The organism is Mycobacterium sp. (assembly GCF_049608025.1).
Classification (GTDB): Bacteria; Actinomycetota; Actinomycetes; order Mycobacteriales; family Mycobacteriaceae; genus Mycobacterium.
In genome coordinates this window covers 35968-93487 of the sequence record NZ_JBMYXC010000005.1, presented here as the reverse complement: position 1 = coordinate 93487, position 57520 = coordinate 35968, and the positions used below count along the sequence as shown (strand labels likewise).

Here is a 57520-nt window from a genome sequence, read left to right as displayed (position 1 = left end):
TTGGCCGGTCGTTGCTGGTATGGCGCTGTTGTCGCTGGTCATTGTGCCGCTGTTGGTCTGAGGGCCGCAGATGAATGCGGCCTTACGTCAGCCCTTCGGGGTCTCGAGTAGAACGCCATGTTGTCGGGGAGAATCGATGGCGGTGTCGCGGCCGGTGGTCATAGATGCGTTGCGGACCTGGTTGTTTCGCCTTCCGCTTCGACCGCGGCGGTTTATGAAATGACGAAATCCTCTGCGCGACAAAGTATCTGTGACTATAGAGGCCGCTGGCGCACCAAAGTTGATTTCGCCGAACCGCCACGCATAGCGGCGGGCTCGGTCTTGCTACGCTGGTTTGATGCCGCGGAAATTGAGCGACGAACAAATTTCGGAGTATCTCGATAGCCGCCCAAGCTGGGCCATGCTGAGCACCATCGACAACGACGGATTTCCGCATACCGTACCCCTTGGGTACTTTCGCCTTGGCCGCGACATCATCATGGGCGTACGGGATGGGACACGCAAAGTTGCCAACGTGGAAAAGAACCCGAACGTGAGCATCTTGCTCGAAGACGGCTCCACGATGGCGGATATCCGGGGAGTGATGTTCCAGGGTCACGCACACATCGTCCGCGAAGAAATCGAAGCACTTCAGCTCGCAAGAGAAGGCGCCCGGGCCCGGGGGGTGCCGGAGTCCCAATGGCCCACCACACCGAGACCCGGCGCCGCTTACATTCGCATGACGCCCCTCAAAACCGTGTCGTGGGATTACGCAAGTTCACCACCGGGCCAGGCTTAGCTTTGATAGTCACTCCTCAACCTGACGCGGCCGAGCCCCGGCTAGGACAGCTCCCCTAACGCGTCAGCGAGTGCGTCGTAGGCATCGCCGCGCTGGTCGACTGACATCGCCCGGTCAGGGATGATCACTTCATCCACGCCCTCCTCGCGCCAGCGTGCCGCGGCTTCGACGATGCGAGCTGGCGGGCCGTAAATCACCGGCAGCGGCGACTTCTCCGCAATCGCCGCCGCTTGGCGTTCGCCCGCTGATGAGTCGGTCACGATGATCAATGCTTGAGTGGACCGCACAATCGTCGAGGGGTCGCGGCCCACCTCTGCACACGCGACATCCAACTTATCGGCAGTCTCCCGAAAACTGCCCGGGGCCGACCAGCAATTCCACTCATCGGCGTATCGGGCGACCAGACGCAACATTCGCGGGCCGGTCCCGCCGATCAGCAATGGCAATGGCGACTGCACCGGCTTCGGATCGCACGGTGCGTCGTCGAGCCGGTAGTACTTGCCGTCGAAGGTTGTCCGCGGCTGGTTGAGCAGGCCACGGATAACAGTCAGCCCCTCGGCGAACCGGTCCACCCGCTCACCAGGCCGGCCCAGCTCCAGTCCGTAGTGTTCGTGCTCATTGACCTGCCAGCCCGCGCCCAATCCGAGGGTGAGCCTGCCGTCGCTGATGTGGTCGACGGTCGCTGCCCAGTTGGCCAGCACCGCCGGATGCCGGTAAGTCATCGACAGCACCAGCGGAGCCAACCGAACCCGCGAGGTGGAACCCGCCAACGCTGCGAGCGCCCCGGTGGCCTCCAGCATTCCAGTCTCGTCTTCTCGAAGGTAACCGCTGGGCATGAAGTGATCGAACACGTACACGCAATGCCAGAAACCGGTGTCCGCCTGTCTGGCGAGGGCGACAAGATCCTGCCAGGGCTGCGCAGCGCCAGGCCACACCGAGAATCGCATCGCCCCAGCTTACTCAAGGGCCCGCGTTACTCGAGGGCCCGCGCCAATCCCTTCGCCGATTGCCAAGGCGTTGGCAGTCGGGGTGTCGAAGTCTTCATCGCTCAATTGCGAGGGCGCGCAATTTGTTTGAACTTGCCCCACCGGCCCTGGCGGCTAATTGTTAGGCCGGTGCCCCTTGCCGGAACCCGTGAGTTCTTTGGGGTATAGGCGAGCTAGAGGTACGTAATCGACCTTTGGGCGGCTGGTCATGAGTGAGCTGCCTCGGTGGAATGAAAATCAATGGAGGTTCGATATAGGGTGTACGTGCAGTTCAGCCGCTTGTGATGTGCAGATCGACCCACTGCACATAGGGTGATCCCGACGGCACCGGAACAGAGGGGTGAGCATGAGGCGCCTGTTCAAGTGGCTGATCCCATTGGTTGTCATCGGAATTGGGCTGATGTGGCCCGTGGTCTTCCAGGGTGGAACCGAGTCAGCGGGCTCCTCGGTTGTTTACGACCCGGTGGTGATCACCGACTACGACGTCGACATCTCGATCGACGGCGCGGGAGAGATGAGTTCCGTGGAGACGATCACCACGGAGTTTCCCGGCGGCCGCCACGGCCTATTCCGCTACTGGGACGTCACCAACAAGAACGACCCCAACGTGCGTCAGCCGCCAGAGATCACCTCGGTGCTGCTGGACGGCAAGCCTGCGCGATACCAGATGCTGTGGGAAGACGGCGAGCGGTTCAGGGTGGCCAAGATCGGGGATCCCGATCGCACGCTCAGACCCGGAACCCATGTCTTCGAGATTCGCTACACCATCCCCGGCGTCCTCGACCCCGGCGAGGTCGGTGCGGACAACCTGTTCGCCGAGTCCACCGGCGCAGCGTTCTCCGATGCTGGATCCACGAGTGCGCCGTCAGTTTTTTTCTGGAACGTGATCGCGCCGTCCTGGAACAACCGCATCGACCGGGCCGACATCACCATCACCCTTCCCGCCGAAGTCGGGGCCGCGCAGTGCTCAGTGGGCTACGGGGTGGGTCGCGCGTGCGACGACCTGACCGTCAGCGGCACCACAGTGGCCCTGTCGGCCACCGACTTGCTTCCCCGCACACCGGTGACGGTGCGGGCCGGGGTGGACCTCCCCACTCCGCCGCGGAGCACCGTGCCGTGGTCGTTCGCCTGGGATGCGATTCTCGGGCAGTCGGTGACCGGCGTGATCTGGGCAGCCGGGCTGAGCGCACTCTTGGGTCTCGGCGGATTGCTGTGGTATCGCACGACGCTCGAGCGCTCGCCGGGTTTCCCGTTGCAGTACGGGCCGCCGCCCGGGTTGGGGCCGGTTCAGACCGAATACATCCGCACCGAGGCCGTTCCCAACAACGGGCTCACCGCGACGCTGTTCTATCTGGCGGAACGCAAGCTCGTCGCCCTCGAACAGGTCGATGAAAAGCAGTGGAATGTCCGCGGGGTCGGCAATCCGGCCCAGTGGGCTGACGTCGATTCGGTCAGCGCAGCGGTGGCCTCGGCGCTGAAGGTGGACCGTGCCGGTGCCCTGTTCGAGGCCAAGAAGACGGTCAAGTCGGGCGAGAAGCTCAGCACCGCCAAGACCGACATGGTCAAGGCCGTCGAGAAATGGGCCCTGGCCGACGGCTTGATGGTCAAGCGCAACAAGGAACTCTGGGTCCGCGCCGCCAACGCGCTGGCGTTTGTTCTGATGATCTGCGCGTTCTTCCGGTGGGGATTTCCCGCCACCATGTGGGGCGCGCCGTTCGCTGCTTTCTTCGTCTTCTCGGCGGGGTCATGGAACGCCGGAGTCGGCACTCGTCGTACCGCTGCAGGCCGTGAGCTGTGGTCGCGCGCAGGCGGATTCCATCGCATGCTGGCCACCGACTCGGCGGAGGCCCGTTTCGACTTCGGGGCCAGAAAAGACCTGTACTCGGCCTACGTGCCGTTCGCGGTCGCGGGGGGCGCAGCCGCGCTGTGGGCCAAGAAGTATCAGGCGTCCACCGGCACCCCCGCGCCGCAGCCGGATTGGTACGGTCCCTCGGCTGCGGCAGGCTGGGGTTTCTTCGGAAGTTCAGGCGTTCCGAACTTCGACAGTTTCGAATCGGCCCTGTCATCGTCGATCGGCGCCTACACCGCGTCGCAGTCGTCCTCCTCGTCGAGTGGGGGCGGCTTCAGCGGTGGCGGCGGCGGTGGTGGTGGCGGTGGAGGAGGTGGGTCATGGTGAGATTCCTGTTGATCGTCGTGCTGATCCTGGCGGTACTGGTGCTGCTCGGATTTGTGCTCGGCTACAACAAGATTCGTGGCGCGGACGTCCGGGTCGCCGAAGCGCTCTCCGGCATCGACGTCGAGCTCACCCGGCGCGCTTCGCTGATACCCAGCCTGGTGCATACGGTGCAGACGTTCGCCGTGCACGAGAAGGGCATCCTGGATCAGGTGACCAATGCCCGCGCAGCGCTGACGGCCGCGACAACGGGCAAGTCCATCGCTCAGCGCAGCGCCGCGGAGAAGGATCTCGACAGCGCGCTGGCGCCGCTGCTTGCCCTCGGCCAGACCTACCCGCAGCTCAATTCGTCGAACAACTTCCTGAACCTGCAGGAAAACCTGACTGACACCGAGAACAAGCTGGCGTTCGCCCGTCAGTACTACAACGATGCGGTCGCGACACTGAATCGGTCGCTCACCACCATCCCGTGGATGTTCGTCGCCCCGCTGGCCGGTGTTGCCGAGCGGGAGTACTACCAGACGCCGAAATAGGCCGGACCGCGCGGAGCGCCGGTGAACGGCTCCCTACACTGGCTCGGTGCGCGTTGTCTTCGCCGGCACACCCGAGCCGGCACTGCCGTCGTTGCGTCGGCTCCTGGAATCGACCCGGCACGACGTCGTCGCGGTGCTGACCCGTCCGGATGCCGCAGCGGGGCGTCGCGGCCGCCCTGCCCCCTCGCCGGTGGCACAACTTGCCCTGGACGAGTGCGTTCCCATGGGTATTCCGCTGCTGCGGCCGCCCCGTCCCAATTCCGCTGAATTCGTTGCCGAGTTGGCGGAGCTGGCCCCGGACTGCTGCGCTGTCGTTGCCTACGGTGCGCTGCTGGGCGACGGGCTGCTCGGGGTACCCGGCAACGGCTGGGTCAACCTGCACTTCTCTCTTCTACCGGCGTGGCGGGGCGCAGCCCCGGTGCAGGCAGCCGTCGCGGCCGGGGATGCGGTGACCGGTGCGACCACGTTCCAGATCGAGCGCAGTCTGGATACCGGACCGGTCTACGGCGTGGTCACCGAGACCATCCGCGCTACCGACACCGCGGGGGATCTGCTGGGCCGGCTGTCGGTATCGGGTGCCGCACTGCTGGAATCCACCCTCGACGGGATCGCCGACGGCATCCTCACGGCCGTGCCGCAACCGACAGACGGGGTAACCCTCGCACCCAAGATCACCGTCGATGACGCCAGGATCCGGTGGGATCTGCCCGCGCATGCGATCGAGCGCAGAATCCGCGCTGTGACACCCCACCCGGGCGCCTGGACCATGATCGGGGATCTGCGATTCAAGGTGGGTCCGGTCAAGCTCATCGACGATGCCGCTGCCGGCGAGCCGGAAGGCCTGGAGCCGGGCGAGATTCGAGCTACCCGTGAGGGTGTTCGGGTGGGCACCGGATCGGGGTCGGTTCTGCTGGACCGCATCCAGCCACCGGGAAAGAAGCTGATGATCGCCGCGGACTGGGCCCGCGGTGCTCGGTTGGCCGACAGCGAACGTGCGCGATGAGCCGACCCGGCAAGCGACGTCCCTCCGGTCGCAAGGAACTCGACCCGGCCCGGCGAGCGGCGTTCGATGTGTTGCGGGCGGTCTCCGAGCGCGACGCCTACGCGAACCTGGCGCTGCCCGCGATCCTGCGAGAACGCGGGATCGAAGGGCGTGACGCGGCTTTCGCGACCGAACTCACCTACGGAACCTGCCGGACGCGTGGTCTGCTCGATGCGGTCATCGTGCGGGCTGCGGGCCGCCCGACCGACAAGATCGATCCGGTGCTGCTGGACCTGCTTCGGCTGGGCAGCTACCAGTTGCTGCGAACCCGGGTCGGTCACCATGCGGCGGTGTCGACCACCGTTGAGCAGGCTGGTGTCGAATTCGACACGGCGCGAGCAGGATTCGTCAATGGTGTGCTGCGTACGATCGCGGCGCGCGACGAACGCGACTGGGTCGAAGAGCTCGCGCCGCCGGCGTCGACCGATTCGGTGGGCAATCTGGCGTTCACACACGCCCATCCGCGCTGGATCGCGCAGGCCTTCGCGGATGCGTTGGGCGCCGACGCGGGGGAGCTGTCGGCATTGTTGGCCAGCGACGATGACCGGCCCGAAGTCCACCTCGCGGCCAGGCCGACCGTGTTCACCGCGGCGGAGTTGGCCCGGGAGGTACACGGCACCGTCGGCCGGTATTCGCCCTATGCGGTGCATCTGGCCGGCGGCGATCCCGGGTCGCTCGCGGCGGTCCGCGACGGTACGGCCCTGGTCCAGGACGAGGGCAGCCAACTGGTGGCCCGGGCGTTGACGCTGGCGCCGTTGGACGGGGTCGATGGGGGGCGGTGGCTGGACCTGTGCGCCGGGCCGGGCGGCAAGACGGCGCTGCTGGCCGCGATAGGGCAAGCGGCCGGTGTCGATGACTTCGGCGTCACCGCGGTAGAGCCGCTACCGCGCCGTGCCGACCTTGTCGTGGAGAACACCAGGAACCTGCCGGTTGAGGTGTTGTGTGTGGACGGCCGCCAGTCCGGGCTGGAGCCCGGATTCGACCGGGTGCTCGTCGATGCGCCCTGCACCGGTCTGGGAGCGCTGCGCCGTCGGCCCGAGGCTCGGTGGCGCCGCCAGCCAAGTGATGTGCCACAGCTGGGAAAGTTACAGCGAGAACTGCTGGCATCGGCAATCCAGCTGACCAGGCCGGGCGGGGTGGTGCTGTATGCGACGTGCTCGCCGCACCTGGTCGAAACTGTCGGTGTGGTCGCCGATGCACTACGGCGGCATCAGGTTCAGGCGCTGGACGCACGGCCGTTGTTCGCGCCGGCCGACAATCTTGGGCCCGGCCCCTACGTTCAGCTGTGGCCGCACCGGCACGGTACCGACGCGATGTTCGCCGCGGCGCTGCAAGTAGGCTGACGGTCATGCGTGCCGCGCCGAAAACAGGTTCAGAACCGCTGATAGCGCCCTCTATTCTGGCCGCTGACTTCGCTCGGTTAGCCGATGAGACAGCCGCGGTGCACGGCGCCGACTGGCTGCACGTCGATGTGATGGACAACCATTTCGTTCCCAACCTCACCCTTGGTCTGCCGGTCGTCGAATCGCTGCTGAAGGTCACCGACATTCCCATGGACTGCCACCTGATGATCGATGATCCACAGCGTTGGGCGCCGCCCTACGCGGAGGCGGGCGCTTACAACGTGACGATCCATGCGGAGGCAACAGCGGACCCGGTGGGCGTGGCCCGCGACATCCGTGCCGCCGGCGCCAAGGCGGGCCTGGCGATCAAGCCTGGCACGCCGGTGGAACCGTACCTGGAGATCCTGCGAGACTTCGACACCGCGCTGATCATGTCCGTGGAACCGGGTTTCGGCGGTCAGAAGTTCATCGCCGGGGTCCTGCCCAAAGTCGCAATCCTGCGCCGACTCATCGACTCGGGTGACCTGACCGTCATCGTCGAGATCGACGGTGGCATCAACGACGACACCATCGAACAGGCGGCCGAGGCCGGTGTCGACTGCTTCGTGGCCGGCTCGGCGGTATACAGCGCCGACGACCCTGCCGCCGCCGTGGCGGCACTGCGCCGGCAGGCCGCGGACACGTCCAAACATTTGGCGTTATGAATCTCGACGCCGCGATGCGGGCGGCTATGGCGCAGGCCGATCAGGTCAAAGGTCGCACCTACCCGAATCCACCTGTGGGCGCTGTCATCCTGGATAGTGACGGCGAGGTCGCAGGTGTCGGAGCGACCTCACCGGCCGGTGGCCCGCATGCCGAGGTGTTAGCGCTGCGCCGGGCCGGCAGTCGGGCGGTCGGCGGTACCGCGGTCATGACCCTGGAGCCTTGCAACCACTTCGGCCGTACCCCGCCATGCACCGATGCACTTGTGGCAGCACAGGTGTCGTCGGTGGTTTTCGCCGTGCCGGATCCCGACCCAATCGCGGCCGGCGGTGCGGCCCGGCTGACTGAGTCCGGGGTCGACGTCACCGCCGGGGTGTTGTCCGAACCGGTTGGCGGAGGCCCACTGCGGGAATGGCTGCACAAACAGCGCACTGGATTGCCGCATATGACGTGGAAATACGCCACCAGCGTCGATGGACGCAGCGCCGCCGCTGATGGTACGAGCCAGTGGATCACCAGCGAGGCGGCACGAGCCGACGTGCACCGTCGACGCGCCGCCGCCGACGCGATCGTGGTCGGAACCGGCACGATCTTCGTCGACGACCCCACGCTGACCGCCCGACTGCCTGACGGCAGCCTGGCAGAAAAGCAGCCCCTGCGCGTGGTGGTAGGGGAGCGCGAGATTTCGCTGGACGCAAAGGTTTTAAACGACGACGCCCCGACGATGGTGATCCGCACCCGTGATCCTCACGAGGTCATCAAAGCGCTGTCGGACCGCACAGATGTGCTGCTGGAGGGTGGCCCGACACTTGCCGGTGCGTTCCTGCGTGCCGGCGCGATCGATCGGATTCTCGCCTACGTCGCGCCGATTCTCCTGGGCGGCCCCATGGCCGCCGTCGATGACGTCGGCGTGCTCAGCATCGCCCATGCTCAGCGATGGCGGTTCGATGGAACGGATTCCCTGGGGCCGGACATGCTGCTCAGCCTCAAACCCGCCTAGTAACCACAAAGCGATTGGCCTGTTATCCAATCGTTTCCAACTGTTCCCCAAGACGATATTTTTCGATCTAGGTGTTCGGTCTCACACCCTGTTTCGAGGGCGGCGAGGGCGATTTCGGGGCCCCAGTCTCGGTACACTTGTGCCAGAAGCCGGTCATACATTTCGGGGTCCCGGCGTTCAGATAGCGCATTCACCGTTGAGTCGCGCATCGTTTCGAGCACGAGAAGTTGAGCATCCAGACATGGACAGCATCAACGCATGGACAGCATCAACGCATGAACAGCATCAACGCATGAACAAAGGACAAGGGCATGACTGCACTTCAGGACGGGCTGAACATCAGCTCGGTCCCCGCACGCAGCTTCACGGCCGTGATCCGTGAGGTGTGGCGGGGTCTGATCACTGAGAAATCCAGACCGGTCACCGAGAAATCCAGACCGGTCGACGAACCTCAGCTCATGGCGCGGGGGCTCGAGCGCTGCTGAGGCTCGGGGCCGGGGTTCGCCTCCTCGGCGTGATCGTCGCGCGCAGCGATGAGCAGCCCAAGCATGGCGCCCACCACACACACCACCGCGGTGATGGTGAAAATCTCGGCATACTGCAGCACGTAGGCCTCGCGGATTCTGCCGGCCTCGGCTGACAACCGTTCGGCGAGTGTGTTGCCGGTCGTGGTGACCGGAAGGCTGGCCAGGTGCTGGTTGAAACGGTAAAGCCCCCATGCGCTCAGCGCCGCGATGCCGATCAGCATGCCGATCATGCGGGCGACCACCACCGCTGCCGAGGCGATGCCGTGCTGAGCAGCCGGTACCACCCGCAGCGTGGCCGACGTCAACGGGCCGATCACCAGCCCGAGGCCGAGGCCGGCGATGGCCAGATCGGTGTCCAGCGTGGGCAGGGTGAACAGGCCGAGGTCGTGGCGTGCCGCCAGGAGGTCCACGGGCCAGTGCGAGATCAGGAAATAGCCTCCGGCGGCGATGAGCAGGCCGGCGAACGTGATGATCCGGTCGCCGATGCGAGTGGCCAGCCAGCCGCCGAGCAACGCCCCGATGGGCAGCGCCACCAGGAATCGCAGCAGCAGGAAGGCGGCTTGGTTCTGGTCCTGGCCGAGGACGCCCTGACCGAAGAGCTCGACGTTGACCAGAGTGACCATCAGCGCGGCCCCGGCGGCCAGCGATGCACCAAGTGCGGCGAGGAAGGGCCTGAAATGCACACCTGCGGGTTCCAGGAGGCGAGTGCGGGCGAATTTCTCCCAGACGAAGAACGCGACGGCGGCGACCGCCGCGGCGATCAATACCGGCAGTCCCCAACTGGGCAGCACGTCCTTGCCGTCCGGCTTGGGGTTGTAGAGCCCGATCACCGCCAGGCCCAGTGCTACGGCCAGCAGCAGGCCGCCGACCACGTCCACCTTCTCTGGCTCGTCGGTCTTCTGCCTCCCCGGCAGGCTGAAGTGGATCATCACCATCGCGATCGCCGCCAGCGGCACATTGACCCAGAACACCGACTGCCAATGCTGGAACAGCCAGACCAGGGAGATTCCGTAGATCGGGCCGAGCACGCTGCCCAATTCCTGGGCGGCACCCACACCGCCGAGCACCGCCGCGCGATTGCGGGCCGCCCACAGATCGGCGGCCAACGCCAGCGTGACAGGCAGCAGCGCGCCGCTGGCGGTGCCCTGAATGATGCGGCCGAGGACCAACACGGTCAGATCGGTGGACAGCGCCGTGATCACCGATCCGACCGCGAACCCGGTCAGGCTCACCTGGATCAGCATCTTGCGGCCGAACCGGTCCGAAGCCCGGCCCAGCAGCGGCATCGCCGCGATATAGCCGAGTAGATAGCCGGTGATGATCGGAGTGACCCGCTGGATCTGATTCACGCCGATGCCGACGTCGGCCATGATGTCGGTCATGATCGTGACGACGACATAGGTGTCGAGCGCGCCCAGCACTACGGCGAGACTGCCCGCGCTGATCGCGATTCGGCGGTTGGTGGACGTCAATACGGGCGTCGACCTGGTGGCCGGAGGCAGACCGTGCATCACACCGCCGGTTTGTCGACGGTGACCGGCTCGCCCCACTTCGACAGCGTCATGGTGACGCTGTTGCCGGGGCTGGGCTCCAGCCGGGCCTGCATGAGCTCGTGGTCACCGTCCTCGGCGATCCAGACAGTGCCGGGCACCGGGCCCGTCGCCGCGATCTGTGGGGCGATCTTGTTGACCGCACCGGCGGAGACATTGCCGGTGATGCGCACGGTTTCGACGCCTTCGACGGTCTCGCGGCCCGCGGCGGTGGCGTCGGAGAAGTTCAGCAGCAGGTTGGCCAGCCCGACGTCAGGGTTCAGGATTGCCGCGACGTCGTAGATGTCGGAAGCGGGCCCGAAATTCGACAGGCTGCCCCCTGCGGTGATCGCGGCGTAGAGGTCGCTGTCGGACACCACGAACTCGACGTCTTGCAGCCGTTGGCCCAGAAAGATGATGTCGGCGGTGCCCTTGGCGGCCACCGCCGGGGTCTGGGTCAGATCGCCGACGAGGGTTTCGACCGGCAGATCGGGAATCTGGCCCTGCACGGTGAGCTTGAGGTGCGCGCTGGTCTGGGCCTTGGTGGTCTCGCTCGAGGCTGTCAGCAGGGTGGCCGGGTCGGGGAGGTCTTTGGCGGAATCCTTCGACGAATCCGAGCATCCTGCAACGAGGGCTACAACGGCGACGAGAGCGGCGAAGATCGCCAGAAGGCGGTTCTGCATGCCTGCATCGTAATGGGTGCGTTCACCTTGGCCGGTTCCGTCTTCACCTTCACCTAGGCGTGTGCTCTCACCATCTAGGCTGGTGCTCCGACCATCTAGGCTGGTGCTCCGACCATCTAGGCTGGTGCTCCGACCATCTAGGCTGGTGCCGTGTTCACAGGGATCGTCGAAGAGTTAGGCGAAGTCGTCGGCAGGGAGCACCTCGGTGATTCTGCCCGCCTGGTCATCCGGGGGCCGATTGTGACATCGGACACCGGGCACGGCGACTCCATCGCAGTCAACGGCGTGTGCCTGACAGTTGTCGACGTTTCGGCCGACGGCTCGTTCTCCGCCGACGTCATGGACGAGACGCTGAACCGGTCGAGCTTGGGCGGCATCGATGTCGGGAGCCGGGTGAACCTGGAGCGCGCCGCGGCTCTGCAGAGTCGGTTGGGCGGGCACATCGTGCAGGGTCACGTCGATGGAACCGGCGAGGTTCTGTCCCGCAGACCTTCGGAGCATTGGACCGTGGTGCGGGTCGCCCTCCCGTCCGCGCTATCCCGCTATGTCGTACAGAAGGGGTCGATCACCGTCGACGGTGTGTCGCTGACCGTGTCCGGGCTGGGGCCCGACTGGTTCGAGGTCTCGTTGATCCCGACTACGTTGGATCTGACGACGCTGGGTCGCGCCGAGGTAGGTGCACCGGTGAATCTCGAGGTAGACGTCATAGCCAAGTATGTCGAGCGACTGCTCTCCCCGAATCGTCCCGCATAGCTGGAGCAGCGCTGGAACTGGCATGCGCGGGCCGCTTCCCAGTTTCACGGCCGGCTCTTGGCGCTTTCTCAGGTTACGCTCAGGCAGCTTGCGAATAGTCATTGTCAGCGCCCGAGAGAGCGCCCGCCGGAGCTATGGAGACTCCGCTGCGGACGTGTTGAGTGGAGGCGGTCGGGATCACCCCCCCGATAACCTGACCGCCTCCAACAACACCATTCGAACCGATAAAAGCCATTCGAATCGGCAAAGATTCGGCCCCGGAGCGCCGCACAATACTGCGGATGACCGGGGCCGTTCGGTGTTGGCAGACCGCCAGGCAATAACAGGTCTTCGCTCGTGGTTCATACTGAAGGACAGTCCTCGAGGGATTGACTTGTTTGCTTTGTAGGTTCTGGCGCCGAGACCGGCAGGGTGGTGAAGATGACGAAGCTTGATTCGGTCGAGCGGGCGGTGGCTGACATCGCTGCAGGCAAGGCCGTGGTCGTCATCGACGACGAGGACCGCGAGAACGAAGGCGACCTGATCTTCGCAGCCGAGAAGGCCACCCCCGAACTCGTTGCTTTCATGGTCCGCTACACCTCGGGGTACCTGTGCGTGCCGCTTGACGGTGAAGTCTGCGACCGGCTCGGCCTGCTGCCGATGTACGCGGTCAACCAGGACAAGCACGGTACCGCTTACACTGTCACTGTCGACGCGAAAAGTGGTGTTGGAACGGGTATTTCGGCGTCTGACCGCGCCACGACGATGCGGCTACTGGCCGATCCGGCCAGTAGCGCGGGCGAGTTCACCAAGCCGGGTCACGTAGTGCCGCTGCGCGCCAAGGACGGCGGCGTGCTGCGCCGTCCCGGTCACACCGAGGCCGCGGTCGACTTGGCCCGCCTCGCCGGGCTGCAGCCCGCCGGCGCGATCTGCGAGATCGTCAGCCAAAAAGACGAAGGGGCTATGGCGCAGACCGATGAACTGCGGATCTTCGCCGACGAGCACGGCCTTGCCCTGATCTCGATCGCCGACCTCATCGAGTGGCGACGCAAGCATGAAAAGCACATCGAGCGAGTCGCCGAAGCGCGCATCCCGACCCGCCACGGTGAGTTCCGGGCTGTTGGGTACACCAGCATCTACGAAGAGGTCGAACACGTCGCCCTGGTCCGCGGCGACATCGCCGGTCCGCACGGTGACGGCCATGACGTACTGGTGCGGGTGCACTCCGAGTGCCTCACCGGTGACGTGTTCGGATCCCGTCGTTGCGATTGTGGCCCGCAGTTGGACGCTGCGCTGGCTCTGGTGGCTCACGAAGGTCGCGGGGTGGTGCTGTACATGCGCGGCCACGAAGGACGGGGTATCGGGCTGATGCACAAATTGCAGGCCTACCAACTCCAGGATGCCGGTGATGACACCGTCGACGCCAATCTCAAACTGGGGCTTCCGGCCGACGCCCGCGACTACGGGATAGGGGCGCAAATACTGGGCGACCTCGGTGTGCGGTCGATGCGACTGTTGACCAACAACCCGGCCAAGCGGGTCGGCCTGGACGGGTACGGTCTGCACATCATCGAACGGGTCCCGCTGCCGGTGCGTGCCAACGCGGAGAATATTCGGTACCTGATGACCAAGCGGGACCGCATGGGTCACGATCTCGTCGGCCTGGAGGACTTCGACGAGGCCCTGCCCGGAGAGTTTGGCGGCGCGGTATGAGCCCCGCTGCGGGTGTCCCCGAGTTGCCCACGATCGACGCCTCGGACATCACCTTGGGCATCGTGGCCAGCACCTGGCACGAGACCATCTGCGACGCACTGCTCGAGGGAGCGAGAATCACCGCGGCTGCTGCGGGAATCGCGGATCCGACGATCGTTCGGGTGCTGGGCGCCATCGAGATCCCGGTGGTGGCCCAGGCGTTGGCGGCCAACCACCACGCGGTGGTGGCGCTTGGGGTGGTGATCCGCGGCGCGACACCGCATTTCGACTACGTCTGTGATGCGGTCACGCAGGGTCTGACACGGGTGTCGCTGGATACGTCCACGCCCGTCGCCAACGGGGTGCTCACCGTCAACACCGAACAACAGGCGCTGGATCGGGCGGGGCTGCCGGAATCGGTCGAGGACAAGGGTGCTCAGGCTGCAGCCGCGGCACTGACCACCGCGCTCACATTGCGCGGGCTGAACTCATGAGAAGACGCAACAGCGACAGCTGGGACATCGAGGTCAAGCCGCACCTGACACCGATTTTTGCCTACGGCACGGCGGCGATAATCCTGGCCGTGCACATCGTGGTCGGTCTGCTGCTCAAGGCATCCTCGACCGGAGTGATCTTCCGCACCGCCGACCAGGTGGCGATTGTGGCCGTGGGAGCGATCATCGCCGGGTTCGTGTGCCTGTTCGCGCGACCTCGGCTGCGGGTCGGGCCGGCCGGGGTCGCAGTGCGAAATCTATTCGGCTACCGGCTGTTTCCCTGGAGCGAAGTTCGTGGTGTGGCATTTCACCCCGGAGCGCGTTGGGCGCGGCTGGACCTGCCCGACGACGAGTACGTGGCGGTGATGGCCATCCAGGCCGTGGACAAGGGGCGTGCAGTAGAGGCGATGGACGGGGTTCGCGCCGTGCTGGCGCGTTACCAGCCCCACATCGAGTGACCGGCTTCGTGGGCGCACCGTGCTGTCCGATGGGTTTGCCTACTTCCCCCTTCCCCGTTTGAGTTCCTGTGTCGAATCCCCGGGGCTAGGTTTGGGCTAGGTTCGCTTTTCCGCGCCGCTGCCCGTCATTTCGCTTTGAGGGCTTGGATGATGGCGAACCTGTCGCTGGTGAAGTAGGCATACACAGAGAGGCCGATGGCGGCAACCATGATGTACGTCATCTGTGGCCCGGGCGGCTCGGCGTAGCCGGGTAAGTCGACGTACAGGAAGTAGCCGAGATCGGCCAGTCCGCCGACGACGATGCTTGTCACGACGGCGAGCTTGCAGACTCGCCACACGAAGACCGATGCGATCGTGACGATGAGGCCGAACCAGGCCAGGTTGAAGCCGTTCTGTTGCAGAGAGGCGATGATGGCGAACGTTGAGTCGGTGCCGAAGAACTCGACATCGACCACTGCCGGAACGGAACTGAGAGCACCTTCGGGATGCTCACCGGCCAGCAGTTGAATGACAGTTATGCCGACGATCACGTGGAATACACCCCAGACGAACCACAGCACTGCCGCCACCCGTAGGGCGATGAGGGCCAGCGTTCGGCGCCAGGGCTGGGCATTGTTGGTGGGGATGCTCGTTGGGTCGGCCACGGTCGGTAGCGTTTCACAGGGCTTTGAATCAACGATGCATGGCCTCAATCCGTGGATCGATCCTGTCGACGTGCTGCGGTGCTGATTTTGCGGCAACGCGTGGCGGCGCCGCGCTGAGCTGAGCTCTGTGGCAGCCACCCTCGGCGGCGTTTCGCCGGCCCTCGGCGTGCCCGGGCAGGCGGCCTCCGTGGCTGTCGATTCGCTCCCTCGGGACGCCGCAGTAGCCTGGGGTTCGTGCCCGATCCAGCGACGTACCGACCCGCTCCGGGGTCGATACCCGTCCAACCGGGTGTCTACCGATTCCGCGACGCGCATGGCAGGGTCATCTACGTCGGCAAGGCCAAGAGCCTGCGCAGCCGGCTCAATTCCTACTTCGCCGATCTTGCCGGCCTCGCGCCGCGGACCCGCCAGATGGTGACAACCGCCGCCGGGGTCGAGTGGACGGTTGTCAACACCGAGGTCGAGGCGCTTCAACTGGAGTACAACTGGATCAAGGAATTCGACCCGCGGTTCAATATCCGATATCGCGACGACAAGTCCTACCCAGTGCTGGCGGTCACGCTCAACGAGGAATACCCGCGGCTGATGGTTTATCGCGGTCCACGCCGCAAGGGGGTCCGCTATTTCGGCCCGTACTCGCACGCCTGGGCGATCCGCGAGACACTGGACCTACTGACGCGAGTTTTTCCGGCGAGAACCTGCTCAGGGGGAGTGTTCAAGCGGCACAAGCAGATTAACCGACCATGTCTGCTCGGCTACATCGACAAATGCTCAGCGCCGTGCATCGGTCGAGTCAGCGCGCAGGAGCACCGTCAAATCGTGCTCGACTTTTGTGACTTTCTCGCAGGCAAGACCGACCGCCTGATCCGTGACATGGAACAGCAGATGAATGCCGCCGCCGCCGAGTTGAATTTCGAGCGGGCCGCCAGGCTGCGCGACAACATCTCCGCGCTGCGGCGGGCGCTCGAGAAGCAGGCGGTGGTGTTGGGTGACGGCACCGACGCCGACGTTGTGGCCTTCGCCGAAGATGAGTTGGAAGCCGCAGTGCAGGTGTTCCATGTCCGGGGCGGGCGCGTCCGCGGGCAACGTGGATGGGTCATCGAAAAATCAGGTGAGCCGAGCCAGTCCACCACGGAATACCTGGTCGAACAGTTCCTGACGCAGTATTACGGCGATCAGGCCGAGCTCGGCGCTGCGGTCGACGAGGCCACGAACCCAGTGCCGCGGGAGGTTCTGGTACCGGTTTTGGGGGGCAACGCCGAGCAGCTGGAGGCGTGGCTGAGTCAGCTGCGGGGTTCGCGGGTTTCGCTTCGGGTCCCGCAACGCGGGGACAAGCGGGCGCTCGCCGAGACAGTCCAGCGCAATGCGCAGGACGCGCTCACCCAGCACAAACTGAAACGGGCCGGCGACTTCACTGCGAGAAGCTCTGCGCTGCAGAGTATTCAAGATGCCCTGGGCCTCGAAGACGCGCCGTTGCGCATCGAGTGCGTCGACGTGAGCCACGTGCAGGGGACCGACGTAGTGGCCTCTCTGGTGGTGTTCGAGGACGGACTGCCGCGGAAGGCCGATTATCGGCACTATGCGATCAGAGAGGCGGCCGGCGATGGCCGTTCCGACGACGTCGCCTCCATCGCGGAAGTGACCCGTCGGCGGTTCCAGTACCACCTGCGCGATGCCCAGCACTCCGGCGCGGAAGCCCGCCCCGAAGATGGTTCTGCCGCCGGCGCTCGTCCGGCCAGGTTCGCCTACCCGCCCAACCTGTTCGTCGTCGACGGCGGAGCTCCTCAGGTCAATGCCGCTGCCGCGGTTCTCGAGGATCTTGGCATCGCCGACGTCGCGGTGATCGGGCTGGCCAAACGTTTGGAAGAGGTGTGGGTGCCGGCTTACGAGCAGACGGTGCAGGAGCCGGTGATCCTGTCGCGAAACAGTGACGGGATGTATTTGCTGCAACGGGTGCGCGACGAGGCCCACCGGTTCGCGATCACCTACCATCGCAGCAAGCGCTCCAAGCGAATGACCGCGTCAGCGCTCGATTCGGTGCGCGGGTTGGGCGAGCATCGCCGCAAGGCTCTGGTCAGCCACTTCGGGTCAGTGGCGAGGCTGAAACAAGCCAGCCTCGAGGAGATCACCGCGGTGCCGGGAATTGGCGTAGCGACGGCGCGGGCCGTCCTCGAGGCGCTGGGTTGTCCGGCCGAAGACCCGCGGGGCGCGGAAGCCGAGCCGGTCTCCATGGTTGCCGGAGCTGCCGAAGTCGATGCGGAGGAAGACTCTAAGGTTGATTCGGGAGCGTCGGCTCCGGATATCGGCAATGATCAGAGCAGAGTATCGGGATGACAGAGCAGGGAATGTACGAGGAACTGCGTGAAGGGGCCGCCAGTGCCGGCGCCGGGGGGCCACTGGAATCCCATGGCATCGACGTGGTGCTCGTCACTGGCCTGTCCGGCGCCGGCCGGGGCACCGCGGCCAAGGTACTGGAAGATCTCGGCTGGTACGTCGCCGACAACCTGCCGCCGGAACTGATCGCTCAGATGGTCGATCTGGGGCTTGCCGCGGGTTCACGTATCACCCAGCTTGCGGTGGTGATGGACGTGCGCTCCCGGGGCTTCACCGGCGACCTGGACTGGGTGCGCAGCGAATTGGCGACCCGAAACATCACGCCGCAGGTGCTGTTCATGGATTCTGCCGACGACATCCTGGTGCGCCGGTACGAACAGAATCGCCGAAGTCATCCGTTGCAGGGCAACCAGACCCTTGCCGAGGGCATCGCCGCGGAACGGGCGATGCTGGCACCGGTGCGGGCCGCCGCTGATCTGGTGATTGACACCTCGGACCTATCGGTTCCCGCACTGCGGGAGAGCATCGAGCGGGCATTCGGTGGCGAGACTGTGGCGCACACCAACGTCACCGTGGAGTCTTTCGGGTACAAGTACGGGTTGCCGATGGACGCCGACACCGTGATGGACGTCCGGTTCCTGCCCAACCCCCATTGGGTTGACAGTCTGCGCCCGCACAGCGGGCAGCATCCCGAGGTCCGCGACTACGTGCTCGGCCAGCCCGGCGCCGTGGAGTTCCTCGATTCCTACCATCGGCTACTGGGTGTCGTGATTGAGGGATACCGTCGCGAGGGTAAGCGATACATGACCGTCGCCATCGGGTGCACGGGCGGCAAGCATCGCAGCGTGGCGATGGCCGAGGCGCTCTCGGATCGTCTGCAGGCCGGGGACTCCTTGACAGTCCGGGTGCTGCACCGGGATCTGGGTCGCGAATGAGCGCACGCATCGTCGCGCTCGGTGGCGGCCATGGGCTCTACGCCACTCTATCGGCGGCGCGCCGGATCACCCCGTATGTCACCGCGGTAGTCACGGTCGCCGACGATGGCGGTTCGTCTGGCCGGCTGCGCAGCGAATTGGATGTGGTACCACCCGGGGATCTCCGAATGGCGTTGGCAGCGTTGGCTTCCGACAGCCCGCAAGGCAGGTTGTGGGCGACGATCATCCAGCATCGGTTCGGCGGCAGCGGCGCGCTGGCGGGCCACCCGATAGGCAACCTGATGCTGGCGGGGCTCATGGAGGTGCTCGCAGACCCGGTCGCGGCGCTCGACGAACTGGGCCGCGTTCTGGGGGTCAATGGCCGGGTGCTCCCGATGAGCCCGGTTGGGCTCGGCATCGAGGCCGACGTCGTGGGTCTGGAGTCCGACCCCCGGGTCAGCCGTGCGATCCGCGGTCAGGTGGCGATCGCCACCACCGTGGGCAAGGTCCGCAGAGTGCGGCTACTGCCGGGCGATCCGCCCGCGACCCGGCAGGCGGTCGATGCGGTCATGAACGCCGACCTGGTGGTGCTCGGACCGGGTTCGTGGTTCACCAGCGTCATCCCGCACGTCCTGGTGCCGCAGCTGGCGGCGGCATTACAGGCGACCACGGCTCGACGTGCCCTGGTGCTCAACTTGGTGGCCGAGCCGGGGGAGACGGCGGGTTTCTCCGTCGAGCGACATATCCACGTGCTCGCCCAACACGCGCCGCAATTCACCGTGGATGACATCATCGTCGATTCGAGCCGGGTGCCGAGCGACCGCGAGCGGGAGCAACTGCGCCGGACCGCCGGCATCCTGGACGCCCACGTTGAATATGCTGAAGTTTCCCGACCTGGTACACCTTTACATGACCCGGCGAAGTTGGCCGCGGCGCTGGAAGGGGTTCGCAGGCGGCCGATGGCGGCGACCGGCCCGACCCAGACGACACCGCCGACTGCGCCCGCACCGACAGCGAACGGACCGAGAGGTGACGACCCGTGGCGATGACAGCCGAGGTCAAGGATGAGCTCAGCCGGTTAGTGGTGAATTCGGTGAGCGCACGCCGAGCCGAGGTGGCTTCCCTGCTGCGTTTCGCCGGCGGGCTGCACATCGTGTCCGGGCGGGTGGTGGTTGAAGCTGAGGTAGACCTGGGCGTCATCGCGCGTCGGCTACGCAAGGACATCTACGATCTGTACGGCTACAACGCGGTGGTCCACGTGCTGTCTGCCAGTGGTATCCGCAAGAGCACGCGGTACGTGTTGCGGGTCGCCAACGACGGTGAGGCGCTGGCGCGGCAGACAGGCCTGCTCGACCTGCGGGGCCGACCGGTGCGTGGCCTGCCCGCCCAGGTGGTCGGTGGCAGTGTTGCGGACGCCGAGGCCGCCTGGCGCGGAGCATTTTTGGCGCACGGGTCGCTCACCGAACCGGGACGTTCGTCGGCGCTGGAGGTCAGCTGCCCCGGCCCCGAGGCGGCGTTGGCACTCGTCGGCGCGGCCCGGCGCCTCGGCGTCAGCGCGAAGGCCCGCGAGGTACGCGGCAGCGACCGGGTGGTGGTCCGCGATGGCGAGGCGATCGGCGCGCTGCTGACGCGTATGGGCGCTCAGGACACCCGGCTGACCTGGGAGGAGCGGCGGATGCGCCGCGAGGTGCGGGCGACCGCCAATCGGCTGGCCAACTTCGATGACGCCAACCTGCGCCGATCCGCGCGTGCCGCGGTAGCCGCCGCAGCGCGGGTGGAACGTGCGCTGGCGATTCTCGGTGATTCGGTGCCTGACCACCTGGCCGCCGCGGGCAGCCTGCGCGTCGCCCACCGGCAGGCATCGCTGGAGGAACTCGGTCGGCTGGCCGATCCGCCGATGACTAAAGATGCTGTGGCAGGACGCATTCGACGCCTGCTATCGATGGCAGACCGCAAAGCCAAACAGTCCGGTGTGCCCGACACCGAGTCGGCCGTGACTCCGGATCTTCTGGAAGACGCCTGATCGTGGAGGCCGGCCTCACAGTGGGGGCGGCCTACCCGGACCCGCCCTTCAATGCGATGCCGGGCGACACCGGCCTCGACATTGAGCTGATGACCGAACTTGCCGGTGCGCTCGGCGAGTCCGTCGAGTTCGTGGCGTACCGGGGTATCGAGGGATCCGGCTGCGGGGATTTGGACGGAATCTTCGATCGACTCGGCGCCGGCGGCTATGACTGCGTCGCCACGGGCGCGACCGTGACACCGGGCCGCCGGCGCAAGGCGGAGTTCCTTGCGCCGTACCTGATCTCTGGGCAGGCGCTGGCCGTCGACACCGGTCGGCGGCCGCACCTGCACGGCGTCGACGATTTGGCGGGTCTGACCCTCGGTGTGCAGCGCGGCCACACCGGTGAGCCGATCGCCGAGCGTCTTGTCGCCGAAGGCAAGGCCGCCAAGTTGCGCCGTTACGACCGCGGCGCCTTGGGCGCGGCGATCACCGACCTGAGCACCGGCGACTGTGATGCCGTGATGGCGCTGGCTCCGGTGCTGACCGAGGCGGTGAAGAAAGTACAGCGCGTCAGCCCGGGTGTTCAGGTGGTGCAGCGCGGCCTTTCGGTGGAGCACATCGCGATCGCGGTGGCGCCGGGTGACCAGACCCTCGCCCGCCGACTCCGGGATGCTCAAGCCGAGCTGGAAGAGAACGGCACGTTGCAGCGAATCCGGCGCAAATGGCTGGGCAACCCCTACGTCGACCAGAGTTTGGGAGCGCTCTGAGGTCGGCTCGGGACAGGCCGCGCGCCGGGGTACCGCCAAGCACTAGGCTGGTTGACGAGCAGTTCGCTGATCGCATCAACAAGATCGAACTCAGCAGTTGAACAGATACAGCAGTTGAACAGATATTGGGCAGTTGAGCAGATACAAGAAGGAGAGACACGTGACGATCCGGGTAGGCGTGAACGGCTTCGGCCGCATCGGACGCAATTTCTTTCGCGCGCTGGATGCGCAGCGAGCCGGGGGAAAGAACACCGACATCGAGATCGTGGCCGTCAATGACCTCACCGACAATGCCGCGCTGGCTCATCTGCTGAAGTTCGACTCGATCCTGGGCCGGCTGCCCTATGACGTCAGCCTCGAGGGCGACGACACCATCGTCGTCGGCGATATCAAGATCAAGGCGCTCGAGCACAAAGGGCCGCTGCCTGAGCTTCCGTGGGGAGACTTGGGGGTAGATGTCGTCGTCGAGTCCACCGGTATTTTCACTGACGCGCGGGCGCGCGGACACCTCGAGGCCGGCGCCAAGAAGGTCATCATCTCCGCGCCGGCCAAGGACGAGGACATCACGGTCGTGTTCGGCGTCAACGAGGACAAGTACGACGGCAGCCAGAACATCATCTCCAACGCGTCCTGCACCACCAACTGCCTGGGGCCGATGGCCAAGGTGCTCAACGACGAGTTCGGCATCGTCAGGGGATTGATGACCACCATCCACGCCTACACCCAGGACCAGAATCTGCAGGACGGTCCGCACAAGGATCTGCGCCGGGCGCGCGCCGCCGCACTCAACATCGTGCCCACCTCCACCGGCGCGGCCAAGGCCATCGGGCTGGTGATGCCCGAGCTCAAAGGCAAACTGGATGGTTACGCACTGCGGGTGCCGATCCCTACCGGTTCGGCAACCGACCTGACCGTAGAACTGGCCAAGCCCGGAACCGCCGAACAGATCAACGCCACGATGAAGGCCGCGGCCGAAGGCCCGCTCAAGGGCATCCTCAAGTATTACGATGCGCCGATCGTGTCCAGTGACATCGTCACCGACCCGCACAGCTCGATCTTCGACTCGGGACTGACGAAGGTCATCGACAACCAGGCCAAGGTCGTCTCCTGGTACGACAACGAGTGGGGCTACTCCAACCGCCTGGTCGACCTGGTCGGCCTGGTCGGCAAGTCGTTGTAAATCCGATGGCTTCGTCGTCCATCAAATCTCTCGATGACCTTCTGTCCGAGGGGGTTGCGGGGCGGGGCGTGCTGGTGCGCTCCGATCTCAACGTCCCCCTCGATGGCGATGGCAACATCACCGACCCGGGCCGGATCATCGCCTCGGCGCCGACGCTGAAGGCGCTGAGTGACGCCGGTGCCAAAGTTGTCGTGGCCGCACACCTGGGCCGACCCAAGGGCAAGCCGGACCCGAAATTATCCCTTGCCCCGGTGGCCGCGGCGCTGGGGAAGGAGCTGGGCCGTCACGTCCAACTGGCCGGTGGCCCCGATGGCTCGCCGGTGGGCAGTGACGCATTGGCCCGCGCCGAGGGCCTGACCGACGGCGACATCTTGCTGCTGGAGAACATCAGATTCGATGCCAGGGAGACCAGCAAGGATGACGCCGAGCGCGCCTCCCTGGCCGGCGAGCTCAGTGAACTCGTGGCCGCCCCGGACGGCGCAGCCGGCGCCTTTGTGTCGGACGGGTTCGGTGTGGTGCATCGAAAGCAGGCCTCGGTGTACGACGTCGCCGGATTGCTGCCGCACTACGCGGGCACGCTGGTGGCAACCGAGGTCAAGGTGCTGGAGCAGCTGACCGCCGCGGGTGAACGGCCCTACGCTGTGGTGCTGGGCGGATCGAAGGTCTCAGACAAGCTGGCTGTGATCGAGAAGCTGGCCACCAAGGCCGACAGCCTGGTGATCGGCGGCGGGATGTGCTTTACATTCCTTGCTGCACAGGGTTTTTCGGTGGGGAGCTCTCTTCTCGAAGAGGGCATGATCGAGACCTGCCGCAAACTGCTCGATACCTATGGCGATGTTCTGCATCTGCCGGTCGACGTCGTGGTGGCGGAGAAGTTCTCGGCCGATTCGGCGCCGGAAACGGTGGCCGCCGATCAGATTCCCGACGACAAGATGGGTCTGGACGTGGGACCGGAATCGGTGAAGCGGTTCACCGCGCTGTTGTCCAACGCCAAGACGATCTTCTGGAACGGCCCCATGGGGGTCTTCGAGTTCCCCGCCTTCGCAGCCGGCACCAAGGGCGTTGCCGAAGCCATCATCTCGGCCACCGCCAAGGGTGCTTTCAGTGTGGTGGGCGGCGGGGACTCAGCAGCCGCCGTCCGTCAACTGGGCCTGCCCGAGGATGGGTTTTCGCACATTTCCACCGGAGGTGGTGCGTCGCTGGAATACCTTGAGGGCACCGAATTGCCCGGTATTCAAGTACTAGAGCAATCCTGACCTTCAGACCTAGGAGACCCTCGTGTCGCGCAAGCCGCTGATCGCTGGCAACTGGAAGATGAACCTCAATCACTTCGAGGCTATCGCTTTGGTGCAGAAGATCGCTTTCTCGTTGCCGGACAAATACTTCGACAAAGTCGACGTCACGGTGATCCCGCCGTTCACCGACCTGCGGAGCGTGCAGACCCTCATCGACGGAGACAAACTGCGGCTCACCTACGGAGCGCAGGACGTGTCCCAGCACGACTCGGGGGCCTATACCGGCGAGATCAGCGGCGCCTTTCTGGCGAAGCTCGGTTGCACGTTCGCCGTGGTGGGCCACTCGGAGCGGCGGACCTACCATGACGAGGGCGACGCCCTGGTCGCCGCGAAGGCGCTCGCCGCGCTCAAGCACGGGTTGACCCCGATCATCTGCATCGGCGAGCACCTTGATGTCCGCGAGGCCGGCAACCACGTCGAATACAACGTCAACCAACTGCGGGGCTCGCTGGCGGGGCTGTCGGCCGAACAAATCGGCAAATCGGTCATCGCCTACGAACCGGTATGGGCGATCGGTACCGGTCGCGTCGCCAGCGCCGCCGATGCGCAGGAGGTCTGTGAGGCGATCCGGAGCGAGTTGGGCAACCTCGCAACGCCCCAGATCGCCAACCGAGTGCGGGTGCTCTACGGCGGATCGGTCAATGCCAAGAACATCGGCGAGATAGCCGGTCAGTCAGACGTCGACGGCGCCCTGGTGGGCGGCGCGTCGCTGGACAGTGAGCAGTTCGCCACGCTGTCGGCGATCGCCGCCGGCGGGCCCCTGCCCTGAGTGGGACCGACCAGGCACAACCTGTAGTCTGGCGCCCATGCAATTAGGCCTGCAGATCGTCCTGGTCGCGACCAGTGTGCTGATCGTGCTCCTGGTTCTGCTGCATCGCGCCAAGGGCGGCGGCCTGTCCAGCCTGTTCGGTGGCGGCGTGCAATCCAGCTTGTCGGGCTCCACGGTGGTCGAAAAGAACCTGGACCGGTTGACACTGTTCGTCGTCGGTATCTGGGTCGTCTCCATCGTGGGCATGGCGCTGTCGATCAAGTACGGCTAAATCGCGCCGGCCAGGTCAGAGCGGAAACCACCGACCGTCGTAGACGGTACCCAGCACCGGGATCTCGTTGAGCCGTTCAGGGTCGACGGCATACGGATCGGCCCCGAGTGCAGTGAAGTTGGCCAGCTTTCCCGGGGTGATGGTGCCTAGCTCGTCCTCCATCCGCCAGGAGTAGGCGGCCTCGATCGTGACCGCCCGCAGGGCGTCATGGACGGAGATGCGGTGCTCAGGACCCGCGACGCGACCACTGGGGGTGATGCGGTTGACCCCGCACCAGGCCAGCGTCAGCGGAGCGGCGGGACCCATCGGCAGGTCGGAATGAAACGACAGCGGGATGCCGCGCCGCAGCACCGACGCTGCGCGCACCATGGCGTCGGCACGCGAGGGGCCCAGACCATGCGCGGCGTACTTGTCGGCGAAGCCGACGGGGTAGTAGGGGTTGGCCGAGACGATAGCGCCCACCGCGGCGATGCGGTCGATCTGTTCCTCGGTCGAATTGGCGAAATGCACGATGACAGATCGATGATCGACGCGCGGGTGCTCGGCCATGCAGCCCTCGATGGTGTCGAGCACCAGATCCAGCGCTGCGTCACCGTTGACGTGAATGTGCAACTGCCAGCCGGCATTCCAGTACACGCGGGCGAACGCACGGAAGGTGTCCGGCTGCATCATCCATTCGCCGTGATGGCAGAGATCGGGATGACCGTGGTCATCGAGGTAGGGCTCCCGCATCTGCATGAGCTGACTGATGATCGCGCCGTCGGCGAACAATTTCACCTGTTTGGGAAGCAGCCGAACCTTACCTTCGCAGGCGCCCGCGACCTGGCGCTCGGCATCGGCAACCGCATCCTCGGGAGCCATCCCGGAATCGGCCTGGCTGCGTGCGTCGACGAGGAACGTCGATGTCATCGGCGTCTCGGCGGCACCGAGGATGTCCTGGTAGAGCTGCCACGGTTCGATTCCCCACATGATGCCCGGCTCGTTGAACGCAGTGACACCATTGCGCCGTAGATAGGCGACCATCTGGCGCAGGCCCGCCGCAATCCGCTCCTCGGTCATGAAGTGTGGCGCCAGAGCGGGAAACAACAGGTTCATGCCGGATTCCCACCAGTGCCCGGATTCGATGTCGACCATCGCGCTCGCCGCCCCGTGCCCGGCCATCGCGTCCGCCGTGATCCCCAGGGCGGCGATGGCCGCTGAGTTCAGGAACCATTCGTGACAGCTGCGCTGCCACACCGCGATCGGGCGGCTCCGGCTGATCCCGTCCAGTACAGAGCGGTCGAGGTGCCCGTGCCACAGCTTGTGATATCCCCAACTGAACAGCCACTCGTCGGTGCCAGTCATCGCCTGCTCGACATCGCGCAGCCGGTGTCGGTACTCGTCCTGGGTGGTTGCAGCAGGACACATCCGGCCCGGCAGATCCCAGTCCTCGGTGGCGATCACGTCGGTGACCAGCGTGCTCGCTCCCAGAACCGGGTGCAGGTGCTGATCGATGAGTCCGGGGAGTACCACGGCGCCGGCGAGGCTGGTGTCAACTCGCACCTCAGGCAGGCTTGCCAGTTCGTCGGCGTCTCCGACGGCGGTGATGCGATTGCCGGTAACCAGCACCGCCGTCGCGTCGGCGCAGGCCGGATCCATCGTGATCACCTTGTGGGCGGGGAAGACGGTGGCGGTATCGGTCACCGTCCCATCGTGCCTGACCGGCCTCGTCGTGCGGGCCGGACTGGCACGCCGGATAATCGAGCAATGGCCCAGCCTTCCCTGCCCACGCCCGACGCTGCCCTCGATCCGATCGGGGCGGTACACCGCACCAAGGTCGGCCGAGAAGCCACCGAACCCATGCGAGAAGACATTCGTCTACTCGGAGCGATCCTGGGCGAGACGGTGCGGGAGCAGAACGGCGATACGGTGTTCGAACTCGTCGAACGCGCCCGGGTGGAGTCGTTTCGGGTGCGTCGCTCGGAGATCGACCGCGCCGAATTGGCCACGTTGTTCGACGGAGTCGACATTCACCAGGCCATCCCCGTCATCCGCGCCTTCACCCATTTCGCGCTACTGGCCAACGTCGCCGAAGACATCCACCGCGAGCGTCGCCGGGCTGTCCACGAGGGCTCAGGCGCGCCACCCCAGGACAGCAGCCTGGCCGCCACCTACGTGAAACTCGACGCCGCGGAGCTGGATTCGGACGCCGTCACCGATGCCCTTGTCGGCGCCTTGGTCGCACCGGTCATCACTGCCCATCCCACCGAAACCCGGCGGCGCACGGTGTTTGACACCCAGCACCGCATCACCGAGTTGATGCGTCTTCGGTTGCACGGCCACGACAAAACCGAGGACGGCCGCGACGTCGAGCGCGAGTTGCGCCGCCACATCCTGACGCTGTGGCAGACCGCGTTGATCCGGCTGTCCCGGCTCAAGATTCAGGACGAGATCGAAACGGGCCTGCGCTACTACCCGGCGGCGTTCTTCGACGTGATCCCGCAAGTGAATGCTGAGGTCCGGGCAGCTTTCCAGGCACGCTGGCCGGGTGCGGGACTGTTGGATGAGCCGATCCTGCGCCCCGGATCGTGGATCGGTGGGGATCGCGACGGTAATCCCAATGTGACCGCCGACGTCGTCAGATTGGCGACCGGACGTGCCGCATACACCGCATTCGCGCACTACTTCGTCGAGCTCAGAACGCTGGCAGAGGAGCTGTCGATGTCGCTGCGGCTGGTGCACGTCAGCGATGAGCTGGCGGAACTGGCCGAAGCATGCCACGAACCCGCCCGCGCCGACGAGCCCTACCGCCGGGCGCTGCGGGTGATCCACGCCCGGTTGTCCGCAACCGCCGAGCGGATCCTCGACCAGCAACCCGAACACGAAATCGACCTCGGCATGGAGCCCTACGTGACCCCCGGTGAACTGCTGGCCGATCTCGATTCCGTCGACGCTTCGCTTCGGCACAACGGGAGCGCGGTGCTGGCCGATGACCGACTGGCAAGGCTACGAGAAGCGGTGCGCGTCTTCGGGTTCCATCTGTCGGGTCTTGATCTGCGGCAGAACTCTGATGTCCATGAAGAAGTGGTCACCGAGCTGCTGGCGTGGGCCGGGGTGCATGCCGACTACACCTCGCTGAGCGAACCGGAGCGGGTCTCCCTACTGGTCGGCGAGTTGGCTACCCGCCGGCCGTTGACCGGCCCGGATGCCGACCTCTCGGAGCTGGCCCGCAAGGAACTCGACATCGTCGCCGCGGCCGCGCGGGCCGTCCGAGTCTTCGGGCCCCAGGCGGTGCCGAACTACATCATCTCGATGTGCCAGTCGGTCTCGGACATGCTCGAAGCGGCCCTGCTGCTCAAGGAGGCCGGACTACTGGACGCGTCCGCTGGCCACCTCTACGCCCCCGTCGGGGTCGTTCCGTTGTTCGAGACCATTGACGACCTGCAGCGGGGGGCCTCGATTCTGGAAGAGGCGCTGGACCTCCCGTTGTACCGCGCGGTCGTCGCTGCGCGCGGCGACAGCCAGGAGGTGATGCTCGGCTATTCGGATTCCAACAAGGACGGTGGGTATCTGGCCGCGAACTGGGCGTTGTACCGCGCCGAGCTCGACCTGGTCGAGTCGGCCCGCACGACGGGCATCCGGCTGAGACTGTTCCACGGCCGCGGCGGCACCGTGGGTCGCGGCGGTGGCCCGAGCTACGACGCCATTCTCGCGCAGCCGCCCGGCGCGGTGCGGGGTTCCCTGCGGATCACCGAGCAGGGCGAAGTGATCGCGGCGAAGTACGCCGAGCCCAGGATCGCTCATCGCAACCTCGAGACGCTGCTGGCCGCGACCCTGGAAGCGACGCTTCTGGACACCGAAGGTCTCGGAGAGCTTTCCGGACGCGCCTACCAGGTCCTCGACGAGCTGGCGGCACGCGCGCAGCGGGCGTACGGAGAACTCGTCCACGAGACGCCGGGTTTCGTGGAGTACTTCAAGGCGTCGACGCCGGTCAGTGAGATCGGCGCCCTCAACATCGGTAGCCGGCCCACATCGCGCAAGCCGACCACTTCCATCTCCGACCTGCGAGCGATCCCGTGGGTGCTGGCCTGGAGCCAGTCGAGGGTGATGTTGCCGGGTTGGTACGGCACGGGAACGGCGTTCGAGGAGTGGATCGCCGACGGTCCCGAAACCGAGGAGGCCCGCCTGGAGGTCCTCCGGGACCTCTACCGGCGGTGGCCGTTCTTCGCGACCGTGCTGTCGAACATGGCGCAGGTTTTGGCCAAATCGGATCTGGGCCTGGCCGCGCACTATGCGGAACTGGTCGACGACGAAGCGCTGCGGCGGCGGGTGTTCGACATGATCGTCGACGAACATGAACGCACGATCCGCATGCACAAGCTGATCACCGAGCAGGACGACCTGTTGGCGGACAACCCGGCGCTGGCGAGGTCGGTGTTCAACCGGTTCCCGTACCTCGAGCCGCTCAACCATCTGCAGGTCGAGCTGTTGCGTCGCTACCGCTCGGGCGATGACGACGAACTCGTGCAGCGCGGAATCCTGTTGACCATGAGTGGATTGGCTACTGCTCTGCGCAACAGCGGGTAGCGCACGTCGGTGCGCGGTCCGGTGTTACAGCCCGGTCGTTCGGCGCAACCTGGTGACCGCTCCTCGAATCGCGTGATCGGTGGCCGTCAGCGGCGAGATCACTGATTCGCCGATGCCCACAATCCGTTCGACGCGGGAAACGATCCCTTCCAGGCGGTCGACCAAGCCGAGCAGCACCGGCGCCAACTCGTTGATGCTGCTGATGGTGTCGTTGAACCGCACCAGGGTGGCGTCGAGATTGGCCGTCGAGTTGTTGAGGTCTTGCAGTGTCTCGCTCAGGTTCTCGAGAATGGTGTCGACATGCTCGACGGTGACGTCGGCGTTCAGCGCCGCCTGCGCGAGCTTCCTTATTCGCTCACCGCCGGTCCGCACCGTTGCTCTGCCGGCCTTGTCTGTCATGTCGGCCAGTATGACGTGTGCCGCCGATGAGTCGGGTGTGTTCGCCCATCATGAGGTGGCCTAGCCCGGTCCCTTCCACGGTGGTGGTGGGACGCCGGCGTGCCGATGAACGTCATTGTTCTCGCGCCATCCAGCCCGGGCACCGCTACGAAGACAGTGCATGAACGCAATCCAGTTCCACGATCTGCTACTCACGCCGTTGGCCATGATGGCTATCGGAACCGTCATTGTGGTGCTGATGGCGCTCACCATGAACGCAGTGGTTAAGCGCGAACGGGCCATGATGGTCCGTGTCTCCCGCGACGCCAGCGCCAGGATGGGCTATATGAGGCGCTGGGGTCGGATCGAGCCCCCGTCGTCGACTTCTCGTTGAGCAGCCGCACGACCTTCGGAATCAGAGCCCCCCCGGCAGCTCGGCCGCGGCTTGCTCGTCGAGCAGCCACACGGTGGCCTCTCGGCCCACCGCGCCTGCTGCGGGGATGTCGACCGGGTCCGCGCCCGCGACCGCCGCGGCCACCGCGTGCGCCTTGGCGGCTCCGGAAACCACCAGCCACACCTCCCGGGATCGCTGAACCGCATTCAGCGTCAACGTTATTCGGCGCGGCGGTGGTTTGGGGGAGTTCGCCACGCCGACGACCAACCGTTCGGCTTCGCGCACGGCCGCGGTATGGGGGAACAACGAGTTGATGTGGCCCTCGCCGCCCATCCCCAGCAGGTGCACGTCGAACTCCGGCTCGGGTGCGTCGACAGTGGCGGCCAGCAGCTGGTCGTACCAGCGCGCGGCTGCGTCGAGGTCGTCACCGAACTCGCCGTCGCTGGCGGGCATTGCGTGCACGTTGGCATCTGGGATGTCGACGTGCCCCAGCAGTGCCTCGAAGGCTTGCTTGTCGTTTCGCTCGTCATCGTCTGAGGGCACGAACCGGTCATCGCCCCAGTACACGTGGACTTTCTCCCAGTCGACCTCGGCGCGGCGCTCACCGACCCGCTGGAGAAGCCCGATACCTGTGCCGCCGCCGGTCAGTACTATCGCCGCCTGGCCCCGCTCAGCGATGGCGTCGGCGATTGCGCCGACCAGGCGGTCTCCTGCGGCTGCGACTAACGCAGCAGTGTCGGAATAGGTTTCGACGATTGGTGTCACCGATACACGACCTCGGCAATTCCCTGCAGCGCCTCGTGGTAGATCTCGTCGGCATCGAGTCGACGCAACTCCTCGGCCAGGCACTCCGGAACATCGCGGCGCGCCAACGGAATCAGTGCCACCGGACGTGAGGTGCGACTCAGCGTCGCGGTCAGTCCCTCCTGTGGGCGGCTGAGCGTGACGGTCTCGCTGGCCCGATGCAACTCCACCTTGAGCGTGCCCACCGTGCGGGTGACGGTGCCTTCGATCTTGCTCGCCAGCCAGCCCGCCAGAATGTCGAGCGCGGGCTCGGCCTCCAGTCCGGAAACCAACGCCGATTCGATGGGTTCATGAGGTGGCTCGTCGATCGCCGAGGCCAAGAGAGCTCGCCAGTAGGTGATGCGACTCCACGCCACGTCGGTATCGCCTGCGGCGTAGCCGGGCAGCCGGTCCTTGAGCGCGGCCAGGGGGTCCGGGGCTCTGGTGGCATCGGTGATCCGCCGGATAGCCAGCCTGCCCAACCGGTCCTGCGCGGGCACCGCCGGGGCTGAGGTGGGCCACCACGCGACCACCGGAGTGTCGGGTAGTAGAAATGGCAACACCACACTGTCGGCGTGATCGGCGAGTTCGCCGTGCAGGCGCAGCACCACGACTTCGCCTGCGCCGGCATCTCGACCCACCCGGAGTTCGGCGTCCAGTCGGGCTTTCGACTTGCCGCGGTCGCCGGTCAGCGCGACGATCACTCGGCACGGGTGCTCACGGCTGGCGAGGTTGGCCGCCGCTATCGCACTGTCGAGTGTCTCTTCGCTGTCCGGCGCTATCACCAGCGTCAGCACCCGGCCCGAGGCCAGCGCCCCGCCTTGTTCTCGAAGACCGATGATCTTGGCGTTGATTTCATTGGTGGTCGTATCTGAAAGCTCGATGATCATTACGGCCGCCTCCATTCCCGCTGCACCCTGTGCACCATCTCCGACGCCGAGGGCGGGCCCCAGGTGCCGGCTGCGTACGGGTCGGGGCCGGCTCCGGCCTTGTCGTTTCGAGCCCAGTTCTCCAGGATTGGATCGAGTATCTCCCAGGACAATTCGACCTCGGCATCGACGGGGAACAAAGATGGCTCGCCGAGCAACACGTCGAGGATCAGGCGTTCGTAGGCTTCCGGGGAGTCCTCGGCGAATGCCGACCCATAGGAGAAGTCCATGTTGACATCGCGGACTTCCATGGCGCTGCCGGGAACCTTGGAACCGAACCGCGTCGTGATTCCCTCGTCGGGTTGAATCCGCAGCACCAACGCGTTCTTGCCGAGTTCCTCGGTCATGCTGCTGTCGAACGGCAGGTGCGGGGCCCGCTTGAACACCAGCGCGACCTCAGTCACCCGGCGGGCCAGTCGTTTTCCGGTGCGGAGGAAGAACGGCACCCCCGCCCAGCGGCGAGTGTCGACTTCCAGGGTGATCGCTGCGAAAGTCTCGGTGCGGGAGTCTTTGGAAAAGCCCTGCTCGTCAAGCAGGCCGGGCACTTTGTCACTGCCCTGCCAGCCCGCGGTGTACTGGCCGCGGGCGGTGGTCAGATCCAACGGCTGCATCGGGCGGGTCGCCGAGAGAACCTTGATCTTCTCGGCCTGCAATTCGTGGGGGTTGAAACTGACCGGCTCTTCCATCGCTGTCAGCGCCAGCAACTGGATCAGGTGGTTCTGGATGACATCGCGCGCGGCGCCGATTCCGTCGTAATAGCCGGCCCGGCCGCCCAACCCGATGTCCTCGGCCATGGTGATCTGCACGTGGTCTACGTAGTGCGCGTTCCAGATGGGTTCGTAGAGTTCGTTGGCGAACCGCAGGGCCAGGATATTCTGCACGGTTTCCTTGCCGAGGTAATGATCGATGCGGAACACCGACTCCTCGGGAAACACCGTGTTGACCACGCTGTTGAGCTCACGCGCGCTGTCCAGATCGTGCCCGAACGGCTTCTCGATGACTACCCGACTCCAGCGACCCTCCTGCTGGCGGGCCAAACCCGACTTCTGCAGCTGTTCGCACACGACGGGGAACGCCTTGGGCGGAATCGACAGGTAGAACGCATGATTGCCGCCGGTGCCGCGTTCGGCGTCCAGCTTGCCCAGTGTCTCCGACAGTCGGCCGAAGGCCTCGTCGTCGTCAAATGTTCCCTGGACGAACCGGATTCCCTCGGCGAGTCTGTCCCACACCTCCTGGCGGAACGGTGTGCGGGCGTGTTGCTTTACCGCGTCGTAGACGACCTGGCCGAAATCCTCGTTCGCCCAATCCCGTCGCGCGAAACCCACGAGCGCGAAAGTCGGTGGTAGCAGTCCCCGGTTGGCCAGGTCGTAGATGGCCGGCATCAGCTTCTTGCGGGCAAGGTCACCCGTCACGCCGAAGATCACGACGCCGCACGGCCCCGCGATGCGGGGCATGCGCTTGTCGCGCTTGTCCCGCAGCGGGTTACACCACGATTCGGTCATTGCTGCGCGATCATCCCTTGGCACTGTCGAGCTGTCCCTGGGTAGCGTCCAGCAGCTCCTGCCAGGATTTCTCGAACTTTTCGACGCCTTCATCCTCGAGCACTGTGAACACGTCGGTCAATTCGATGCCGACCGAGGAGAGCTGGTCGAAGATCTCCTGGGATTGCGCGCCGCGGCCGGTGACGGTATCGCCGGTGATGACGCCGTGGTCGGCGACCGCGTCCATGGTCTTCTCCGGCATGGTGTTCACGGTGTGGGGGGCGACGAGCTCGGTGACGTAGAGCGTGTCGGAGTATTCCGGGTTCTTCACACCGGTGGACGCCCACAGCGGGCGTTGCACCCGGGCCCCGGCGGACTTCAGCGCACCGAAACGATCGCCGCCGCTGAACACTTCCTGGTAGGCGGCGTAGGCGAGCCGCGCGTTGGCCACCCCCGCCTTGCCCCGCAGTGAGAGCGCCTCCGGGCCGCCGATCTTCTCCAGCCGGTTGTCGATCTCGGTATCCACCCGCGAGACGAAGAACGATGCCACGGAATGGATTCGGGACAGGTCGTGGCCGGCGGCCGCAGCGGCCTCCAGCCCGGCCAGGTAGGCATCCATCACCGCTCGATGCCGCTGCACGGAGAAGATCAGCGTGACGTTGACCGAGATGCCCTCGGCGATCACTGCGGTGATCGCCGGCAGCCCGGCCAGGGTGGCGGGGATCTTGATCAGCAGGTTGGGCCGATCCACGATCTTCCACAGCTCGATGGCCTGCAGGATGGTCTTGTCGGTGTCGTGCGCCAGGCGCGGGTCTACCTCGATCGATACCCGTCCGTCGATGCCGTCGGACAGCTCGTACTGCTTGGCCAGCACATCGCAGGCGTTGCGGACGTCGTCGGTAGTCACCGTGCGGATCGTCGCGTCGACGTCAGCGCCCCGATCGGCGAGTTCGGTGACCTGCTCGTCGTACGCGTGGCCCTTGGACAGGGCGGCCTGGAAGATCGACGGGTTGGTGGTCACGCCCACGACGGATCTGGTGTCGATGAGCTGCTGTAGGTTCCCGGTCTGGAGCCGCTCCCGGGAGAGGTCGTCCAGCCATACCGACACACCCGCGGAGGACAGTGCGGCCAGGTTCGCGTTCTGGGTCATGTCTGCTTCCTTAATCTTCTAGAGCTCTGAGTTCGCCATCGAGCGTTGCGCGGCGGCCACCACTGCCTCGGGGGTGAAACCGAATTCGCGGAACAAGGTCTTGGCGTCGGCCGACGCACCGTAGTGCTCGATCGAGACGATCTCGCCGGCACCGCCGACGACTTTGTGCCAGCACTGCGCGATACCCGCCTCGACGGCCACCCGAGCCGAGATGCCCGGGGGAAGCACGCTGTCGCGGTACTCCTTGGGCTGGGATTCGAACCACTCGAGGCAGGGCATCGACACCACATGAGCCTTGATGTCCTTGTCCGCCAACAATTTCTTGGCTTCCACCGCCAGCTGAAGCTCAGAACCCGTCCCGATCAGGATGACGTCGGCATCCCCGCCGGCGTCGGGCGCCGAGCCGCCAAGTACCGGGCCGCCGAGTACATAGCCACCCCGGGCCACGCCCTCAGCGCTGGTGCCGTCGAGCACGGGTACCCCTTGGCGGGTCAAGATGAACCCGACAGGCCCGCTGCTGCTGCCGCGAGCCAGGATGGCGCGCCACGCGTGGGCGGTCTCGTTGGGATCGCCCGGCCGCACCACCGCGAGGTTCGGGATCGCCCGCAAGGCCGCGAGATGCTCGATGGGTTGATGGGTCGGCCCGTCCTCGCCCAAGCCGATCGAGTCGTGGGTCCAGATATAGATGGGGTCGATGTCCATCAGTGACGCCAACCGCACCGCGGGGCGCATGTAATCGGAGAACTGCAAGAAGGTGCCACCGAAGGCCCGGGTCGGTCCGTGTAGGACGACGCCCGACAGGATTGAGCCCATGGCATGTTCGCGAATGCCGAAGTGCAGCACCCTGCCGTACCAGTCCGCGGTGAAGTCAGCGGTGGAAATCGACGGTGGCCCGAAGGACTTCACGCCCTTGATGGTGGTGTTGTTGCTACCCGCCAGGTCGGCTGAGCCGCCCCACAACTCGGGCAGTTTCGGTGCGACGTCGTTGAGTACCTGACCGAACGCTGCCCGGGTGGCGACCGGCTTGGATCCCGGCTCCCAGTAGGTCAGGTCGGCGTCCCAGCCGTCGGGCAGTTCGTGGGCCAGCAGTCGTTCCAGCAGCGCCCGGCGTTCAGGTTCGCGCGCGGCCCATGCGTCAAAGCCGGTTTGCCACTCCTCGTGGGCTGCTGCGCCCCGCGCGACCAGCCCGCGGGTGTGGGCGATGACGTCGTCGCGGACCTCGAAGGACTGGTCGGGGTCAAAACCCAGCACTTTCTTGGTGGCCGCCACCTCCTCGACGCCCAGCGCCGAGCCGTGCACGCCGCCGGTATTCATCTTCGTCGGCGCGGGATAGCCGATGATGGTGCGTACCGCGATGAACGACGGTCTGTCGGTCACGGCACGCGCAGCCTCGATGGCCTGCTCCATCCCGACGACGTTCTCACCGCCCTCGATCTCCTGGACGTGCCATCCGTAGGCCCGATAGCGCGCCGCGACATCCTCCGACAGCGCGATGTTGGTGTCGTGCTCGATGGAGATCTGATTCTTGTCGTAGAACACGATGAGATTGCCGAGTTGCTGGGTGCCCGCCAGGGAGGACGCCTCGCTGGTGACGCCCTCTTCGATGTCCCCGTCCGAGGCGATCACGTAGATGTAGTGGTCGAAGGGGCTGGAGCCCGGGGCAGCGTCCGGGTCGAACAGGCCCCGCTCGTAGCGTGACGCCATCGCCATACCCACCGCCGAGGCCAGGCCCTGCCCCAACGGACCCGTGGTGATCTCCACGCCGTCGGTGTGGCGGAACTCGGGATGGCCGGGCGTCTTGGAGCCCCAGGTCCGCAATGCCTCGATGTCGGACAACTCCAGGCCGAAGCCACCGAGATAGAGCTGGATGTAGAGAGTCAGGCTGGAATGGCCGCACGACAACACGAAACGGTCGCGGCCCAGCCAGTGCACATCGGAGGGGTCGTGACGCATCTGCCGCTGAAACAGCGTGTATGCCAATGGAGCCAGGCTCATCGCCGTACCCGGGTGGCCGTTGCCGACCTTCTGTACCGCGTCGGCCGCCAGCACCCGCGCGGTGTCGACCGCCACCGAATCCAGCTCGGTCCAGTCGTCAGGATGGTTCGGTCGGGTCAGGGACGTGATCTCATCGAGTGTGGTCACGCAGGCGCGCTCCTTGGCTAGGCTAGGTAGGGCTTCAAACGATCCATCGGCATTCCGCACCAATACCCTAATGGGGGATGGTCGCCGGTTGCAGTAGTGCCAAGAAGTCGACCCTGCATTTACTTGTATGGGTCGCCGCGGTCTACCATCCTCTGTAGTAGAAGCGCCGATCGGTGCACGCTGACGTTGAGGAGTTGGTGCGTGAGAATTCGCGATGACCAACTCGTCGGCGAGTCGGCCCACGCATCCGAGGGGTTTCCCGACCGTCTCCGTAGTTCGCTGCTGGGCTATCTGTCGCTGACGAAGCCACGCGTCGTCGAGCTTCTATTGGTCACCACGATCCCGGCGATGCTGCTTGCCAATCGCGGCACCGTCGACCCGTTGCTTATCCTCAACACGCTGTTCGGTGGGCTGCTCGCCGCTGCCGGCGCCAACACGCTGAACTGTGTCGCGGACGCCGACATAGACAAGGTCATGAAGCGCACCGAGCGCAGACCGCTGGCCCGCGCAACGGTGCCCCGCAGCCATGCGCTGGTGTTCGGCCTGGCATTGTCGGTCGGCTCGTTCTTTTGGTTGTGGTGGACGACCAACTTGCTCTCGGCGCACCTCGCGGGCGCCACCATCGCGTTCTACGTTCTGGTCTACACGCTGCTGCTCAAGCGACGCACCTCGCAGAACGTGGTGTGGGGCGGAGCAGCCGGGTGTATGCCGGTGATGATCGGCTGGTCTGCCGTCACAGGAACTATCCAGTGGCCCGCACTGGTGATGTTCCTCATCATCTTCTTCTGGACACCGCCACACACCTGGGCGCTGGCCATGCGTTACAAAGAGGATTACAAAGCGGCGGGCGTGCCGATGCTGCCCGCGGTGGCCACCGAGCAGCAGGTCACCCGACAGATCCTGGTCTACACCTGGTTGACGGTCGCGGCGACGCTGGTGCTGGCGCTGACGACAGGCTGGCTCTATGCGGCCGTGGCAATCGTGGCGGGCACCTGGTTCCTGGTGATGGCGCATCAGTTGAACTCCGGCGTGCGGCGGGGCGAATCGGTGAAGCCGTTGAAACTGTTCCTTCAGTCGAACAACTACCTGGCCGTTGTCTTCTGCGCACTGGCGGTGGATTCGGCGCTGGCGCTGCCCACGCTTCTCACGGTCTGAGCCGGTCAGGGAATCAACACCACAGAGCCGACAGTCTTGCGACCCTGCAGATCGCGATGTGCCTGCTCGGCCTCGCGCAGGGCGTAGCGGTTGCTCACCGTGACGGTCAGCGTCCCGTCGGCAATCGCGGTGAGCAACTCACCCGCACGCCAGGAAAACTCATCGGCTGTGCGGGTGTAGTGCACGAGGTTCGGGCGGGTCAGGAATACCGACCCGGCGGCGTTGAGCCGTTGCGGGTCCAGTGGTGGAACCGGGCCGCTGGCCGCGCCGAACAGCGCGAGCGTGCCGCGAACGGCAAGGCTGGCCAGGCTGGCCTCGAATGTCGAGGCGCCCACGCCGTCGTAGACGGCCGCGGCCCCGGCGCCGTCGGTCAACTCGCGGACCTGGTCACCGAACTGTGCGGCGCCCCCCTCTTCGGTGCTGGGATAGTCGAGCACTTCGACCGCGCCGGCCTGCCGGGACAGCTCAGCCTTGTCAGGTGTCGATACCGTGGTGACCACCGAGGCCGCGAGGCTGGTCGCCCACTGCGTGAGGAGCAGCCCGACACCGCCGGCGCCGGCATGCATCAGCACGGTGTCGCGCTGCTGCACCGGGTAGGTCGACTTGATCAGGTAATGCGCCGTCATCCCTTTCAGTAACGCGGACGCCGCCACGTCGGCCGCCACCCCGTCGGGCACGTAGGCGACGAAATCCGCTGGGGCCAGGCAGTAGTCGGCGTACGCCCCGATGGACTGCGCGGTCACCACCCGGTCGCCCACGGTCAAAGCCGCGACGTCCGCACCGACGGCCTCGATGGTGCCGCACACCTCGGTGCCGACGACGAACGGGACGGCCCGCGGATAGAGGCCGGACCGGAAATAGGTATCGATGAAGTTCACGCCGACGGCTTCGGACTTGATCAGCACCTGACCGGGGCCCGGGGCGGGTTGCGGCTTCTCGACATAGGACAGGACTTCGGGCCCGCCCGTCTCGGCGACTTCGATGGCGTACATAGCGCCTATCATGCCCGGCTGGCAGCGGTCTTCCTCGGTAAACTCAGCTCAGCCATGAAACTCGCTCGTCCCGACCTCTTCCATCCCCGGATCGTGCTGGCCGGATGCCCGGCGCTGCCCGAGGGTGACGGTGACGATGCCGGCCTGGTGCAGGCGCTGCGCGGACGCGGCCTGCACGCTCGCTGGTTGTCCTGGGACGATCCGGGGGTCCTGAGGGCCGACCTGGTGATCCTGCGAGCGACGTGGGACTACATCGACCGACTCGACGAGTTCCTCGCCTGGACCGGGTCCGTACCGCTGCTGTTGAACCCACCGCGGGTCGTCGCGTGGAATACCGACAAGCGGTACCTGGGCGACCTCGCCGCAGCAGGTGTGCCGACGGTTCCCAGCGCGTTCTTCGCGCCCGGGGAGCAGGTACACGTCCCGGCCGGCGAAGTCGTCGTCAAACCTGCGGTTGGCGCGGGTTCGATTGGCGCGCTGAGGTTTTCCGACGCGTCAAAAGCTCTCGCGCATGGCGCGGCGCTGCAGGAGGGCGGGCAGACCGTCCTCGTGCAACCCTATGATCCGCGAGTCGGTGACGGCGAGACGGCGCTGGTGTTCATTGGCGGTGAGCAGTCCCACGCGTTCACCAAAGGGCCGCTGCTGCCGCCGCCGGGCGGGGCGCCGGTGTTCGACGAGTCCGGTACCTACGCACAGGAGCGACTCCAGCCCGCCGAACCGGACTTCGAGCTCTGGGACCTCGGCCACGCGGCGCTTGCCGCCGCGGCTGCCCACCTGGGAGTACGAATCACCGATCTGCTCTACGCTCGCGTCGACGTACTCGGAGCAGCGGACTCGCCGAGTCTGCTGGAACTGGAACTCGTCGAACCCTCGCTGGGCTGGCGGCAGCTCAACGACAGCGTGCGGGAGCTTCAGCAGCGCACGTTCGCCCTCGCGGTGGAGTCAGCGCTGGATGGTTTCGGGCTGGGCCCGCTCTCTCATCGAGGCCCATAGCGCCGCGGTGGCCGCCGTGCAGATCGCCGCGCCGGCGACGTGCACCACCACCAGCGCCACGGGCACGCCGGCGAAGAATTGCCAGGTGCCGACTATCCCCTGAAGGCAGACCAGCACGGTCACGACGACCAGGCGCAAGGTCACTGGTCGTGGTGCGCGCACCGCGAGCAGGCCGAACCCCAGTCCGACCAGCAGTGCGAGGTAGACGGTCACCAGCGACGAGTGACGGTACACCAGCATGAGGATATCCAGCCCCAGTCGCGGCACCGGCGAATCGACGCTCTTGTCGCCGGCGTGGGGACCGGCTCCGGTGACCATCGTGCCGGTCACCAGCACCACCGACAGTGCGACGGCACTGAGGAAGGTCAACTGGCGCAGCGGTTTCGGCACTCTGGTGACCGGTATGCCATCATCGGGCTCGCCGACCTTGACGTAGAGCAGCGTGGCAATCCAGACCATCGCCATCGACGCCAGCAGGTGGATGGCCACCGTCCACCACAGCAACCCGGTCAACACGGTGATGCCGCCGATCACCGCCTGCACCACGGTCGACGCCGGCATCAGCCAGGCGTAGACCAGTACCTCGCGCCGGCGCCGGGCGCGGGTCAGCGTGATGACCGCAGCCGCGGCGGTGAGCACCACCAGGAAGGTCAGCAGGCGGTTGCCGAACTCGACGGCCTGGTGCAGGCCGGCCACTTCGGCATGCGGTACCGGTGTGAAGCTGCCGGGGAAGCACTGCGGCCAGGTGGGGCAGCCGAGTCCGGATGCGGTGACGCGCACGATCGCTCCGGTTACCGCGATACCGCCCTGGGTGAGGATCACCGCCGCGGCGACGATGCGCTGAACGCGCAGGCTCGGCTCGGGAAACAGGTCCACCAGCCCGAAGAAGAGCCTGGGCAAGAGCCTGGGCGAGGGTCGTCCGTTGGCCACGCCCCGATGGTAGATGCTGTTCGACTACCGCCTGTAGTAGGGGCGTACCGGGGTGGCAGCGCCGGCTGCTGAACTCCTCAGGTGAAGCGGAACCAGCGCAGCGCGCACAGTCCGGCGACGGCGCCCCACACTGCGAGTACCGCGAGGCCGAACCAGTCCACCGACAGCATCGTCGCGCGGGACAGGGCTTCGGTCAGCGCGCCCGAGGGCGTCAGCCGCGCCACCCATTGCAGGCCCGATGGGGCTACCCCACCTCCCAGTGTCAGAGCGCCCAGGCCGGCGAACACGAACCAGAGCAGGTTTGCGATGGCCAGCACGATCTCGGCGCGCAGGGTGCCGCCGAGCAGCAGGCCGAGGGCAGCGAAAACGGCGGTGCCGAGCGCGATGATCACCGCGCCGATCGCCAGTCCGGCGACCGGCGGGCGCCATCCCAGCGCGAAACCGATGGCGCCGAACAAGATCGACTGCAGGAACACCACGGCCACCACCGCCAGAGATTTTCCGGCGATGATGCCCCACACCGGCAGGGCGGTGGCGCCGAGCCTCTTGAGAGCGCCGTAGCGGCGGTCGAAGGCGACGGCGATGGCCTGGCCGGTGAACGCGGTGGAGATCACCGCCAGCGCCATGATGGCCGGGACGAAGGTCGCGGCCCGGTTGTCGCCGAACGAACCCAACGGCAACAACGTGAGCCCCACCAACAGTGTGATCGGGATGAACATCGTGAGCAGCAACTGTTCGCCGTTGCGCAGCAGCAGGCGCAGTTCCAGTCCGAACTGGGCGTTCAGCATCCGCGATACCGGTGCAGGTCGCGGATCGGGGGTGAACGTTCCGGGTGCGAAACGATTGGTCATGATCGCAACTCCCGTCCGGTCAGCTCGAGGAACACGTCCTCGAGGCTGCGCTGTTCGACGCGCATGTCGGTGGCCAGGACGTCGAGTCGGGCACACCATGCGGTCACGGTGGCCAGCACCTGTGGATCGATGCAGCCTTCGATGAGGTACTCGCCCGGGGAGGTCTCGACGGCCCGGTAACTCTCCGGGAGTGCGGCTGCCAGCAGAGTCAGATCCAGCATCCGCGGGGCGCGGAACCGTAGCTGGTTCTCCGCGCCGCTGCGCATCAATTCGGCCGGGGTGCCGGTGGCGACCGCCACGCCGTGATCGATGATCAGGATTCGGTCGGCGAGCTCCTCGGCCTCGGCCAGCTGGTGAGTCGTCAGCACCACCGTCACGCCGTCCCGCCGGAGTGCGTCGATCAACTCCCACACCACGATTCGCGCGTGCGCGTCCATACCCGCGGTGGGTTCGTCGAGGAACACCAACTCGGGACGGCCGACGACAGCGCAGGCCAGCGATAGTCGCTGTTGCTGGCCACCGGACAGCCGTCGATACGTGGTCCGGGCGGAGTCGGTCAACCCGAGTGTGTCGAGCAGCCATCGGGGGTCGATCGGGTCGGAGGCATAGGACGCGACAAGCTCGAGCATCTCGCCCGCACGCGCTGCCGGATACGCCCCTCCGCCCTGGAGCATCACGCCGATGCGGGAACGTATCTCGGCGTTGTCGGCGAGGGGTTCCAGACCGAGGATCCTGATCTGGCCCGAGTCGGGCTTGATGAAGCCCTCGCACATCTCTACCGTGGTGGTCTTCCCGGCCCCATTGGGTCCGAGCAGCGCGAACACCTCGGCGGTCTCGACATGCAGATCGAGTTCGGACACCGCAACAGTCGATCCATAACGCTTGCTGACGCCGCGCAGCAGCATGGGGGCTGCAGATGAGCGCTCGCGCGGGGAGCCGACAACACCGGAGGTCACGGAGACCCAGCGTAGGCGTCGGGCCGGGGGGTGGGTGGATCTGGTGGCGGCGACGGACCCGGATCGGGGTCCTCGACCGTCTCCCGGTCGTCGACGGCGGGGTCCGGCGGGATCGGGCGCCAAGGCAGCCGTCGGTAGGTGAACGCGATCAAGATCAGCACGATCACGGCGCTCGCCAGCGTCGCCATCACGATCTGGAACAAAGCGAACCGGTCCCCATTGGCGGTCGGGCCGAAGATCCCGACCACGAGAGTGGCCGCGATCGCCATCGCCCGAAAGCCTGGTCGGGTGGCCCACGCGGCGAGCGGGATGATCGCCCACAGCAGGTACCACGGTTGCACGACGGGGAATAGGAGCACGGTGGCTCCCAGCGCGACCCCGAGCCCGCCGACCGGGTGGAGCCGACCGCGGAACACCGCGAACAACAGCCAGGTGACGATCACCGCGATCAGGCTGACGCCGATCGCACGGGTCAGCGCGAGCACCGCGGTGGTGTGGTCACCGAGGCCGAGCAGAATTCCGACCTGCCCGGTTCCCAGGGCCAGCAGGGTCGGTGGGGACATCCAGCTACGGACGACGTTGGCGGTGCCGAGGGTGAACAGCCAGCCGAAGCCGAGCCCGCTGGCCCAGCCGATCACCACCATCACCGCCAGCGACACCGCGGCCAACGATCCGCTCGCGATGAAGAACGCCTTGATCGTGCCGCCCAGTTGATGGCCCAACGCCATCGCCACGAAGCCCAGCGCGAGGAGCGACGGCAGCTTCACCTGCGATGACATCGTGATGAGCACCGTGCCGACGAGCAGCATCGCCATCGGGTACCAGCGGGCCCACTGCTCGCGGCCCCGCGGCCATGCCGGTGGCCGAGGGACAAGGGAGGTTGCGTCTCGGATGCTGCTGATGCCACGCAGCGCGAACTCGGTACCGGTCAGCATCAACCCCAACATCAGGGCCTCGTTGTGAATGCCGGCAACCAGGTGCATGAACAGCAGCGGGTTTGCCGCACCCAGCCACAGCGCGCTCACCTCGGCGACTCCGCACCGGCGGGCCAGTCGCGGCGTGGCCCACACGATCATTCCCACGCCGAGTAGGACGACCACGCGGTGCAACAACACAGCTTCGACGATGTTCTCGCCGGTCAGAGCTGAAATGCCGCGGCCGATCCACAGGAACAGCGGCCCGTACGGTGCCGGCGTGTCGCGCCACAGGCTGGGCACCGACAGGGTGAAGGCATGGGCCAGACCGAGGCCGGGGGCGGGTCCCACGACGTAGGGGTCGCTGCCCTGAAGAGAGATCTCGCTCTGTGCGAGGTAGGAGTAGACGTCCTTGCTGTACATGGGCGGCGCGATCAGCAGTGGCAGTGCCCAGAGCAGCAGGTTGCGGTCAAGCTGGCTGCGTGTCATCTTCCGCTCGCCGAGGGCGAACCGGCCGAGCATCAGCCAGGCCAGCGTCATCATCACAGCACCGGTGGTGGTCATCGTCAGGGAGACCGTCTGGATACGCGACGGCAGGTTCAGTAGCCGGACCCCGAATGTCGGGTCCTGGATCACGGGGCGGGCGCCGGCGCCGAGGGCGCCGATGGCCATCAGCACCGTGCCGGTCGCTCCGAATAACCTGGTCCGGCGCATCGCGATGAGCTCGGCGTCGTTGAGCGGGCTGCCGACCGTTCGCTCATCGCCGTGCCAGCCGGCGATCGAGGTGCTCAGGGAGCTCAGGCGGGCTGCCACCAAGGCAGCGTAGCCTTCCCCGCCTGCTTAGGGTGCCCTTGCTGGACCGGGTTTCGGAATTGCGTCACACTGGTGTTGTGAAAATCGGCACCCGGGTTCCGCTCTCGACTGCACCGCAGTCGGGGCCGTCCTGCGCTGCCGACGGTGACGCCCATGAGGATGGGCATGTCGATACCCGGGGCGCGATCATCCAACTCCTCCTGGAATCGGGTCCGACCACCGCGAGCCGCATCGGAGAGCAGCTGGGGCTGTCCGCCGCCGGTGTGCGCCGGCACCTCGATGCCCTCATCGATGCCGGCGACGCCCAGGCCAACGCCGCGGCGGCCTGGCAGCACGAGGGCCGGGGTCGACCCGCCAAGCGCTTTCAGCTCACTGCGGCGGGCCGCGCGAAGCTGGAGCACACCTATGACGACCTGGCTTCGGCAGCGATGCGCCAGTTACGCGAGCTGGGCGGTGACGAGGCCATCAAGAGATTCGCCCGCACCCGAATCGACACGATCCTGGCCAATGTCGAGCCCGCCGCCGGTGCGGCCGCCGACGACGTCGAGGCAGCTGCCGACCGGATCGCTGACGCGCTGACCGTGGCCGGGTACGCGACCACCACCACCCGGGTGAAGGGGCCACTGCACGGCGTGCAGATCTGTCAGCATCACTGCCCTGTCTCGCACGTGGCCCAGGAGTTCCCCGAGCTGTGCGAGGCCGAGCAGCAGGCCATGGCCGATGTTCTGGGTACTCACGTACAACGGCTCGCGACCATCGTCAACGGCGATTGCGCCTGCACCACCCACGTCCCGCTGAGTGACAACGAGAGCAAAAGGAGTGTGTCGCCGTGACAATCACCCCAGAAGTGAAGCCGGCCGAGCCGTTGACCCAGGACGAAGCGATTGCTTCTCTGGGCAACTACGGCTACGGCTGGTCGGACTCCGACGTCGCGGGCGCGAGCGCGCAGCGCGGGCTCTCCGAAGCAGTGGTGCGCGACATCTCATCGAAGAAGAGCGAGCCCGAGTGGATGCTGGACATCCGGCTGAAGGCGCTGCGGACGTTCGGCAAGAAGCCGATGCCGAACTGGGGTTCCGACCTCGAAGGTATCCACTTCGACAACATCAAGTACTTCGTACGTTCGAGTGAGCAGCAGGCCGCGACGTGGGACGACCTGCCCGCCGATATCAAGAACACCTACGACAAGCTCGGCATCCCGGAGGCGGAGAAGCAGCGCCTGGTCTCCGGGGTCGCGGCCCAGTACGAGTCGGAGGTGGTCTACCACTCGATCCGTGAGGATCTCGAGGCCCAAGGTGTCATCTTCCTCGACACCGACACCGCGTTGAAGGAACACCCCGAGATCTTCAAGAAGTACTTCGGGACGGTGATCCCGGCCGGTGACAACAAGTTCTCCGCACTGAACACCGCAGTGTGGTCTGGTGGATCGTTCATCTACGTCCCCAAGGGCGTACATGTCGACATCCCGCTGCAGGCCTACTTCCGGATCAACACCGAGAACATGGGCCAGTTCGAGCGGACCCTCATCATCGTCGACGAAGACGCCTATGTGCACTACGTCGAGGGCTGCACGGCGCCGATCTACAAGTCGGACTCGCTGCACTCGGCGGTCGTCGAGATCATCGTCAAACCCGGTGGCCGCTGCCGGTACACCACCATCCAGAACTGGTCGAACAACGTGTACAACCTGGTCACCAAGCGGGCTCGAGCCGAAGCCGGCGCCACGATGGAGTGGGTGGATGGCAACATCGGTTCCAAGGTCACCATGAAGTACCCGGCCGTGTGGATGACCGGGGAGCACGCCAAGGGCGAGGTGCTCTCGGTGGCGTTCGCCGGCGAGGGTCAGCACCAGGACACCGGCGCCAAGATGTTGCACCTCGCACCGAGTACATCGTCGAACATCGTGTCCAAGTCCGTGGCCCGCGGCGGTGGCCGGGCCTCCTACCGCGGCCTGGTCCAAATCAACAAGGGCGCGCACGGCTCACGGTCCAGCGTGAAATGCGATGCGCTGCTGGTCGATACGGTCAGCCGCAGTGACACCTACCCGTATGTCGACATCCGCGAAGACGACGTCACCATGGGTCACGAAGCCACCGTGTCGAAGGTCAGCGCCGATCAGCTGTTCTATCTGATGAGTCGCGGACTTACCGAAGACGAGGCCATGGCGATGGTCGTACGCGGCTTCGTCGAGCCCATCGCCAAGGAACTCCCGATGGAGTACGCGCTGGAACTGAACCGGCTGATCGAGCTACAGATGGAAGGCGCGGTCGGTTAGTGACTCAGGATTTCACGACAGCGGTCGAAGGTACGGCCACACCGGGCTCGGCTCTCGCCGGCGCCAATAAGGGCGAACTGTTCGCCTCCTTCGACGTCGATGCCTTCGAGGTGCCCGGCGGACGCGACGAGCTGTGGCGGTTCACTCCGCTGAAGCGGCTGCGCGGCCTGCACGACGGCACCGCGCCCGCGAGCGGTAGCGCACAGATCGAGGTTGTCGAGCGCCCCGGCGTGACGGTGGAAACCGTGCGCCGCGGTGACGAGCGGCTCGGCCAAGGCGGCACGCCGACCGACCGGGTTGCCGCTCAGGCGTTCTCGTCGTTCAACTCCGCGACGGTGGTGACCGTGGCACGCGAGACCGAAGTCGATGAGCCGATCGAAATCGCGATCACCGGACCCGGTGCGGGTGCGGTGGCCTACGGGCATCTGCAGATCCGTGTTGAAGAACTGGCCCGGGCCATCGTCGTGGTCGACCTTCGGGGCAGCGGAACCTACGCCGACAACGTCGAGATCATCGTCGGCGACTCGGCCGGCCTCGGCGTGATCTGGATCGCCGACTGGGCCGACGACATGGTGCACGTCAGCGCGCACCACGCTCGGTTGGGCAAGGACGCGGTGCTCGGGCACATCAACGTCACGCTGGGCGGCGATGTCGTCCGCACCTCGGCGACAGTGCGTTTCACCGGTCCCGGCGGCGACGCCAAGTTGCTCGGCACCTATTTCGCCGACGACGGCCAGTTCTTCGAGTCGCGCCTGCTGGTCGACCACGCACAACCGAACTGCAAATCCGATGTGCTGTACAAAGGTGCCCTGCAAGGGGATTCGGGCTCCAAACTGCCCGACGCGCACACCGTGTGGATCGGTGACGTGCTGATCCGCGCGGAGGCCACCGGCACCGATACCTTCGAGGTGAACCGCAACCTGGTGCTCACCGATGGCGCCCGCGCCGACTCGGTGCCCAACCTGGAGATCGAGACCGGCGAGATCGTCGGTGCCGGGCACGCCAGCGCCACCGGTCGTTTCGATGACGAGCAGTTGTTCTATCTGCGAACCCGGGGGATTCCGGAAGCGCAAGCCCGGCGACTGGTGGTGCGGGGCTTCTTCAACGAGATCATCGCCAAGATCGCCGTCCCGGCCGTACGTGAGCGCCTCACCGAGGCCATCGAGCAAGAATTGCACAAGAACCACATCACTGAATCGAGAAGTTCGTAGACATGACCACACTGGAAATCAAGGACCTTCACGTCTCTGTCACCTCGGCTGACGATGTCGATATCCCGATCCTCAAGGGAGTCAACCTCACCGTGAAGTCGGGGGAGACCCACGCCGTGATGGGCCCCAACGGATCCGGCAAGTCCACTTTGTCGTATGCCATCGCGGGCCATCCCAAGTACACGGTCACCTCCGGGTCGATCACGCTCGACGGCGCCGATGTCCTGGACATGAGCATCGATGAAAGAGCCCGGGCAGGACTCTTCCTGGCGATGCAGTACCCCATCGAGGTGCCGGGTGTGTCGATGTCGAACTTCCTGCGCACCGCCGCTACCGCGGTCCGTGGCGAGGCTCCCAAGCTTCGGCACTGGGTCAAGGAGGTCAAGGGCGCGATGGGTGACCTCGACATCGACCCGACCTTCTCCGAACGCAGTGTCAACGAAGGTTTCTCAGGTGGGGAGAAGAAGCGCCACGAGATCCTGCAGTTGGGTCTGCTCAAGCCGAAGATTGCCATCCTCGACGAAACTGACTCGGGACTCGACGTCGACGCGTTGCGGGTCGTCAGCCAGGGCGTGAACCGTTACGCCGAGAGCGAGCACGGTGGCGTCTTACTCATTACCCACTACACCCGAATCTTGCGCTACATCCAGCCCCAGTTCGTCCACGTGTTCTTCGGTGGCCGCATCATCCAGTCCGGCGGGCCTGAGTTGGCCGATGAACTCGAGGAGAACGGCTACGAGCGCTTTACCCAGGCTGCACCGGCCTCTTAGGAGGAGTCTCCCATGACGATGACCGTCGGCCGCCCACTGGATGTGGCAGGTGTCGCCCGAATCCGGGCGGACTTTCCGATCCTGAGCCGGGTGATGCGCGGCGGATGTCAACTGGCATACCTTGATTCCGGTGCAACCTCGCAGCGCCCGGTACAGGTGCTCGACGCCGAACGCGACTTTCTGGTTCATTCGAACGGAGCCGTGCACCGGGGCGCCCATCAGCTGATGGAAGAGTCCACCGACGCCTACGAACAGGGCCGTTCAGATATCGCGGCCTTCGTGGGTGCCGACCCCGATGAGCTGGTGTTCACCAAGAACGCCACCGAGGCCATCAATCTCGTGTCCTACGCGATCGGCGACGATCGTTTCGAACGGGCGATCCGTCCCGGTGATGTGATCGTCACCACCGAGTTGGAGCATCATGCGAACCTGATCCCGTGGCAGGAGCTCTGCCGACGGACCGGTGCCGAGCTGCGCTGGTACAGCGTGATTTCCGAGGGTCCCGACGCCGGACGTATCGACCTGGATTCACTCGAACTCGATGACCGAGTGAAACTTGTTGCCTTCAGTCATCATTCGAACGTCACCGGGGCGGTTGCCCCGATCGCCGAGCTGGTCGCCAGGGCGAAGGCCGTCGGTGCACTGACCCTCCTCGACGCGTGCCAGTCGGTGCCCCATCAACCCGTGGACTTCCACGACCTGGATGTCGATTTTGCCGCGTTCTCGGGCCACAAGATGTTGGGCCCCACCGGCATCGGCGTGCTTTACGGCCGCGCCGAACTGCTCGGCGCGCTTCCGCCATTCCTGACCGGCGGGTCGATGATCGAGACCGTGACCATGGCGGCCACCACCTACGCGGCGGCCCCGCAGCGCTTCGAGGCGGGCACCCCGATGACCTCACAGGTTGTCGGACTCGGCGCGGCTACCCGTTACCTACGGGATATCGGGATGGCCGCGGTCGAGCAGTACGAAGCTGAGTTGGTCGCAGCGGCATTGGCCGGACTGTCGGGTATCGATGGCGTCCGGATCATCGGTCCCCATTCCATGGAGCACCGCGGTTCGCCGGTGTCGTTTGTCGTGGACGGTGTGCACGCGCATGACGTGGGACAAGTTCTCGACGATGAGGGGGTGGCGGTACGCGTCGGTCACCATTGCGCGTGGCCGCTGCACCGCCGGTTCGGTATCGCGGCGACGGCGCGGGCCTCTTTCGCTGTCTACAACACCGCTGACGAGGTCGACCGGTTGGTGGCGGGGGTGCGCCGGGCGGTGGAGTTCTTCGATGCGGCTTGAGCAGATATACCAGGAGGTGATCCTGGACCACTACAAGCATCCGCATCACCGCGGTCTGCGTGAGCCTTTCGGCGCCGAGGTCAGTCACGTCAATCCCACGTGCGGGGATGAGGTCACGCTGCGGGTGGCGTTGTCCGAGGACGGTGAGACCGTTACGGACATCTCCTACGACGGTCAGGGTTGCTCGATCAGCCAGGCCTCGACATCGGTGCTGACCGACCAGGTGATCGGGCACAGTGTGGGTGACGCATTCAAGACGGTTGCCGCGTTTTCGGAGATGGTTGCATCGCGCGGCCGGATCGAGGGCGACGAAGACCTGCTCGGGGACGGCGTGGCGTTCTCCGGGGTCTCGAAGTACCCGGCGCGGGTCAAATGTGCGCTGCTGGGCTGGATGGCTTTCAAAGATGCGCTGGTGCAGGCCAGCGCGGAATCCGATGTAGATCTAGAGGAGGCAGACTATGGCCGAGGCCAGCGCGCAGAATGACGAGATGCTGGACGATCTCGAGGAGGCCATGCGCGATGTCGTCGACCCCGAGTTGGGCATCAACGTGGTCGACCTGGGCTTGGTCTATGGATTGAACATCGAACAGGCCGACACGGGTGCGGTGGCGCTGATCGATATGACGCTGACGTCGGCTGCCTGCCCGCTGACCGATGTCATCGAGGATCAGTCGCGTAGCGCACTGGTGGGGACCGGCCTGGTGAACGACATCAAGATCAACTGGGTGTGGAATCCGCCGTGGGGTCCGGACAAGATCACCGACGACGGACGCGAACAGCTCAGAGCGCTCGGGTTCACCGTGTAGAGCGGCCGCGGCCGGGCGGCGAACCTCGAAGCACTGCGGGCAACATTCCCGCACTCCGTTCACCCACTGGCCACTAGACTGGATCTGGAAGCGGATCAGGAAGTGGATCAGAACCCACCAACCCCGAACCGTATGGGCGGGAGAAGCTGCATTCGTGAGTGACATCGATCTCGACTACACCGGTCTGCGGGCACTGTTCATCAACTGCACGCTGAAGCGTTCCCCAGAAGCCAGCCACACCGACGGTCTCATCGGAATCAGCGCCGGGATCATGGGCAAGCACGGCATCGCGGTCGACGTCGTCCGTGCGGTCGATCACGACATCGCCACCGGCGTTTGGCCCGACATGCGTGAGCACGGCTGGGAAACAGACGACTGGCCGGGAATCTTCGAGAAGGTTCTTGCTGCCGACATTCTGGTGCTCGCCGGCCCGATCTGGCTGGGTGACAACAGTTCGGTGATGAAGAAGGTGCATGAGCGGCTGTACGGCGGCTCGCACCTGCTCAACGAAGCGGGTCAGTATCTGTATTACGGCCGGGTCGGCGGCTGCCTCATCACCGGAAACGAAGACGGCGTCAAGCACTGCGCCCAGAACGTGCTGTACACGCTCCAGCACATCGGCTACGCCATCCCGCCGCAGGCCGACGCCGGCTGGATCGGCGAAGCAGGTCCGGGACCGTCCTACCTGGATCCGGGGTCGGGTGGACCCGAGAACGATTTCACCAATCGCAACACCACGTTCATGACGTGGAACTTGATGCACTTCGCTCGCATGCTGAAGGTCGCCGGCGGTATCCCCGCATACGGCAACGTCCGGTCGGGATGGGATGCGGGCTGTCGGTATGACTTCGCCAATCCCGAGTACCGGTGAGGCTGGGAACACTGCGGCGCCGACGCGCGTTGAGGATGGCGTGGCTACTCGAGACCTGACCGCCGAAGAGTTCAATGACACCATCAGCGCCAACGACATCGTGCTCGTCGACTTCTGGGCGACGTGGTGCGGACCGTGTCGGCAGTTCGCCCCGACCTTCGCTGCCTCCTCGGAAAAGCATCCCGACGTCGTCTATGCCAAGGTCGACACCGAGGCCGAGCAGGAGCTCGCCGCGGCGGCCGATATCCGCTCCATACCCACCCTGATGGCTTTCAAGAAGGGCAAGTTGGTGTTCAACCAGGCTGGGGCGCTACCCCCGGCTGGGTTGGAGGATCTGGTGGTGAAGATCAAGGAGTTCGACGTCGACGCCGCGATCTCGGCGCAAGGCGATGGGCAGGCACCCGGCCAGAGGTAATCGCTGACATCGCGCCCGATACCGTGCAAGCGTGAACCCGCAAGACCCCTCTGAGTTCGTACTGGTAGACCGGCCGCGTCCACATGTCGCCCTGGTGACGCTCAACCGGCCCGAGCGGATGAACTCGATGGCCTTCGATGTGATGGTGCCGTTGAGAGCGGTTCTCGACGAACTGAACTCGGACAATTCGGTGCGCGCCATCGTGCTGACCGGAGCCGGGCGCGGATTCTCATCGGGTGCCGACCACAGGTCGGCCGGATCGGTGCCCCATGTCGATGGCCTGACCAGGCCCACGTACGCGCTGCGCTCGATGGAGGTGCTCGACGAGGTCATCCTCGCGCTGCGCAAGATGCATCAACCGGTGATTGCCGCGGTGAACGGCGCAGCCATCGGTGGGGGCCTGTGCCTGGCGCTCGCCTGCGATATCCGCGTCGCATCCACCGACGCCTATTTCCGCGCAGCGGGCATCAACAACGGCCTGACCGCCAGCGAGTTGGGCCTGTCCTTTCTGTTGCCGCGCGCCATCGGCACGTCGCGCGCCTTCGAATTGATGTTGACCGGGCGGGACATGGCTGCCGCCGAAGCCGAGCGAATCGGCCTGGTGTCGCGCTCGGTCCCGCCGGTCGATCTGCTCGACTGTTGCTTGGAGATGGCCGAGCGGATTGCGTCTTTCTCCCGGCCGGGGATCGAATTGACCAAACGGACCCTGTGGAGTGGACTGGACGCCACTAGCCTGGAAGGGCACATGCAGGCCGAGGGTCTGGGTCAGCTTTACCTACGTTTGCTCACCGGCAACTTCGAAGAAGCGGTCGCAGCGCGCGCTCAGGGGCGAGCCCCGGTCTTCACCGACGACAAGCAGTAGGGGAGCGCAGCGTGATCACCGCAACGGACCTGGAGGTCCGCGCCGGAGCGCGCACATTGCTCTCCGTCGACGGTGCTGCGCTTCGCATTCAGCCCGGCGACCGCATCGGTCTTGTCGGTCGCAACGGAGCCGGTAAGACCACCACCATGCGCATTCTCGCGGGGGAAGGTGAGCCGTATGCCGGAACGGTCACCCGGACCGGAGACATCGGTTACCTGCCCCAGGACCCCAGAGAAGGTGACCTCGACATGCTGGCTCGCGACCGCGTGCTCTCGGCGCGCGGTCTGGACACTCTGCTCGCCGACCTGGAGAAGCAGCAGGCGTTGATGGCCGAAGTGGCCGACGATTCCGCCCGCGACAAGGCGGTCCGTCGCTATGGACAACTCGAGGAGAGGTTCGCCGCTCTCGGCGGGTACGCCGCCGAGAGTGAGGCCAGCCGCATCTGCGCCAGCCTCGGTCTGCCAGAGCGCGTTCTGACCCAGTCGTTGCGGACGCTTTCCGGGGGTCAGCGCCGCCGGGTTGAGCTCAGCCGCATCCTGTTCGCCGCCTCGGAAGGTCACGGCGCCGGACCAAACTCAGGTACCACGCTGCTGCTCGACGAACCGACCAACCACCTCGACGCCGACTCAATCGGCTGGTTGCGCGCCTTCCTGCATAACCACACCGGCGGGCTGGTCGTGATCAGCCACAACGTCGATCTCCTCTCCGACATCGTCAACCGAGTGTGGTTCCTCGACGCGGTCCGCGGTGAGGCCGACGTCTACAACATGGGGTGGCAGAAGTACCTCGATGCCCGCGCCACCGACGAACAGCGCCGCCGCCGCGAGCGAGCCAATGCAGAGCGCAAGGCCGCTGCGTTGCGTACGCAGGCTGCCAAGATGGGCGCCAAGGCCACCAAAGCGGTTGCTGCACAGAATATGCTGCGGCGTGCAGAACGTATGATGGCTGCACTCGACGAAGATCGGGTGGCCGACAAGGTAGCGCGCATCAAGTTCCCGACGCCCGCTCCGTGCGGGCGAACCCCGTTGGTCGCCAAGGGGCTCACGAAGAACTACGGATCCCTTGAGGTGTTCACCGGCGTCGACCTCGCGATTGACCGTGGGTCGCGTGTTGTGGTGCTCGGACTCAACGGTGCGGGCAAGACGACCTTGCTGCGGCTGCTCGCCGGCACAGAGAGCTCCGATGCGGGAGGACTGGAGCCCGGGCACGGCTGCAAGATCGGCTACTTCGCCCAGGAGCACGACACCCTCGATGACAGCGCGACGGTGTGGGAGAACATCCGTCACGCCGCTCCAGACACCGGTGAGCAGGACCTTCGTGGTCTGCTGGGCGCGTTCATGTTCTCCGGTGCGCAACTCGACCAGCCTGCGGGCACGCTGTCGGGGGGCGAGAAAACCCGGCTGGCGCTGGCTGGGCTCGTGGCCTCCACCGCGAATGTGTTGCTGCTCGACGAACCGACCAACAATCTCGATCCCGCCTCTCGCGAGCAGGTCCTGGACGCCTTGCGCAGTTACCTGGGAGCTGTGGTGCTGGTGACCCATGATCCGGGGGCGGCCGAGGCGCTGAATCCGCAGCGGGTCGTGCTGCTGCCCGACGGCACCGAGGACTTCTGGTCAGACGAATACCGCGACCTCATCGAGCTGGCCTGACGGCCTACGGCTGTCGCAGCGACGCCTCTACGAGGTCCAGTGCGGCGCTGAGTCTTTCCGGTTCGTCTCCAGAGGCCAGCCGCGCCACCAACCCGTCGAGAACCAGCTCGAGGTAGGTGCGCAGCACCTGGTCGGGCACGTCGTCGCGAAGCCGCCCGGCCCGTTTCTGACGCCGCAGACGTTCGGCGGTGGCCGCTGACAACTCGGCGGACCGCTCGGCCCATTCCCGGCTGAACGCGGGATCGTTTCGGAGCTTGCGCGCAATTTCCAAGCGAGTCGCAAGCCAGTCGAATTGCTCTGGTGCGGCGAGCATTTCGCGCATCACCTGAATCAGGCCCTCGCGCGTGGCTACCTCGGCCATCCGTTCGGCGTCCTCACGCGCCAGCTCGAAGAACAGCGTGTCCTTGTCGCGGAAGTGATGGAAGATCGCGCCGCGCGACAGCCCGATCACCTGCTCGAGGCGGCGCACGGTGGCCCTGTCGTAGCCGTACTCGGCAAAGCACCGCCGAGCGCCCTCGAGGATCTGGCGCCGACGCGCCGCCAGGTGACCGTGGGTTACCCGCGGCATGTCACGCTGCTAGGTGGCACGTCTGCTACCTGGCGCTCTGGCTATGTCTTGAGCATGTTGCGCAACACGTATTGCAGGATGCCCCCGTTGCGGTAATAGTCGGCCTCACCAGGGGTGTCGATACGTACGACGGCATCAAACTCGGTACGAGACCCATCCTGTTTGGTGGCGGTCACCCGGACGGTCTTGGGCGTCTTGCCGCTGTTGAGTTCGGTGATGCCGGTGATGTCGTAGACCTCGGTCCCGTCCAGCTTCAACGATGCCGCGGACTCCCCGGCCGGGAACTGCAGCGGGATGACGCCCATGCCGATCAGGTTCGATCGATGGATCCGCTCGAACGACTCGGTGATCACCGCACGGACACCGAGCAGGCTGGTTCCCTTGGCCGCCCAGTCCCGTGAGGAGCCTGAGCCGTATTCCTTGCCGCCCAGCACGACCAGCGGAATGTCCTGCGCAGCATAATTCTGCGCCGCGTCGTAGATGAATGCCTGCGGGGCCTCGCCGCCATCGGCGGCCTGGGTGAAGTCGCGGGTATAGCCGCCGGACACGTCGTCGAGCAATTGGTTGCGCAGCCGGATGTTGGCGAACGTGCCACGAATCATCACCTCGTGGTTTCCCCGTCGCGAGCCATACGAGTTGTAGTCCTTGCGCTGAACACCGTTGGACTCCAGGTATTGCGCGGCCGGCGTGCCCGACTTGATGTTGCCCGCCGGGCTTATGTGGTCGGTGGTCACCGAATCCCCCAGTAGTGCGAGCACTCTGGCGCCACTGATATCGCTGACCGGGTTGGGCGCGGCGGGCATGCCGTCGAAGTAGGGGGGTTTGCGCACGTAGGTCGAGTTCGAATCCCAATCGAAGGTCTTGCCATCCGGGGTGGGCAGCGACCGCCAGCGTTCGTCCCCCTTGAAGACATCGGCGTAATTCTTCGAGAACATCTCCTGGTTGATCGAGCTCGCGATGACGTCGGAGATCTCCTTCTGCGACGGCCAGATGTCCTTGAGGAACACGTCGGCGCCGGCGGTGTCCTTGCCGAGCGGCTCGGTCTCGAAGTCGAAGTCCATGGTTCCGGCCAGCGCATACGCGATAACCAGCGGGGGCGAGGCCAGATAGTTCATCTTGACGTCGGGGGAGATCCGGCCCTCGAAGTTGCGGTTACCCGACAGCACCGCCGTCACCGACAGGTCGCTCTCGTTGACCGCTTTGGAGATTTCCTCGGGCAGCGGTCCGGTGTTACCGATGCACGTCGTGCAGCCGTACCCGACCAAGAAGAAGCCGAGCTTCTCCAGGTAGGGCCAAACTCCGGCCTTGTCGTAGTAGTCGCTGACCACCTGGGATCCCGGCGCCATCGAGGTCTTCACCCACGGCTTGGAGGTCAGCCCTTTGTCGACAGCGTTTTTGGCCAGCAACGCGGCGCCGAGCATCACCGAGGGGTTGGAGGTGTTGGTGCACGACGTGATCGCCGCGACGACCACCGCACCATGATCGAGCACAAAGTCGCCGCGTTCTTCGGATGTCACCGGCACGGGCTTACTGGGCCTGCCGTGTGCTCCGTTGGCCGCGCTGGGCCGGGCGTCCACCGCGCCGTCGTCGGCGAAGGACAGGGCCACCGGATCGCTGGCCGGGAAGGACTCGTCGACGGCCTCGTCCAGCTTGGTCTGAATGGAGCTTTCCTCCTCGCCGTCCACATAGTTGTGGATTTCCTTGCGGAACGCCGACTTGGCGTCTGACAGCTGGATCCGGTCCTGTGGGCGCTTGGGCCCGGCGATCGAGGGCACCACGTCACCGAGGTCGAGTTCGAGATACTCGGAATAGGCGGGTTCTTTGTTCGCGTCATGCCACATGCCCTGCGCTTTGGCGTACGCCTCGACCAGAGCCAGCTGATCATCATCGCGCCCGGTCAGTCGCAGGTAGTCGATCGTCACCTCATCGATCGGGAAAATAGCTGCGGTGGAACCGAATTCGGGGCTCATATTGCCCAGCGTGGCGCGATTGGCCAGCGGCACCTCGGCCACGCCCGCGCCGTAGAACTCGACGAACTTGCCGACGACGCCATGCTTGCGCAGCATCTCGGTCACAGTGAGTACCACGTCGGTGGCCGTCACGCCCGGCTTGATCTCGCCGCTGAGCTTGAAGCCGACGACGCGTGGGATCAGCATGGACACCGGCTGACCCAGCATTGCCGCCTCGGCCTCGATGCCACCCACGCCCCAGCCGAGCACGCCGAGGCCGTTGACCATCGTGGTGTGACTGTCGGTGCCCACACAGGTGTCCGGGTAGGCGGTCTTGGTGCCGTTGACATCACGGACCATCACGGTGCGGGCCAGGTACTCGATGTTGACCTGGTGCACGATGCCGGTGCCGGGCGGTACCACCTTGAAGTCATCGAATGCGCCCTGACCCCAGCGCAGGAACTGATAGCGCTCGCCGTTGCGTTCGTACTCGATGTCCACATTGCGCTCGAACGCGTCGCGGCGGCCGAACACATCGACGATCACCGAGTGGTCGATCACCATCTCAGCGGGTGCCAA

At 65.7% G+C, this 57520-nt stretch carries 55 protein-coding genes (1 of these 55 cut by a window edge); 37 read left to right on the top strand and 18 right to left on the bottom strand.

The features are described 5' to 3' along the window. Positions 1–61 carry the final stretch of a hypothetical protein gene (locus ACPGXI_RS03315; protein ID WP_526649763.1) on the top strand. Its footprint begins 134 nt before the window's first position, so 61 of the gene's 195 nt are visible here — the last part of the coding sequence; the start codon falls outside the window, past its left edge; it ends in the stop codon at positions 59–61. Between the two features lie 276 nt (positions 62–337). Continuing rightward, positions 338–778: a pyridoxamine 5'-phosphate oxidase family protein gene (locus tag ACPGXI_RS03310; RefSeq protein WP_526649762.1), complete on the top strand. Its 441-nt coding sequence runs from the start codon at positions 338–340 to the stop codon at positions 776–778. A 41-nt stretch (positions 779–819) separates the two neighbouring features. Here ACPGXI_RS03310 and ACPGXI_RS03305 read toward each other — a convergent pair whose 3' ends face one another. Continuing rightward, on the bottom strand, positions 820–1725 hold the full coding sequence (locus ACPGXI_RS03305; protein WP_526649760.1) for a TIGR03560 family F420-dependent LLM class oxidoreductase: 906 nt from the start codon (positions 1723–1725) through the stop codon (positions 820–822). A 385-nt stretch (positions 1726–2110) separates the two neighbouring features. On the opposite strand from ACPGXI_RS03305, the gene ACPGXI_RS03300 reads away from it, so the two are divergent. The 7 genes from ACPGXI_RS03300 to ACPGXI_RS03270 all read left to right on the top strand — a co-directional run bounded on the left by ACPGXI_RS03300 (position 2111) and on the right by ACPGXI_RS03270 (position 9042). Beyond that, entirely contained in the window at positions 2111–3940 is a 1830-nt protein-coding gene (locus tag ACPGXI_RS03300; protein ID WP_526649758.1) for a DUF2207 family protein, read from the top strand. Then, positions 3934–4470 (top strand): LemA family protein, encoded by a 537-nt coding sequence (locus ACPGXI_RS03295; protein ID WP_526649756.1) that lies wholly within the window; start codon positions 3934–3936, stop codon positions 4468–4470. The genes ACPGXI_RS03300 and ACPGXI_RS03295 overlap by 7 nt, the downstream gene beginning before the upstream one ends. 46 nt (positions 4471–4516) lie before the next feature. Then, a complete protein-coding gene (fmt, locus tag ACPGXI_RS03290; protein ID WP_526649755.1) occupies positions 4517–5473 on the top strand; it encodes a methionyl-tRNA formyltransferase in 957 nt (318 codons plus the stop codon). Further along, positions 5470–6855: a transcription antitermination factor NusB gene (locus ACPGXI_RS03285; RefSeq protein WP_526649753.1), complete on the top strand. Its 1386-nt coding sequence runs from the start codon at positions 5470–5472 to the stop codon at positions 6853–6855. Before fmt ends, ACPGXI_RS03285 begins: the two co-directional genes overlap by 4 nt. A 5-nt stretch (positions 6856–6860) precedes the next feature. After that, entirely contained in the window at positions 6861–7559 is a 699-nt protein-coding gene (rpe, locus tag ACPGXI_RS03280; protein WP_526649751.1) for a ribulose-phosphate 3-epimerase, read from the top strand. Then, positions 7556–8557 (top strand): bifunctional diaminohydroxyphosphoribosylaminopyrimidine deaminase/5-amino-6-(5-phosphoribosylamino)uracil reductase RibD, encoded by a 1002-nt coding sequence (gene ribD, locus ACPGXI_RS03275; RefSeq protein ID WP_526649749.1) that lies wholly within the window; start codon positions 7556–7558, stop codon positions 8555–8557. The genes rpe and ribD overlap by 4 nt, the downstream gene beginning before the upstream one ends. A gap of 311 nt (positions 8558–8868) precedes the next feature. Continuing rightward, positions 8869–9042, top strand: coding sequence for a hypothetical protein (locus tag ACPGXI_RS03270; protein WP_526649747.1), 174 nt, complete (start codon positions 8869–8871; stop codon positions 9040–9042). Here ACPGXI_RS03270 and ACPGXI_RS03265 read toward each other — a convergent pair. Next, on the bottom strand, positions 9009–10595 hold the full coding sequence (locus ACPGXI_RS03265; protein WP_526649816.1) for an MFS transporter: 1587 nt from the start codon (positions 10593–10595) through the stop codon (positions 9009–9011). The genes ACPGXI_RS03270 and ACPGXI_RS03265 overlap by 34 nt on opposite strands. Beyond that, the gene (locus ACPGXI_RS03260; RefSeq protein ID WP_526649745.1) at positions 10595–11296 is read right to left on the bottom strand and encodes an LppX_LprAFG lipoprotein; all 702 of its coding nucleotides are present in this window, start codon (positions 11294–11296) and stop codon (positions 10595–10597) included. Before ACPGXI_RS03260 ends, ACPGXI_RS03265 begins: the two co-directional genes overlap by 1 nt. Before the next feature lie 150 nt (positions 11297–11446). Between ACPGXI_RS03260 and ACPGXI_RS03255 the strand changes: the two genes are divergently transcribed. From ACPGXI_RS03255 to ACPGXI_RS03240, 4 genes are all read left to right on the top strand, one after another. Further along, the gene (locus ACPGXI_RS03255) at positions 11447–12049 is read left to right on the top strand and encodes a riboflavin synthase (protein ID WP_526649744.1); all 603 of its coding nucleotides are present in this window, start codon (positions 11447–11449) and stop codon (positions 12047–12049) included. 420 nt (positions 12050–12469) lie between these two features. Continuing rightward, positions 12470–13741 (top strand): bifunctional 3,4-dihydroxy-2-butanone-4-phosphate synthase/GTP cyclohydrolase II, encoded by a 1272-nt coding sequence (locus ACPGXI_RS03250; protein ID WP_526649742.1) that lies wholly within the window; start codon positions 12470–12472, stop codon positions 13739–13741. Continuing rightward, on the top strand, positions 13738–14214 hold the full coding sequence (ribH, locus tag ACPGXI_RS03245; RefSeq protein WP_526649740.1) for a 6,7-dimethyl-8-ribityllumazine synthase: 477 nt from the start codon (positions 13738–13740) through the stop codon (positions 14212–14214). Before ACPGXI_RS03250 ends, ribH begins: the two co-directional genes overlap by 4 nt. Beyond that, the gene (locus ACPGXI_RS03240) at positions 14211–14672 is read left to right on the top strand and encodes a PH domain-containing protein (protein WP_526649738.1); all 462 of its coding nucleotides are present in this window, start codon (positions 14211–14213) and stop codon (positions 14670–14672) included. Before ribH ends, ACPGXI_RS03240 begins: the two co-directional genes overlap by 4 nt. 125 nt (positions 14673–14797) lie before the next feature. On the opposite strand, the gene ACPGXI_RS03235 is transcribed toward ACPGXI_RS03240, so the two are convergent. Then, complete coding sequence (locus ACPGXI_RS03235; RefSeq protein WP_526649736.1) at positions 14798–15316, bottom strand: hypothetical protein; 519 nt, start codon at positions 15314–15316, stop codon at positions 14798–14800. Positions 15317–15550: 234 nt separating this feature from the next. On the opposite strand from ACPGXI_RS03235, the gene uvrC reads away from it, so the two are divergent. From uvrC to secG, 9 genes are all read left to right on the top strand, one after another. Continuing rightward, on the top strand, positions 15551–17650 hold the full coding sequence (gene uvrC / locus ACPGXI_RS03230; RefSeq protein WP_526649734.1) for an excinuclease ABC subunit UvrC: 2100 nt from the start codon (positions 15551–15553) through the stop codon (positions 17648–17650). 11 nt (positions 17651–17661) lie between these two features. Then, positions 17662–18585, top strand: coding sequence for an RNase adapter RapZ (rapZ, locus tag ACPGXI_RS03225; protein WP_526649814.1), 924 nt, complete (start codon positions 17662–17664; stop codon positions 18583–18585). Then, positions 18582–19613: a uridine diphosphate-N-acetylglucosamine-binding protein YvcK gene (gene yvcK, locus ACPGXI_RS03220; RefSeq protein ID WP_526649732.1), complete on the top strand. Its 1032-nt coding sequence runs from the start codon at positions 18582–18584 to the stop codon at positions 19611–19613. Before rapZ ends, yvcK begins: the two co-directional genes overlap by 4 nt. Then, on the top strand, positions 19604–20587 hold the full coding sequence (gene whiA / locus ACPGXI_RS03215) for a DNA-binding protein WhiA (RefSeq protein ID WP_526649730.1): 984 nt from the start codon (positions 19604–19606) through the stop codon (positions 20585–20587). The genes yvcK and whiA overlap by 10 nt, the downstream gene beginning before the upstream one ends. Before the next feature lie 2 nt (positions 20588–20589). Beyond that, positions 20590–21336 carry an ABC transporter substrate-binding protein gene (locus ACPGXI_RS03210; protein WP_526649728.1) on the top strand — a complete coding sequence of 249 codons (747 nt, stop codon included), beginning with the start codon at positions 20590–20592 and terminating at the stop codon, positions 21334–21336. A 160-nt stretch (positions 21337–21496) separates the two neighbouring features. After that, positions 21497–22516 (top strand): type I glyceraldehyde-3-phosphate dehydrogenase, encoded by a 1020-nt coding sequence (gene gap / locus ACPGXI_RS03205; protein WP_526649727.1) that lies wholly within the window; start codon positions 21497–21499, stop codon positions 22514–22516. A 5-nt stretch (positions 22517–22521) separates the two neighbouring features. Continuing rightward, positions 22522–23772 carry a phosphoglycerate kinase gene (locus ACPGXI_RS03200; protein WP_526649725.1) on the top strand — a complete coding sequence of 417 codons (1251 nt, stop codon included), beginning with the start codon at positions 22522–22524 and terminating at the stop codon, positions 23770–23772. A gap of 22 nt (positions 23773–23794) precedes the next feature. Next, positions 23795–24580: a triose-phosphate isomerase gene (gene tpiA / locus ACPGXI_RS03195; protein ID WP_526649723.1), complete on the top strand. Its 786-nt coding sequence runs from the start codon at positions 23795–23797 to the stop codon at positions 24578–24580. 37 nt (positions 24581–24617) lie between these two features. Further along, complete coding sequence (gene secG, locus ACPGXI_RS03190; protein WP_526649721.1) at positions 24618–24851, top strand: preprotein translocase subunit SecG; 234 nt, start codon at positions 24618–24620, stop codon at positions 24849–24851. A gap of 15 nt (positions 24852–24866) precedes the next feature. Here secG and ACPGXI_RS03185 read toward each other — a convergent pair whose 3' ends face one another. Further along, positions 24867–26534 (bottom strand): amidohydrolase, encoded by a 1668-nt coding sequence (locus tag ACPGXI_RS03185; RefSeq protein ID WP_526649719.1) that lies wholly within the window; start codon positions 26532–26534, stop codon positions 24867–24869. A gap of 63 nt (positions 26535–26597) precedes the next feature. On the opposite strand from ACPGXI_RS03185, the gene ppc reads away from it, so the two are divergent. Beyond that, positions 26598–29417: a phosphoenolpyruvate carboxylase gene (gene ppc / locus ACPGXI_RS03180; protein ID WP_526649717.1), complete on the top strand. Its 2820-nt coding sequence runs from the start codon at positions 26598–26600 to the stop codon at positions 29415–29417. A 24-nt stretch (positions 29418–29441) separates the two neighbouring features. Here the strand turns inward: ppc and ACPGXI_RS03175 are convergent, their stop codons facing one another. After that, a complete protein-coding gene (locus ACPGXI_RS03175) occupies positions 29442–29816 on the bottom strand; it encodes an ATPase (protein ID WP_526649715.1) in 375 nt (124 codons plus the stop codon). 160 nt (positions 29817–29976) lie between these two features. Between ACPGXI_RS03175 and ACPGXI_RS03170 the strand changes: the two genes are divergently transcribed. Further along, positions 29977–30189 carry a hypothetical protein gene (locus ACPGXI_RS03170; protein WP_526649713.1) on the top strand — a complete coding sequence of 71 codons (213 nt, stop codon included), beginning with the start codon at positions 29977–29979 and terminating at the stop codon, positions 30187–30189. Between the two features lie 21 nt (positions 30190–30210). On the opposite strand, the gene pgl is transcribed toward ACPGXI_RS03170, so the two are convergent. Genes pgl through tkt form a run of 5 tightly spaced genes read right to left on the bottom strand, consistent with a single transcriptional unit; the run spans position 30211 to position 36674 of the window. After that, on the bottom strand, positions 30211–30954 hold the full coding sequence (gene pgl, locus ACPGXI_RS03165; protein WP_526649711.1) for a 6-phosphogluconolactonase: 744 nt from the start codon (positions 30952–30954) through the stop codon (positions 30211–30213). Further along, positions 30951–31862, bottom strand: coding sequence for a glucose-6-phosphate dehydrogenase assembly protein OpcA (gene opcA, locus ACPGXI_RS03160; protein ID WP_526649812.1), 912 nt, complete (start codon positions 31860–31862; stop codon positions 30951–30953). The genes pgl and opcA overlap by 4 nt, the downstream gene beginning before the upstream one ends. Next, positions 31862–33403 carry a glucose-6-phosphate dehydrogenase gene (gene zwf / locus ACPGXI_RS03155; RefSeq protein ID WP_526649709.1) on the bottom strand — a complete coding sequence of 514 codons (1542 nt, stop codon included), beginning with the start codon at positions 33401–33403 and terminating at the stop codon, positions 31862–31864. Before zwf ends, opcA begins: the two co-directional genes overlap by 1 nt. 10 nt (positions 33404–33413) lie before the next feature. Beyond that, entirely contained in the window at positions 33414–34532 is a 1119-nt protein-coding gene (gene tal / locus ACPGXI_RS03150; protein WP_526649707.1) for a transaldolase, read from the bottom strand. Positions 34533–34550: 18 nt separating this feature from the next. After that, the gene (gene tkt / locus ACPGXI_RS03145) at positions 34551–36674 is read right to left on the bottom strand and encodes a transketolase (protein ID WP_526649705.1); all 2124 of its coding nucleotides are present in this window, start codon (positions 36672–36674) and stop codon (positions 34551–34553) included. Between the two features lie 207 nt (positions 36675–36881). On the opposite strand from tkt, the gene ACPGXI_RS03140 reads away from it, so the two are divergent. After that, on the top strand, positions 36882–37829 hold the full coding sequence (locus tag ACPGXI_RS03140) for a heme o synthase (protein ID WP_526649810.1): 948 nt from the start codon (positions 36882–36884) through the stop codon (positions 37827–37829). Between the two features lie 5 nt (positions 37830–37834). Here the strand turns inward: ACPGXI_RS03140 and ACPGXI_RS03135 are convergent, their stop codons facing one another. Next, positions 37835–38821: a quinone oxidoreductase family protein gene (locus ACPGXI_RS03135; RefSeq protein WP_526649703.1), complete on the bottom strand. Its 987-nt coding sequence runs from the start codon at positions 38819–38821 to the stop codon at positions 37835–37837. A 54-nt stretch (positions 38822–38875) separates the two neighbouring features. Between ACPGXI_RS03135 and ACPGXI_RS03130 the strand changes: the two genes are divergently transcribed. Continuing rightward, a complete protein-coding gene (locus ACPGXI_RS03130) occupies positions 38876–39814 on the top strand; it encodes an ATP-grasp domain-containing protein (protein ID WP_526649701.1) in 939 nt (312 codons plus the stop codon). Here the strand turns inward: ACPGXI_RS03130 and ACPGXI_RS03125 are convergent. From ACPGXI_RS03125 to mptB, 4 genes are all read right to left on the bottom strand, one after another. Beyond that, entirely contained in the window at positions 39764–40744 is a 981-nt protein-coding gene (locus tag ACPGXI_RS03125; protein ID WP_526649699.1) for a COX15/CtaA family protein, read from the bottom strand. The two genes, ACPGXI_RS03130 and ACPGXI_RS03125, sit on opposite strands and share 51 nt — an antisense overlap. A gap of 77 nt (positions 40745–40821) precedes the next feature. Then, positions 40822–41595: an ABC transporter permease gene (locus ACPGXI_RS03120; protein WP_526649697.1), complete on the bottom strand. Its 774-nt coding sequence runs from the start codon at positions 41593–41595 to the stop codon at positions 40822–40824. Further along, a complete protein-coding gene (locus tag ACPGXI_RS03115) occupies positions 41592–42500 on the bottom strand; it encodes an ABC transporter ATP-binding protein (RefSeq protein WP_526649808.1) in 909 nt (302 codons plus the stop codon). Before ACPGXI_RS03115 ends, ACPGXI_RS03120 begins: the two co-directional genes overlap by 4 nt. Before the next feature lie 47 nt (positions 42501–42547). After that, positions 42548–44278 carry a polyprenol phosphomannose-dependent alpha 1,6 mannosyltransferase MptB gene (gene mptB / locus ACPGXI_RS03110; protein ID WP_526649695.1) on the bottom strand — a complete coding sequence of 577 codons (1731 nt, stop codon included), beginning with the start codon at positions 44276–44278 and terminating at the stop codon, positions 42548–42550. A gap of 77 nt (positions 44279–44355) precedes the next feature. Here mptB and ACPGXI_RS03105 point away from each other — a divergent pair, with 77 nt between their 5' ends. From ACPGXI_RS03105 to ACPGXI_RS03055, 11 genes are all read left to right on the top strand, one after another. Further along, the gene (locus ACPGXI_RS03105; protein ID WP_526649693.1) at positions 44356–45111 is read left to right on the top strand and encodes a helix-turn-helix transcriptional regulator; all 756 of its coding nucleotides are present in this window, start codon (positions 44356–44358) and stop codon (positions 45109–45111) included. Between the two features lie 32 nt (positions 45112–45143). Further along, the gene (gene sufB / locus ACPGXI_RS03100; RefSeq protein WP_526649806.1) at positions 45144–46550 is read left to right on the top strand and encodes a Fe-S cluster assembly protein SufB; all 1407 of its coding nucleotides are present in this window, start codon (positions 45144–45146) and stop codon (positions 46548–46550) included. Next, a complete protein-coding gene (sufD, locus tag ACPGXI_RS03095; RefSeq protein WP_526649691.1) occupies positions 46550–47761 on the top strand; it encodes a Fe-S cluster assembly protein SufD in 1212 nt (403 codons plus the stop codon). Before sufB ends, sufD begins: the two co-directional genes overlap by 1 nt. A gap of 2 nt (positions 47762–47763) precedes the next feature. Beyond that, positions 47764–48531: a Fe-S cluster assembly ATPase SufC gene (gene sufC, locus ACPGXI_RS03090; protein ID WP_526649689.1), complete on the top strand. Its 768-nt coding sequence runs from the start codon at positions 47764–47766 to the stop codon at positions 48529–48531. Between the two features lie 18 nt (positions 48532–48549). Next, entirely contained in the window at positions 48550–49821 is a 1272-nt protein-coding gene (locus tag ACPGXI_RS03085; RefSeq protein ID WP_526649804.1) for a SufS family cysteine desulfurase, read from the top strand. Then, on the top strand, positions 49811–50305 hold the full coding sequence (gene sufU / locus ACPGXI_RS03080; protein WP_526649687.1) for a Fe-S cluster assembly sulfur transfer protein SufU: 495 nt from the start codon (positions 49811–49813) through the stop codon (positions 50303–50305). The genes ACPGXI_RS03085 and sufU overlap by 11 nt, the downstream gene beginning before the upstream one ends. Next, complete coding sequence (locus ACPGXI_RS03075; RefSeq protein ID WP_526649685.1) at positions 50280–50627, top strand: metal-sulfur cluster assembly factor; 348 nt, start codon at positions 50280–50282, stop codon at positions 50625–50627. The genes sufU and ACPGXI_RS03075 overlap by 26 nt, the downstream gene beginning before the upstream one ends. Before the next feature lie 154 nt (positions 50628–50781). Beyond that, the gene (locus tag ACPGXI_RS03070; RefSeq protein WP_526649683.1) at positions 50782–51498 is read left to right on the top strand and encodes a flavodoxin family protein; all 717 of its coding nucleotides are present in this window, start codon (positions 50782–50784) and stop codon (positions 51496–51498) included. A 40-nt stretch (positions 51499–51538) separates the two neighbouring features. Then, positions 51539–51913: a thioredoxin gene (trxA, locus tag ACPGXI_RS03065; protein WP_526649803.1), complete on the top strand. Its 375-nt coding sequence runs from the start codon at positions 51539–51541 to the stop codon at positions 51911–51913. Positions 51914–51944: 31 nt separating this feature from the next. Then, positions 51945–52775, top strand: a complete 831-nt coding sequence (locus ACPGXI_RS03060; RefSeq protein ID WP_526649681.1) for an enoyl-CoA hydratase — start codon at positions 51945–51947, stop codon at positions 52773–52775. A gap of 11 nt (positions 52776–52786) precedes the next feature. Further along, positions 52787–54424: an ABC-F family ATP-binding cassette domain-containing protein gene (locus tag ACPGXI_RS03055; protein WP_526649679.1), complete on the top strand. Its 1638-nt coding sequence runs from the start codon at positions 52787–52789 to the stop codon at positions 54422–54424. A gap of 4 nt (positions 54425–54428) precedes the next feature. Here the strand turns inward: ACPGXI_RS03055 and ACPGXI_RS03050 are convergent, their stop codons facing one another. Further along, positions 54429–54992 carry a TetR/AcrR family transcriptional regulator gene (locus tag ACPGXI_RS03050; RefSeq protein ID WP_526649677.1) on the bottom strand — a complete coding sequence of 188 codons (564 nt, stop codon included), beginning with the start codon at positions 54990–54992 and terminating at the stop codon, positions 54429–54431. A gap of 41 nt (positions 54993–55033) precedes the next feature. Further along, a partial coding sequence (locus ACPGXI_RS03045) for an aconitate hydratase (RefSeq protein ID WP_526649675.1) occupies positions 55034–57520 on the bottom strand: 2487 nt, incomplete at its 5' end.

Bases quoted from the DNA above. Each gene is read 5' to 3' on its own strand.
- sufU (WP_526649687.1), top strand. From the start codon at position 49,811: ATGCGGCTTGAGCAGATATACCAGGAGGTGATCCTGGACCACTACAAG.
- ACPGXI_RS03260 (WP_526649745.1), bottom strand. From the start codon at position 11,296: ATGCAGAACCGCCTTCTGGCGATCTTCGCCGCTCTCGTCGCCGTTGTA.
- ACPGXI_RS03300 (WP_526649758.1), top strand. From the start codon at position 2,111: ATGAGGCGCCTGTTCAAGTGGCTGATCCCATTGGTTGTCATCGGAATT.
- yvcK (WP_526649732.1), top strand. From the start codon at position 18,582: ATGAGCGCACGCATCGTCGCGCTCGGTGGCGGCCATGGGCTCTACGCC.
- zwf (WP_526649709.1), bottom strand. From the start codon at position 33,403: ATGACCGAATCGTGGTGTAACCCGCTGCGGGACAAGCGCGACAAGCGC.
- ACPGXI_RS03265 (WP_526649816.1), bottom strand. From the start codon at position 10,595: ATGCACGGTCTGCCTCCGGCCACCAGGTCGACGCCCGTATTGACGTCC.
- ACPGXI_RS03270 (WP_526649747.1), top strand. From the start codon at position 8,869: ATGACTGCACTTCAGGACGGGCTGAACATCAGCTCGGTCCCCGCACGC.
- ACPGXI_RS03285 (WP_526649753.1), top strand. From the start codon at position 5,470: ATGAGCCGACCCGGCAAGCGACGTCCCTCCGGTCGCAAGGAACTCGAC.
- ACPGXI_RS03200 (WP_526649725.1), top strand. From the start codon at position 22,522: ATGGCTTCGTCGTCCATCAAATCTCTCGATGACCTTCTGTCCGAGGGG.
- ACPGXI_RS03050 (WP_526649677.1), bottom strand. From the start codon at position 54,992: ATGCCGCGGGTAACCCACGGTCACCTGGCGGCGCGTCGGCGCCAGATC.
- ppc (WP_526649717.1), top strand. From the start codon at position 26,598: ATGGCCCAGCCTTCCCTGCCCACGCCCGACGCTGCCCTCGATCCGATC.
- ACPGXI_RS03075 (WP_526649685.1), top strand. From the start codon at position 50,280: ATGGCCGAGGCCAGCGCGCAGAATGACGAGATGCTGGACGATCTCGAG.
- ACPGXI_RS03305 (WP_526649760.1), bottom strand. From the start codon at position 1,725: ATGCGATTCTCGGTGTGGCCTGGCGCTGCGCAGCCCTGGCAGGATCTT.
- ACPGXI_RS03250 (WP_526649742.1), top strand. From the start codon at position 12,470: ATGACGAAGCTTGATTCGGTCGAGCGGGCGGTGGCTGACATCGCTGCA.
- ACPGXI_RS03175 (WP_526649715.1), bottom strand. From the start codon at position 29,816: ATGACAGACAAGGCCGGCAGAGCAACGGTGCGGACCGGCGGTGAGCGA.
- ACPGXI_RS03295 (WP_526649756.1), top strand. From the start codon at position 3,934: ATGGTGAGATTCCTGTTGATCGTCGTGCTGATCCTGGCGGTACTGGTG.
- opcA (WP_526649812.1), bottom strand. From the start codon at position 31,862: ATGATCATCGAGCTTTCAGATACGACCACCAATGAAATCAACGCCAAG.
- rapZ (WP_526649814.1), top strand. From the start codon at position 17,662: ATGTACGAGGAACTGCGTGAAGGGGCCGCCAGTGCCGGCGCCGGGGGG.
- ribH (WP_526649740.1), top strand. From the start codon at position 13,738: ATGAGCCCCGCTGCGGGTGTCCCCGAGTTGCCCACGATCGACGCCTCG.
- sufC (WP_526649689.1), top strand. From the start codon at position 47,764: ATGACCACACTGGAAATCAAGGACCTTCACGTCTCTGTCACCTCGGCT.
- ACPGXI_RS03170 (WP_526649713.1), top strand. From the start codon at position 29,977: ATGAACGCAATCCAGTTCCACGATCTGCTACTCACGCCGTTGGCCATG.
- secG (WP_526649721.1), top strand. From the start codon at position 24,618: ATGCAATTAGGCCTGCAGATCGTCCTGGTCGCGACCAGTGTGCTGATC.
- ACPGXI_RS03120 (WP_526649697.1), bottom strand. From the start codon at position 41,595: ATGACCAATCGTTTCGCACCCGGAACGTTCACCCCCGATCCGCGACCT.
- ACPGXI_RS03115 (WP_526649808.1), bottom strand. From the start codon at position 42,500: ATGCTGCTGCGCGGCGTCAGCAAGCGTTATGGATCGACTGTTGCGGTG.
- ACPGXI_RS03135 (WP_526649703.1), bottom strand. From the start codon at position 38,821: ATGTACGCCATCGAAGTCGCCGAGACGGGCGGGCCCGAAGTCCTGTCC.
- ACPGXI_RS03310 (WP_526649762.1), top strand. From the start codon at position 338: ATGCCGCGGAAATTGAGCGACGAACAAATTTCGGAGTATCTCGATAGC.
- tal (WP_526649707.1), bottom strand. From the start codon at position 34,532: ATGACCCAGAACGCGAACCTGGCCGCACTGTCCTCCGCGGGTGTGTCG.
- ACPGXI_RS03130 (WP_526649701.1), top strand. From the start codon at position 38,876: ATGAAACTCGCTCGTCCCGACCTCTTCCATCCCCGGATCGTGCTGGCC.
- ACPGXI_RS03085 (WP_526649804.1), top strand. From the start codon at position 48,550: ATGACCGTCGGCCGCCCACTGGATGTGGCAGGTGTCGCCCGAATCCGG.
- ACPGXI_RS03240 (WP_526649738.1), top strand. From the start codon at position 14,211: ATGAGAAGACGCAACAGCGACAGCTGGGACATCGAGGTCAAGCCGCAC.
- ribD (WP_526649749.1), top strand. From the start codon at position 7,556: ATGAATCTCGACGCCGCGATGCGGGCGGCTATGGCGCAGGCCGATCAG.
- rpe (WP_526649751.1), top strand. From the start codon at position 6,861: ATGCGTGCCGCGCCGAAAACAGGTTCAGAACCGCTGATAGCGCCCTCT.